Annotated in this window: 45 protein-coding genes (2 of these 45 only partly in view); 22 read left to right on the top strand and 23 right to left on the bottom strand. The window is 62.1% G+C overall.

Annotation, left to right across the window (positions count from 1 at the left end):
* The 4 genes in view from AAEO81_RS16740 to aldA are tightly spaced (at most 22 nt apart) and all read left to right on the top strand, a layout consistent with a single transcriptional unit that may run on beyond the window.
* A protein-coding gene (locus AAEO81_RS16740; protein ID WP_341957953.1) for an MFS transporter crosses the window boundary here: on the top strand, window positions 1-649 show its 3' portion. Its footprint begins 650 nt before the window's first position; 649 of the gene's 1299 nt are visible here — the last part of the coding sequence; its start codon lies off the left edge, out of view; it ends in the stop codon at window positions 647-649.
* A 16-nt stretch (window positions 650-665) separates the two neighbouring features.
* Entirely contained in the window at window positions 666-1850 is a 1185-nt protein-coding gene (gene rhmD / locus AAEO81_RS16745; RefSeq protein ID WP_341957955.1) for an L-rhamnonate dehydratase, read from the top strand.
* Between the two features lie 22 nt (window positions 1851-1872).
* Complete coding sequence (locus tag AAEO81_RS16750) at window positions 1873-2670, top strand: HpcH/HpaI aldolase/citrate lyase family protein (RefSeq protein WP_341957957.1); 798 nt, start codon at window positions 1873-1875, stop codon at window positions 2668-2670.
* Between the two features lie 18 nt (window positions 2671-2688).
* Window positions 2689-4122, top strand: coding sequence for an aldehyde dehydrogenase (gene aldA, locus AAEO81_RS16755; protein WP_341957959.1), 1434 nt, complete (start codon window positions 2689-2691; stop codon window positions 4120-4122).
* Between the two features lie 110 nt (window positions 4123-4232).
* Here aldA and AAEO81_RS16760 read toward each other — a convergent pair whose 3' ends face one another.
* Together AAEO81_RS16760 and AAEO81_RS16765 are read right to left on the bottom strand one after the other, a co-directional pair.
* Window positions 4233-5540: an MFS transporter gene (locus AAEO81_RS16760; protein WP_341957961.1), complete on the bottom strand. Its 1308-nt coding sequence runs from the start codon at window positions 5538-5540 to the stop codon at window positions 4233-4235.
* A 46-nt stretch (window positions 5541-5586) separates the two neighbouring features.
* Entirely contained in the window at window positions 5587-6429 is an 843-nt protein-coding gene (locus AAEO81_RS16765; protein WP_166594540.1) for a class II aldolase/adducin family protein, read from the bottom strand.
* Window positions 6430-6603: 174 nt separating this feature from the next.
* Here AAEO81_RS16765 and AAEO81_RS16770 point away from each other — a divergent pair, with 174 nt between their 5' ends.
* Entirely contained in the window at window positions 6604-7488 is an 885-nt protein-coding gene (locus tag AAEO81_RS16770; protein WP_341957962.1) for a LysR substrate-binding domain-containing protein, read from the top strand.
* A gap of 74 nt (window positions 7489-7562) precedes the next feature.
* On the opposite strand, the gene AAEO81_RS16775 is transcribed toward AAEO81_RS16770, so the two are convergent.
* On the bottom strand, window positions 7563-7952 hold the full coding sequence (locus AAEO81_RS16775) for a tautomerase family protein (RefSeq protein ID WP_341957964.1): 390 nt from the start codon (window positions 7950-7952) through the stop codon (window positions 7563-7565).
* Between the two features lie 133 nt (window positions 7953-8085).
* Between AAEO81_RS16775 and AAEO81_RS16780 the strand changes: the two genes are divergently transcribed.
* On the top strand, window positions 8086-9021 hold the full coding sequence (locus AAEO81_RS16780; protein WP_341957965.1) for a LysR family transcriptional regulator: 936 nt from the start codon (window positions 8086-8088) through the stop codon (window positions 9019-9021).
* 37 nt (window positions 9022-9058) lie between these two features.
* Complete coding sequence (locus AAEO81_RS16785; RefSeq protein ID WP_341957967.1) at window positions 9059-9814, top strand: DNA-3-methyladenine glycosylase I; 756 nt, start codon at window positions 9059-9061, stop codon at window positions 9812-9814.
* An 81-nt stretch (window positions 9815-9895) separates the two neighbouring features.
* Here the strand turns inward: AAEO81_RS16785 and hpaI are convergent, their stop codons facing one another.
* From hpaI to AAEO81_RS16805, 4 genes are read right to left on the bottom strand one after another with little or no spacing between them, the layout of a single operon-like run.
* A complete protein-coding gene (gene hpaI, locus AAEO81_RS16790) occupies window positions 9896-10684 on the bottom strand; it encodes a 4-hydroxy-2-oxoheptanedioate aldolase (protein WP_341957969.1) in 789 nt (262 codons plus the stop codon).
* 32 nt (window positions 10685-10716) lie between these two features.
* Window positions 10717-11535, bottom strand: coding sequence for a 2-oxo-hept-4-ene-1,7-dioate hydratase (gene hpaH / locus AAEO81_RS16795; protein ID WP_341957971.1), 819 nt, complete (start codon window positions 11533-11535; stop codon window positions 10717-10719).
* The gene (locus tag AAEO81_RS16800) at window positions 11532-12398 is read right to left on the bottom strand and encodes a fumarylacetoacetate hydrolase family protein (protein WP_341957972.1); all 867 of its coding nucleotides are present in this window, start codon (window positions 12396-12398) and stop codon (window positions 11532-11534) included. The genes hpaH and AAEO81_RS16800 overlap by 4 nt, the downstream gene beginning before the upstream one ends.
* Window positions 12395-13282: an amidohydrolase family protein gene (locus AAEO81_RS16805; RefSeq protein WP_341957973.1), complete on the bottom strand. Its 888-nt coding sequence runs from the start codon at window positions 13280-13282 to the stop codon at window positions 12395-12397. Before AAEO81_RS16805 ends, AAEO81_RS16800 begins: the two co-directional genes overlap by 4 nt.
* 183 nt (window positions 13283-13465) lie before the next feature.
* On the opposite strand from AAEO81_RS16805, the gene AAEO81_RS16810 reads away from it, so the two are divergent.
* From AAEO81_RS16810 to AAEO81_RS16820, 3 genes are all read left to right on the top strand, one after another.
* Entirely contained in the window at window positions 13466-13873 is a 408-nt protein-coding gene (locus tag AAEO81_RS16810) for a RidA family protein (RefSeq protein ID WP_341957975.1), read from the top strand.
* Window positions 13874-13921: 48 nt separating this feature from the next.
* Entirely contained in the window at window positions 13922-14839 is a 918-nt protein-coding gene (locus AAEO81_RS16815) for an IclR family transcriptional regulator (protein WP_341957977.1), read from the top strand.
* A gap of 73 nt (window positions 14840-14912) precedes the next feature.
* Window positions 14913-16226, top strand: coding sequence for an MFS transporter (locus AAEO81_RS16820; RefSeq protein ID WP_341957979.1), 1314 nt, complete (start codon window positions 14913-14915; stop codon window positions 16224-16226).
* Between the two features lie 24 nt (window positions 16227-16250).
* Here the strand turns inward: AAEO81_RS16820 and moaA are convergent, their stop codons facing one another.
* The 8 genes from moaA to AAEO81_RS16860 all read right to left on the bottom strand — a co-directional run bounded on the left by moaA (window position 16251) and on the right by AAEO81_RS16860 (window position 27661).
* On the bottom strand, window positions 16251-17243 hold the full coding sequence (gene moaA / locus AAEO81_RS16825) for a GTP 3',8-cyclase MoaA (RefSeq protein ID WP_341957981.1): 993 nt from the start codon (window positions 17241-17243) through the stop codon (window positions 16251-16253).
* A gap of 13 nt (window positions 17244-17256) precedes the next feature.
* On the bottom strand, window positions 17257-18153 hold the full coding sequence (locus AAEO81_RS16830) for a peptidylprolyl isomerase (RefSeq protein WP_341957982.1): 897 nt from the start codon (window positions 18151-18153) through the stop codon (window positions 17257-17259).
* A 10-nt stretch (window positions 18154-18163) separates the two neighbouring features.
* Complete coding sequence (gene narI / locus AAEO81_RS16835) at window positions 18164-18844, bottom strand: respiratory nitrate reductase subunit gamma (RefSeq protein ID WP_341957984.1); 681 nt, start codon at window positions 18842-18844, stop codon at window positions 18164-18166.
* The gene (gene narJ / locus AAEO81_RS16840) at window positions 18837-19592 is read right to left on the bottom strand and encodes a nitrate reductase molybdenum cofactor assembly chaperone (protein WP_341957986.1); all 756 of its coding nucleotides are present in this window, start codon (window positions 19590-19592) and stop codon (window positions 18837-18839) included. The genes narI and narJ overlap by 8 nt, the downstream gene beginning before the upstream one ends.
* A 2-nt stretch (window positions 19593-19594) precedes the next feature.
* On the bottom strand, window positions 19595-21133 hold the full coding sequence (gene narH, locus AAEO81_RS16845; protein ID WP_341957988.1) for a nitrate reductase subunit beta: 1539 nt from the start codon (window positions 21131-21133) through the stop codon (window positions 19595-19597).
* 11 nt (window positions 21134-21144) lie between these two features.
* Window positions 21145-24912, bottom strand: a complete 3768-nt coding sequence (locus tag AAEO81_RS16850) for a nitrate reductase subunit alpha (protein WP_341957989.1) — start codon at window positions 24910-24912, stop codon at window positions 21145-21147.
* A 69-nt stretch (window positions 24913-24981) separates the two neighbouring features.
* Complete coding sequence (locus AAEO81_RS16855; protein WP_341957991.1) at window positions 24982-26379, bottom strand: NarK family nitrate/nitrite MFS transporter; 1398 nt, start codon at window positions 26377-26379, stop codon at window positions 24982-24984.
* Window positions 26366-27661 (bottom strand): nitrate/nitrite transporter, encoded by a 1296-nt coding sequence (locus AAEO81_RS16860; RefSeq protein WP_341957994.1) that lies wholly within the window; start codon window positions 27659-27661, stop codon window positions 26366-26368. The genes AAEO81_RS16855 and AAEO81_RS16860 overlap by 14 nt, the downstream gene beginning before the upstream one ends.
* Before the next feature lie 314 nt (window positions 27662-27975).
* Here AAEO81_RS16860 and AAEO81_RS16865 point away from each other — a divergent pair, with 314 nt between their 5' ends.
* Complete coding sequence (locus tag AAEO81_RS16865; protein ID WP_341957995.1) at window positions 27976-29766, top strand: histidine kinase; 1791 nt, start codon at window positions 27976-27978, stop codon at window positions 29764-29766.
* On the top strand, window positions 29763-30413 hold the full coding sequence (gene narL, locus AAEO81_RS16870; protein WP_341957997.1) for a two-component system response regulator NarL: 651 nt from the start codon (window positions 29763-29765) through the stop codon (window positions 30411-30413). Before AAEO81_RS16865 ends, narL begins: the two co-directional genes overlap by 4 nt.
* A 5-nt stretch (window positions 30414-30418) precedes the next feature.
* Here the strand turns inward: narL and glp are convergent, their stop codons facing one another.
* Both glp and moaB read right to left on the bottom strand, forming a co-directional pair.
* The gene (gene glp / locus AAEO81_RS16875; protein ID WP_341957999.1) at window positions 30419-31654 is read right to left on the bottom strand and encodes a gephyrin-like molybdotransferase Glp; all 1236 of its coding nucleotides are present in this window, start codon (window positions 31652-31654) and stop codon (window positions 30419-30421) included.
* Complete coding sequence (gene moaB / locus AAEO81_RS16880; protein WP_341958000.1) at window positions 31651-32214, bottom strand: molybdenum cofactor biosynthesis protein B; 564 nt, start codon at window positions 32212-32214, stop codon at window positions 31651-31653. The genes glp and moaB overlap by 4 nt, the downstream gene beginning before the upstream one ends.
* 162 nt (window positions 32215-32376) lie before the next feature.
* On the opposite strand from moaB, the gene AAEO81_RS16885 reads away from it, so the two are divergent.
* From AAEO81_RS16885 to AAEO81_RS16900, 4 genes are all read left to right on the top strand, one after another.
* A complete protein-coding gene (locus AAEO81_RS16885) occupies window positions 32377-33162 on the top strand; it encodes an IclR family transcriptional regulator (RefSeq protein WP_166594550.1) in 786 nt (261 codons plus the stop codon).
* Window positions 33163-33301: 139 nt separating this feature from the next.
* Window positions 33302-34462, top strand: a complete 1161-nt coding sequence (locus tag AAEO81_RS16890) for an iron-containing alcohol dehydrogenase (RefSeq protein ID WP_341958001.1) — start codon at window positions 33302-33304, stop codon at window positions 34460-34462.
* A gap of 43 nt (window positions 34463-34505) precedes the next feature.
* Window positions 34506-36002, top strand: a complete 1497-nt coding sequence (locus tag AAEO81_RS16895; protein WP_341958003.1) for a CoA-acylating methylmalonate-semialdehyde dehydrogenase — start codon at window positions 34506-34508, stop codon at window positions 36000-36002.
* A 152-nt stretch (window positions 36003-36154) separates the two neighbouring features.
* Window positions 36155-37777, top strand: coding sequence for an MFS transporter (locus AAEO81_RS16900; protein WP_341958005.1), 1623 nt, complete (start codon window positions 36155-36157; stop codon window positions 37775-37777).
* Window positions 37778-37843: 66 nt separating this feature from the next.
* Here the strand turns inward: AAEO81_RS16900 and AAEO81_RS16905 are convergent, their stop codons facing one another.
* Window positions 37844-38077 (bottom strand): hypothetical protein, encoded by a 234-nt coding sequence (locus AAEO81_RS16905; RefSeq protein ID WP_341958007.1) that lies wholly within the window; start codon window positions 38075-38077, stop codon window positions 37844-37846.
* Window positions 38078-38262: 185 nt separating this feature from the next.
* On the opposite strand from AAEO81_RS16905, the gene xth reads away from it, so the two are divergent.
* The 3 genes from xth to AAEO81_RS16920 all read left to right on the top strand — a co-directional run bounded on the left by xth (window position 38263) and on the right by AAEO81_RS16920 (window position 40956).
* Window positions 38263-39099: an exodeoxyribonuclease III gene (gene xth / locus AAEO81_RS16910; protein ID WP_341958011.1), complete on the top strand. Its 837-nt coding sequence runs from the start codon at window positions 38263-38265 to the stop codon at window positions 39097-39099.
* Window positions 39100-39235: 136 nt separating this feature from the next.
* Complete coding sequence (locus AAEO81_RS16915) at window positions 39236-39664, top strand: DUF2231 domain-containing protein (RefSeq protein WP_341958013.1); 429 nt, start codon at window positions 39236-39238, stop codon at window positions 39662-39664.
* Entirely contained in the window at window positions 39661-40956 is a 1296-nt protein-coding gene (locus AAEO81_RS16920) for a sorbosone dehydrogenase family protein (protein ID WP_341958015.1), read from the top strand. The genes AAEO81_RS16915 and AAEO81_RS16920 overlap by 4 nt, the downstream gene beginning before the upstream one ends.
* An 85-nt stretch (window positions 40957-41041) precedes the next feature.
* On the opposite strand, the gene AAEO81_RS16925 is transcribed toward AAEO81_RS16920, so the two are convergent.
* A complete protein-coding gene (locus AAEO81_RS16925) occupies window positions 41042-42955 on the bottom strand; it encodes a sigma-54-dependent Fis family transcriptional regulator (RefSeq protein ID WP_341958017.1) in 1914 nt (637 codons plus the stop codon).
* Between the two features lie 255 nt (window positions 42956-43210).
* On the opposite strand from AAEO81_RS16925, the gene AAEO81_RS16930 reads away from it, so the two are divergent.
* Entirely contained in the window at window positions 43211-45034 is a 1824-nt protein-coding gene (locus tag AAEO81_RS16930) for an NAD(P)/FAD-dependent oxidoreductase (protein WP_341958019.1), read from the top strand.
* Between the two features lie 705 nt (window positions 45035-45739).
* Here AAEO81_RS16930 and AAEO81_RS16935 read toward each other — a convergent pair.
* From AAEO81_RS16935 to AAEO81_RS16950, 4 genes are read right to left on the bottom strand one after another with little or no spacing between them, the layout of a single operon-like run.
* Window positions 45740-47182 carry an efflux transporter outer membrane subunit gene (locus AAEO81_RS16935; protein ID WP_341958021.1) on the bottom strand — a complete coding sequence of 481 codons (1443 nt, stop codon included), beginning with the start codon at window positions 47180-47182 and terminating at the stop codon, window positions 45740-45742.
* A gap of 17 nt (window positions 47183-47199) precedes the next feature.
* On the bottom strand, window positions 47200-50307 hold the full coding sequence (locus AAEO81_RS16940) for an efflux RND transporter permease subunit (protein ID WP_341958022.1): 3108 nt from the start codon (window positions 50305-50307) through the stop codon (window positions 47200-47202).
* The gene (locus AAEO81_RS16945) at window positions 50304-53495 is read right to left on the bottom strand and encodes an efflux RND transporter permease subunit (RefSeq protein WP_341958024.1); all 3192 of its coding nucleotides are present in this window, start codon (window positions 53493-53495) and stop codon (window positions 50304-50306) included. Before AAEO81_RS16945 ends, AAEO81_RS16940 begins: the two co-directional genes overlap by 4 nt.
* Window positions 53492-54748 (bottom strand): efflux RND transporter periplasmic adaptor subunit, encoded by a 1257-nt coding sequence (locus AAEO81_RS16950; protein ID WP_341958026.1) that lies wholly within the window; start codon window positions 54746-54748, stop codon window positions 53492-53494. The genes AAEO81_RS16945 and AAEO81_RS16950 overlap by 4 nt, the downstream gene beginning before the upstream one ends.
* A gap of 317 nt (window positions 54749-55065) precedes the next feature.
* Here AAEO81_RS16950 and AAEO81_RS16955 point away from each other — a divergent pair, with 317 nt between their 5' ends.
* Window positions 55066-56745: a methyl-accepting chemotaxis protein gene (locus AAEO81_RS16955; protein WP_341958028.1), complete on the top strand. Its 1680-nt coding sequence runs from the start codon at window positions 55066-55068 to the stop codon at window positions 56743-56745.
* Between the two features lie 542 nt (window positions 56746-57287).
* Window positions 57288-57671 carry the 5' portion of a 3-oxoacid CoA-transferase subunit A gene (locus AAEO81_RS16960; protein ID WP_341958030.1) on the top strand. Its footprint extends 318 nt past the window's final position, so the window shows 384 of its 702 coding nt (coding positions 1-384); its start codon is at window positions 57288-57290; the stop codon falls past the right edge of the window.

Raw genomic sequence — 57671 nt, forward strand, 5'->3', positions numbered from 1 at the left:
GCTCGACGCCGAGGACAGCCAAAAGCAGTCTCATGGCAGCGTGCTCAAGGTGCTGTTTCAGCCTGCCGTCCTGTACCTGAGCCTGATCTATCTGCTGATTCAAGCCAGCGTCTACGGCGTGGTGTTTTACTTGCCGAGTCAGGTGGCAGGCCTGCTCGGCACCAAAGTCGGGCTGATGGTCGGTCTGGTCAGCGCCGTGCCCTGGCTGTGCGCCTTGCTCGCGGCGTGGAAGATACCGGCCATTGCCGACCGAACGGGTCAGCGCCGCACCGTGGCCGCCTTGACCCTGGTGGTTTCGGGGCTAGGCATCGCGGCGTCCGTCTCTTTTGCCAGTCCGTTGCTGGGCATTTTGGCCCTGTGTTTTGCGGCTTCGGGCTTCATTGCCGTGCAACCGGTGTTCTGGACGTTTCCCGGCAGCTTCCTCGCCGGCTCTGCCGCCGCCGGCGCCATTGCGCTAATCAACTCCTTTGGCGCTGTGGGCGGTTTCATTGCTCCCATCCTGAAAAACTGGGCGGAAGGCGCATTCCACTCACCGGCGGCCGGGCTCTACCTGCTGGCGGTCACGACCCTGATCTCCGCCGCGCTGGTGATGGGCATTCGTCCTCCTCGCGCGACCCGTTCTCACAAGCAACCCACCTTCCAGATCTGATTCCAAGGAACGCATTATGGCCACTCCAACCATCAAACATGTTCGTGCCTTTGTCCTTCGCGGGGGCGGCGCCGACTACCATGATCAAGGCGACGGTCACTGGATCGACGATCACATTGCCACGCCCATGAGCAAGTACCCCGAGTACCGCCAAAGCCGCCGCAGTTTCGGCATCAACGTCCTCGGCACCCTGGTGGTGGAGGTCGAGGATTCCGAAGGCAACGTCGGTTTTGCGGTGACCACTGGCGGTGAGCCAGCCGCCTATATCGTCGAGAAACACTTGGCTCGCTTCGTCGAGGGCGCCAAGGTCACGGACATCGAGCGGATCTGGGACCAGATGTATTTCTCGTCCCAGTATTACGGCCGCAAAGGCCTGGTCATCAACACGATTTCCGGCATCGATCTGGCGCTCTGGGACTTGTTGGGGAAAGTGCGCAAGGAACCCGTGCACCAGTTGCTGGGCGGCGCGGTCCGGGACGAATTGCAGTTCTATGCCACCGGCGCCCGTCCGGACCTCGCGCAGAAAATGGGTTTCATCGGCGGCAAGTTGCCGCTCCACCACGGTCCGGCCGAAGGTGAGGAAGGTCTGCGCAAGAATCTGGAAGCGCTGGCGGTGATGCGTGAGCGCGTCGGCAAAGACTTCTGGCTGATGCTCGATTGCTGGATGAGCCTGGACCTGAACTACGCCACCAAACTGGCTCACGGCGCTCAAGAGTTTGGCTTGAAATGGATCGAGGAGGCGCTGTCCCCTGACGATTATTGGGGGTATGCCGCGCTCAAAAAAGCGGTCCCGCCGGGCATGCTGGTGACCACGGGCGAACACGAAGCGACACGCTGGGGCTTCCGCATGCTCTTGGAAATGGGCTGTTGCGACATTATCCAGCCGGACGTCGGCTGGTGCGGCGGGATCACCGAGCTGATCAAGATTTCCGCGTTGGCCGATGCCCACAGCGCCATGGTCGTGCCCCACGGCTCTTCGGTGTACAGCTACCATTTTGTTGCAACCCGCACCAACAGTCCGTTCGCGGAGTTTCTGATGATGGCGCCCAAAGCCGATCAGGTGGTGCCGATGTTTCACCCACAGTTGTTGGGCGAGCCGGTTCCGGAAAACGGTCGCATGCGCCTGTCCAGACTGGATCAGCCGGGGTTTGGTGTCACGTTGAATCCCGAGTGCGCGTTGCATCGCCCATACCAGCACTGATTAAGCTCGACAGGAGTTCGACATGAAAATGCCGCGTAACGCATTCAAAGCCGGACTGGCCAAAGGTGAACCGCAATACGGGATATGGGCCGGATTTGCGACGGGCTACGCTGCGGAAATCACCGCAGGTTTTGGCTACGACTGGATGCTCATCGACGGAGAGCACGCCCCCAATACCGTGCCGTCCATCCTGGCACAACTCCAGGCGGTTGCGCCCTACTCCACTGCGCCCATCGTTCGTGCCGTGGGCCATGATCCGGTGCTGATCAAACAGCTGCTGGATGTCGGCACCCAGTCGTTGATGATCCCCATGGTCGAGACGGCCGAACAGGCCCGCGCCCTGGTTCAGGCCACCCGCTATCCACCCCATGGTATTCGCGGCGTCGGCGGCGGCCTCACCCGGGCCACGCGTTGGGACGGTGTACCGGAGTACATCAATACCGCCCATGAAGAACTCTGTCTGATCGTGCAGATCGAGTCCCGCGCAGGCGTCGACAATGTGGCGGAGATCGCCGCTGTTGAGGGCGTCGATGCGATTTTTATTGGCCCGGCGGACCTTTCTACGGGCCTGGGACACATTGGCAATCCATCACACCCGGACGTGCAGGAGAAGATTCGCCGTGCCATTGACGCAACGCTTGCGGCCGGCAAGGTCTGTGGAATTCTCGCACCCGCTGAAGAAGACGCACGCCGCTACCAACAATGGGGTTGTCAGTTCATTGCGGTGGCCATCGACATCAGCCTGATGCGTCAGGCGGCGCTCAGCAACCTGGCGCGCTACCGCAACACTGAACAACACGCTGCATCCAAAACCTATTGATTGGAAAGGAGCCCGACCATGACGTCAGTACCTGTGTACGAGAACTACATCAACGGTGAGTTCGTCCCCGGCACCGAGCATTTTGATGTGCTTAATCCTGCCACCGGTGCGCTGCTGGCCAAAGTGCCTGCCTCGAATGCCGATCACGTCGACCAGGCGCTGTCTGCCGCCCGTTCGGCACAACGGGACTGGGCTCGCAAGCCCGCCAACGAAAGGGCTGGCCACCTGCGTAGCATTGCGAAAAAACTGCGTGAAAACGTGCCCCATCTGGCCCGCACCATCACGCTGGAACAGGGCAAAACGTATGGTCTGGCGGAGGTCGAGGTCAATTTTACCGCCGACTATCTCGACTACATGGCCGAATGGGCGCGTCGCATCGAAGGCGAGATCATCACCAGCGACCGGCCGGGCGAGAACATCTTCATGTTTCGCAAACCGCTGGGCGTCGTCGCGGGCATCCTGCCGTGGAATTTCCCCTTCTTTTTGATTGCCCGCAAAATGGCCCCGGCGCTGGTCACCGGCAACACCATCGTGATCAAGCCCAGCGAGGAAACCCCCAACAACTGCTTCGAGTTTGCCCGGTTGGTGGCTGAAACAGACCTGCCGCCAGGCGTGTTCAACGTGGTATGCGGTGACGGCCGCGTTGGGGCTGCACTGACGGCGAACCCACGTGTCGACATGATCAGCTTCACCGGAAGTGTTGAAACCGGTGCGCGGATCATGAGTGCCGCCGCGCCAAACATCACCAAACTCAATCTGGAGCTAGGGGGAAAGGCGCCGGCCATCGTGCTTGCCGATGCGGACATAGCGCTGGCGGTGAAGGCGATCCGCGACTCGCGCATTATCAACACGGGCCAGGTGTGCAACTGCGCTGAACGGGTTTACGTCGAGCGCCAAGTGGCGGACGAATTCATTGAAAAAATAAGCGCTGCCATGTCCGCCACTCGCTACGGCGACCCATTGGCCGACACCACCGTGGAGATGGGGCCGCTGATCAATCGTCAGGGGCTGGACAGCGTGGCGGCCAAGGTCAAGAAAGCCCAAGAGCAAGGGGCGTCGCTGGTGACCGGAGGCAAGGTCGCGGACCTTGGGCAGGGATTCCACTTCCAACCGACCGTGCTGACCGGCTGCCGCGCCGAGATGGAGATCATGCGCAAAGAGATCTTTGGGCCGGTGCTGCCGATTCAAATCGTCGATGATCTGGATGAAGCGATCGCCATGGCCAACGACTGTGAATACGGGCTGACCTCTTCCCTCTACACACGAGACCTGGGCAAGGCCATGTACGCCATGCGGGAAATCGATTTCGGCGAAACCTACATCAATCGTGAAAACTTCGAGGCGATGCAAGGCTTCCATGCCGGGGTCCGCAAGTCGGGTGTGGGTGGGGCTGACGGCAAGCATGGCCTCTATGAGTACACGCATACCCACGTCGTCTACCTGCAAGCCTGATCCGCTGAGGGGCATTTCTGCGCGAGCGTGATGCCCCTCCTCGTCCTTTCCCTAGCGCTGTGTCAGCGCATCCCGTCCCTTGACCAAACTCCCCGGTCCGGAGCGTTTGGTTACCGATTCACCTGCTGCTTCGACAACGACAGGCACACCCCGGCGGCCAGCACCAGCGCAGCGGCGATGACGTAAAGCGCATAGTCGGTGGAGGACGTTGCATCCTTGACCCAGCCGATCATGTACGGGCTGGCGAAACCCGCGAGGTTGCCGATGGAGTTGATCATCGCGATTCCGGCAGCGGCAGCGGCGCCGTTGAGAAACGCAGGCGGCAGGCACCAGAACTGACTCATGCCGCTCATGACGCCCATCGCGCCAATGGCCAGCGACATCGTCAACAGCACCGGGTTTGCGCCGGCCCAGGTGGCGAGCACCAGTCCGAAAGCGCCGACCAGCGCCGGAATCGCGGCATGCCAGCGACGTTCGCGGTGCAGGTCAGAACGACGACCGATCATGATCATGGCGATGGCCGCACAGGCGTAGGGGATGGTGGTGATGATCGAAACCGTCGCCGCACTTTGAATGCCCGCGCCTTTGATCAGCGAAGGCAGCCAGAACGTGATCCCGTTAAGGCCCATCATCAGCCCAAAATACCCCAGGCTCAGCAGCCAGACCATTTTGTTTTTGAAGGCGCCGAACGCCGAGTGATCATCGGATTGCGTGGCCTCGGCCGCAAGGTTCTGTTGCAGCGTGCGCTTCTCGTCCTGAGTCAGCCATTTCGCATCGTCGATCTTGTCCTGAAGGTAAAACAGCACGGCAATCCCGGCCAGCACCGAGGGAATCGCTTCCAGAAAGAACAACCACTGCCAGGCCGAATGCCCATGCCAGCCTTGGGTCGTTGACATGATCAGCCCGGACAGCGGCCCGCCAATCACACCCGCCATGGGAATCCCGGTGAGAAACATGGCCGTGATTTTTCCGCGCCGGGAAGACGGGAACCAGTACGTCAGGTACAGCAAGATGCCCGGTACGAACCCGGCCTCGGCCACGCCGAGCAGGAAACGCAGCACATAGAACATCATCGGCGTCGTCACGAACACCATGCAGGCGGAAATGATGCCCCAGGTGATCATGATCCGGGCGATCCATCGGCGGGCTCCGACCTTGTGCAGCAGGATGTTGCTGGGGACTTCGAACAGGAAATACCCCAGAAAAAACACCCCGGCGCCAAAGCCGTAAATGGTTTCACTGAACCCCAGATCATCGAGCATCTGGAGTTTCGCGAACCCGACGTTGACCCGATCCAGGTAGGCGAACACGTAACACATGAAAAGGAACGGCAGGAGCCTGAGGGTCAGGCGCCCATAGAGTCGGTCGTGCGTGCGCGTTTCGCCGGTCGCGAAAACGGCGGGGGCTGCTTCGGCCATCGGTCTATCTCCCACTTATTGTTATTGTCAGGACGGGGATGCGGGTTCAGTCGAACATGTCCGGCTGGGTCTCGACGAGGTCGCTCCACAGGGTCTGGAAATGCAGCCAGCCGATGTATTCGCTGCCCACATGCTCGCGGCTGTAACGCGCACGCTCTTCAGTCACCAGTTTTGGCGTCGCCCCAGTGGCCTCGATCAGCAGCTGCTGCTGGCAGCAACGCTCCAGCGCGATGAACCAGAACGCCGCCGAATCGATGCTGTGGCGGCTGGCCGTGAGCAGGCCGTGATTCTGGTGAATGGCGGCTTTCACCCCGGCAAACGCGTTGGCGACCTTGTTGCCGCCCTGCACTTCCACGGCCACTTTCCCTGCTTCATCGCTGATCACCACGTGGTCCTCGAAGAAGGCGCAGGCGTCCTGGGAAATGGGCAGCAGAGGCTTGGCCAGAGACGCGAACGCCGTGCCATAGACGGTGTGCGCGTGGCACATGGCGACGATGTCCTGATGCTGCTCGTGCACCGCCGCGTGCAACACGAACCCGGCGCGGTTGATCGCGTAGCTGCCCTCGACCACATTCCCGTGGTGGTCGGCGCAGATCAGGTTCGACACCTTGACCTTGTTGAAATGCACGGCCATCGGGTTGGTCCAGTACAGGTGCGCATGCTCAGGATCGCGGACCGTCAGGTGACCGGCGAAGCCGTAATCCAGGCCATGAATCGCAAAGGCACGGCAGGCGGCGACCAGGCGTTCCTTGAGGTGCTGGCGCTGTTCCGCGTGGCTGGAAAATACGGGAAGCTCGGGAAACGTCAGCCCTGCCTGATCAGGCTGATAGATCGAGACTTTTTCGGGCTTTTGAACTGCTTTCAACGGCAAATCCAAGACTTCAGACATATCAGGCACCTCATTTATTGTTAGGGAGATTGCGCGGCAGCGTTCGCTTCAGGCGTAAAGGAAGCGTCGCGCTTGAGGGCCATGATCGGCACGCGGAGCATCCTTGACAAACGATGTCTATGCATAGAAGCATGAACACCATTCATGGATTAACGATTTAACGGGACATAACTGATGCGACGCATCCCCAATTTTGTGCTGTTGCGCGCCTTTGAAGCCGCCGCCCGGCTGGAAAGCTTCACCCAGGCGGGAGAAGAGCTTCATCGTTCACAATCCGCGATCAGCCATCAGGTCAAAGAGCTGGAGGAATACTTCGGCCGTCCGCTGTTCTACCGTCGAAACCGACGTGTCGAACTGACCGCCGAAGGGAAGCGTTTCTACGACAGCCTGGAGCGGGTTTTCGACGTGCTCGAAGCGGCCTGCCAGGACGTCTCGCTGGAGCGCGGCGCACAAGTCCTCGCACTGCATTGCGCCCCCAGTCTGGCGGCAAAATGGCTGGGGCCGCGCCTGCCGGAGTTCACGCAGCAACACCCGGACATCACCATTCGCTTGTCCACGGGCGCCGAACCCATCGACCTGATTCAGATGCGCGAGATAGACCTCACCATTTCGTACAAGACGGCCGTCAGCCGGTCTGGCATCGTGGTGCAGCCGATGGGTGTCGAGCGGATCATCCCGATGGTGGCGCCATCTTCCTTGCGGGCCGACCTTTCGGCCCGGGAATTGGCGACCCGCCTGACCCTGATCGATTCGCAACTGAGCCGCGTGACGTGGAAAGACTGGTTCAAGCTCAACGGGCTGACCTTTCCGGATCGGCCAAGGCAGTCGTTCGACCGGGGCGCCCTGGCCATTTCCGCCGCCGTCGACGGCATGGGGATTGCGTTGGAAACCGTGCGACTGGCCGAACGCGAGTTGGCCAGCGGCGCCTTGATCGAGCTGGGCGCGGGGCAGTTCAAGGCCATCGAGTGCGAAACGCACTTTCTGTCCTGCCGCACGAGTGAGCGCAATCTCGAAAAAATAAAGCTGTTCTCCCACTGGCTGTTCAGCAAGATCCACTAGGCCATAGGAAAAGAGGCATGCCCTCCTCCCCAGTCGCCTGGGGGGGCACGGTTCTGAACGTCGGCATGTTCGGGTCAGAGCTCTCCCGTCAGAAACTGGGCGCGGCCATGCCCGAAGCTCCAGTCTGCATCCGAGTTGGTGACGATGGACACCATCAGGTCGGACGGCTCGATGCCGCAACGCTCTTTGAGCAACTGAGCCAACAATTGGTAGAACCTGGTTTTCGACTCCTCGGTACGGGGTCGGCTCACCGCCCTGATGACCACCACGTTGTGGGTCCGTGGGATATCCAGCCCCGTGTCCTCGACGATCAATCGCCCCGGACGCCGTTCGTTGACGATCTGGTAACGATCGCGCTCAGGCACCTGGAACGCGTCGACCATGGCGCGGTGCACGGTATCCAGAAGGGTTTGAAGCTGCTCATCCGAGCGGCCTTCAATCAGGTCAATCGTGATCAGTGGCATGACAGTTACCTCGACAGTGACTAAGGGGTGTGCCCGGTCTTGGCCAGGCGATAAAGCGACGATAGCCCTTTGTATTGTTCTGGACGAGATGGGATTATTGAATTCATTGTTTCCTGTAGAGAACAATAGAATCATGCAGAAATCTGACGCGGAAGGCCTGTGGTCACACATCCACTGGCTGGCGATTCTGGAAGAGGTCGGCACCTATACGGCTGCCGCCACGCGCTTGGGGGTCAGTAAATCAGCGGTGAGCCAGCGGATTTCAGAGCTCGAAAAAGCCACCGGGCATCGTTTGGTGCAACGCACGACCCGCAGCGTTCGCCTGACGGATGCGGGGCAGTCTCTGGTCCGGGAAGTCCGTGGCGCGTTCGCGCACATTGCCGACAGTTTTTCTCAAGTGAGGGATTCCGCCGGGGCCGTACGCGGTCTGGTGAGGCTCACCGCGCCAGTGGCTTTCGCTCGCCAACACCTCGTGCCTCGGCTGTCCGGGTTTCTTGCGCGCCACCCAGACGTGCGCGTGCAACTGGACGTCTCGGACCATCTCAGTTCCATGGCGGCTGAAGGGTATGACCTGGCGGTGCGCCACAGCTATCAGGTGCCCGACACTCATGTCGCCTGGAAACTCTGCGATACACGATCGGTCCTGGTGGCCACCCCTGCCTACCTCGCAACCCACGGCCAACCCGATAACCCGATGGGGCTGGTTGATCACAATTGCCTCTTTTACCCACGCGGCGTGGATGCCCCCGCCTGGATGTTTGAACGTCCCGCCAAGGGAAAGCGCGCCGGGGAACGCCTGACGGTGCCCATCACCGGGAACTTCGCGACCAACAACAGCGAGGCGCTCCGCGATGCCGCGCTTCAACATCTGGGGATCGCCCTGCTTCCAGACTTCAGCGCGCAGGCCGCCCTGGACAATGGGTCGCTCGTCCCGGTGCTGGGGCATTGGGCGCTGAAAGGCGCATTCGCCGAAGAGATTTATCTGATTCGCCCCTATTCTCGCCAGATCCCTCGTTCGGTGACCGCGCTGGTGGAATACTTACGGTCATGTTTCCACACCGGCTTTTAGAGCGACCCATGAATGCCAACCTCGGTAGCGCTGATACATGAAAGACGAATCTCCTAAAACCGACGTCGGCCCATCGACCTCCCCGGCGACCGGGCCAGGCACAGGTGCTGGTGCAGGCAAACGGGCGCCACGCGCTGCACAAGCCAAACCCGTTCACGCCGTCCAGTGCGAAGACGGCCTGGTGAGGCCGCCGTGGGCGACGACCGATCCGCTTCTGCGCGATTACTACGACACCGAGTGGGGCATGCCTGTGCGTGACGAACGAGGGCTCTTTGAGCGCCTCAGCCTTGAGGCGTTTCAGTCCGGGTTGTCCTGGGTCACCATCCTGCGTAAACGTGAAGCCTTCCGGCGTGCGTTCAAGCAGTTCGATCCGGAGCTGGTCGCATCATTCGATGAGCGCGACATCGAGCGCCTCATGGCCGATGCCGGGATCATTCGCAACCGCGCGAAGGTGTTGGCGACGATCAAAAACGCCCACGCGACCCTTGCGCTTCGCGAACGCGGTGGCCTGGCGGCATTCATCTGGTCGTTCCAGCCCAAAGTAACGCCCGAGCCTCAGACCATGGCCGAGGTACCGACCACCTCGCCCGAGTCGTTGGCGCTGAGCAAAGCGTTGCAGAAAGCGGGGTTCGCCTTCGTGGGACCGACGACGATGTACGCCTTGATGGAAGCCACCGGCATCGTGGACACCCACCTGATGCAGAGTCACCGCCGTGGCAGCTCCGGGGTGTGGAGCAGCTCTGTTGTACCACGCCATGGGGGTCGCTCAGCGCCTGGCGCGCCTCGAACATAGGGCGCTACCTGCCGTCGTCCCTTCCGCTGTCGAGGCGCAGCCGTCGGTAGACCGATGCAGCGACAGGCCACCGTTGGGTGCTCAATACCCGCCAGTCGGCGACGGCGGCGTATCCAGACTCTTGAATCGGCTGGACAACGCCTTGAGGCCGCGCATCAGTACCGTCGTATCGACACCCACGGCAACAAACGTCGCGCCCAGCTCCAGATAGCGCCGTGCAAGACGTTCGTCGGGGGTGAGAATGCCCGCCGCTTTGCCCGCTTCGCAGATCCGCAGGATGGCCTGTTCGATGGCGTCCTGCACGTCGGGGTGCCCGGGGTTGCCCCGATGGCCCATCGCAGCCGAGAGATCGGCGGGACCGATAAAGACCCCGTCCACGCCCTCGACCGCGATGATCGCGTCAAGGTTGGCCAGGCCTTCCAGGCTTTCCACTTGCACCAGCAGGCACACCGCGTCGTCCGCCTGATCCAGGTAATCCGCGATGGCGTTCCAGCGAGACGCCCGGGCCATGCCACTCCCCATGCCGCGAATGCCCTGAGGCGGATAGGTCACGGCACGCACCAGCGCTCGCGCCTGGTCAGCGGTGTCGACCATGGGCACCAGCAAGGTTTGCGCGCCGATGTCGAGCAGTTGCTTGATCAGTGCAGCGTCGCCGGACATTGGGCGCACGATAGGCCGGGATCGATAAGGCGCGACCGCCTGCAACTGGCTCAGCACACTGCGCAGGTCATTGGGCGCATGTTCGCCATCGATCAGCAGCCAATCGAAACCGGCATTGGCCGCCAGCTCGGCAGAATAAGGATCTGCCAGTCCCAGCCACAGGCCGATCTGCGGTTGGCGTGCCATCAGGCGCTGTTTGAATTCGTTCATGGTCGTCACCTGTGGTGGAAAAACAAAGCGGGTCAGGCGAAGTGGCACGACACCGTGCCGAATTCGCCGTAATCAGCCATGACGGTGTCGCCACGGACCACATCGATGGGCCGGATGAACGACCCGGCGAGGATCACCTGCCCGGCCTCCAGCCCCACGCCGTGGGCGTGCAGTCGGTTGACCAGCCAGGCCACGCCGTACGCCGGGTGGTTCAACACGCCGGCGGCCAGTCCCGTTTCCTCGACCTCGCCGTTTTTGCTGACGATGGCACCGATCCGGCGGATGTCCGCGTCGACGAGGCCCGGCTTGAACGCCCGTCCGCCGAGAATGATCGCGGCATTGGCCGCGTTGTCGCTGATGGTGTCGAGCACCGTGCGCGTGCGTCCGGTCTCGCTGTCCCGGCGCTGGATGCGTGCATCCAGCACTTCCAGCGCGGGGGTGATGTAGGCCGTGGCCTCCAGCACGTCGAACAGCGTACAGTCCGGCCCGGACAGCGGCTTGCTCAACACGAACGCCAGTTCCGCCTCGATTTTCAGTTCAATGAAACGCTCAGTCGGAATGCGTGCGCCGTCGGCGTAAAACATGTCGTCCAGCAACACGCCAAAATCCGGTTCATCGATGTTCACCGCGCGACGCATGGCGTTGGACGTCAGGCCGATCTTGTGCCCCTTCACCTGGCGGCCCGAGGCGACTTTGTGTTCGATCCACGCCGATTGAATGGCATAGGCGTCCGCCAGGTTCATGTCCGGGTATTGCAGGGAAAACTGCCGGCATTGCTGGCGGTGCTGTTCAGCGTGCGCCAGTTGGCTGGCGGCGTGCCGCGTTTGTTCAAGCGTGAGCACCGGCGTCATGATTCCTGCTCCACGGGGTTGCGCAGCACGCCCACGCCCACCACCTCGACTTCCACCACGTCCCCCGGTTGCAGGAAACGCGGCGGGTCGAAACGAATTCCTGCCCCAGTCGGCGTGCCGGTCACGATCAGGTCACCGGTTTCCAGCGTGGTGAACGTCGAAAGGTAGGCAATCAGGTGGCCGAAATCGAACATCAAACGGGCCGTCGTGTCCTCTTGGCGCAGTTCGCCGTTCACGCGCGTGAGCAGATGAAGATTGCCGAAGCCCTCAGGGAATTCGTCAGCCGTTACCACCCACGGCCCATAGGAGCCGGAACGGTGGAAGTTTTTGCCTTGGGTCACGTTAAATTTGGCGTGGTGCACCCAGTCGCGAATCGTGCCCTCGTTGACGCAGGTCAGGCCGCCGATATGAGCCAGCGCCTGATCGTCCGGGATGCGGCGACCGCCCTGGCCAATGACGATACCAATCTCCCCTTCGTAATCCAGCTGCCGGGACTCATGGGGCTGGAGCAACGCTTGATCCGGCGCAGAAAACGAATCCGGCACGCGCATGAAAATGCTCGGGTATGTCGGCAGCTCGCTGCCGTCCTTGTATTCGGCATTGCGCTGCGCGTAGTTGACCCCGATGCAGAAAATCTTTTTCGGCGCCGGGACCGGCAGTTGCAACGTGACGGCGGACAACGGGCAGTCCGCCTGAGCGCCTGTGACCAGGGTTTTGACCTCGGCAAGCACTTGAGCCGGTGCACCCAGCAGCGCGGCGACGCCGCCAAGCTCCGGAAAGCGCTGACCGAGATCGATCACGCCGTCGTCAACCACGGCGCCCCACGTGCTGATACCTGCGTGCGTGTACGTGATCAGTTTCATGGCTCAAATCCAAAGAGGTGTGCAGGGTTGGTGACCAGAATGCGCTGCAACGTCGCGGGCTCAGGAGCGAAGCGATACAGCAGCTCCATCAACGCCCCTTCGTTCGGCGGTTGTTTCGTTGAGAGGGGGTGCGGCCAGTCGCTGCCCCACAGGCAACGTTCGGGTGCAGCGGCGATCAGCGTCTGGGCGAGCGGCAGAACGTCGTCCCACGGTTCGCCTTGAGTCGAGATTTTTTCGGACAGCGACAGCATCACCCAGAAGTGGCCTTCGCCCAGCAGTCCCAGCACCCTGTCGAGACTCGGGTCAGTTCGCCCCAGCGAGGGTTTGGCGCGCCCCATGTGATCGATGACCACCGGCACTTTGAGGTGTTCGAAATCCTTCAATTGCTCGACGACGCCGTCCGCCGAAGGCTGCACTTTGACGTACCAGCCCAACTCGGCAACGAGGTCCAGCGCCCGGCGCAGTTCTGCCGGGGAAAAATTGATGCCCAGCCCGGCGCGGCTGAACCGCGCACCGCGCACCCCGGCGTCGTTCAGGCGTTGAAGCTGGCGGTCATGGCCGTCCATCAACACGGCGGCGTTTGCACAGCCTGCGTAACGACGGGGGCCACCACCGGCATTCAGGCCTTCGAGGGCGTCCAGCACCACGCTGTGGTCGGCGCCGTAGGTGGTGGCCTGCACGATCACACCGCGCTGAATGCCCAATGTGCGATGCAGATCGCGGGCCACTTCCCACGTGGCGGACGGCATGCTGTACGCAGCTTCCGGCTGGATAGGGTAACGGTCCCGAGGGCCGAACACATGAAACTGGCTATCGCAGGACAACGCCGGCGGCAGGGGCACCGGTGCTCGGGGACGGGGATCAAACGGCAGGTAGTCAGGCATGGGGTGTGCTCGTGTTGGAGAACCTGATCCGACTGTAAGAACGGCTCGGCAGCCCAGCAACGGGCCTCTTGAATTTGATTCCGGCTGGTGGACTCTTTGCAGGGATGCGGCTTGTAGCACCGCGGCAGGGGTCGCTATCAATAACGTCACCCTTCTGCCTTATCGCGTTTTGCGGAGTACCTCATGAGCCATCGCCAGACCATTCACCTGGATCAGTTTTCCCACACCAATCCGATTCCGGCCGCCTGCCGCCGCGGCCCGCTGCTGATGACCGGCGTTATCAATGGGAACGACCCGAAAACCGGGGATTTGCCCGAGGACCTCGAAACCCAATGCCAGCACATGTTCAGCCACATCAACGCCATCTTGCAGGCCGCCGGCGCCCTTCCGGACGACATGGTGAAAATGACCGTCTGGATGCAGGACCGGGATCAGCGCGGCCCCTTGAACGCGCAGTGGCTCAGCCTGTTTCCTGATCCGGACAACCGCCCGGCACGCCACGCCATTCAGGCCGCGACGCCCTCAAAATTTCTGATCCAGTGTGAGTTCACCGCGTGGGTCGATGAAACCCGCACCCCACAGGCCAGATAAAAGTCCACGGTGCGGAACAAAATCTTCCGCCACGGCTGTTCAGGACGTGTGAGCCGCACCACTATGCAGAACAACGTGAAGTGCAACGTGAAGAGCAACGTGAAGACCAACGCCGCATCCATCGCGGGCCCGTTCAACCGACCGACCACCCGCTTCGAGGCGCCGATGAGCCGTCAGCCAACACCCACTGACATGAGTGACAACACGTCGACAGTGCGCTCGCTGACCCGAGCCTTTCAGGTGCTGCGCATCCTGGCTTTGGGCCAGGAGCAAGGCATGCGGCTGGTCGACGTGGTGCGTCACACGCAACTGTCGCGGCCCACGGTGCACCGCCTGCTGCAAGCGCTGATCGATGAAAATGCGGCGGAACAGGACCCGGTGACCCGCCGCTACCGGGTGGGCGGAGAGATTTCCATGCTGGCGCTGGCCCGCCCTTCCCGATCGCCGCTGCGCAAACTGGCTGAGCCGCATTTGCAGTATTTGAGCGATCAACTGGGCGACACGGTGTTCATTACTGTGCGCAGCGGTCGAGACTCGGTGTGCCTGGACCGGCGTCTCGGCAGCTACCCCATCAAGGTGATGTCCATCGACGTCGGCACCCGTCGGCCTTTGGGTGTCGGCGTCGCCGGTGTGGTGCTGCTGTGCGGCCTGCCCGATGAAGAGGCCGAATACCTGCTGCAACTGGACAAGGCGCGGCTGGAGACGTCCAACCTCACCATCGAAGAGATCAAATCACGCATCACCGCCGCCAAGGCCCGAGGGTTTGCTTATGCCGCGCAAGGCGTCACCCAAGGCACGGCCGCTGTTTCGGTGCCGATTTACGGGCCTGCGGGCGAGATCGTCGCCGCTTTGAGCGTGGCCGCTGTCGCCAGCAACCTGACGCAAGACCGGGTGCCCGCGACAGCCGCCGTGTTGGTCGAACAGGCCGCCTTGATCAGCAAACGCCTCACCGCCCGAGAGCACTAGTTCGCACGTTCAACTGCACCAATCCGCTTCATTCCGATTTCTGTTCCCACTCGAATAATAAGAGGAACCGTAGATGCGCACCGACCTGCATCGCTCTGTCGTAGAACCCGCCGTGTCCAGCCCGGACGCGCTCTTGAACCGGATCGCCTGGCGTATCCTGCCGTTCCTGTTCATCTGCTACGTCCTGTGCAACATCGACCGCTCGAACGTCGCCATCGCACACCTGGAATTCAGTGCCGAGATTGGCCTGAGCGCAGCACAGTACGGGCTGGGCGCATCGCTGTTTTTCATCGGCTACATCCTCTTCGAAGTGCCCAGCAACATGATGCTGGAACGCTTCGGCGCACGGTTCACCCTGACCCGGATCATGGTGCTGTGGGGGCTGGTTACGGCGGGCTTCATGCTGGTCCAGAGCGTGGGCGGGTTTTACCTGGCGCGTATCCTGCTGGGCATCGCCGAGGCCGGGTTTCTGCCAGGCATGATCCTTTACCTCAGCTACTGGTTTCCGGCATCACGGCGCGGCCGGATCACCTCGTGGTTCACCCTGGGGATTCCCGTTGCCGGGGTCATCGGCAGCCCGCTGTCGAGTTTCCTGATGGTCTATTTCGACGGCTGGCACGGTCTGAGCGGCTGGAAATGGATGTTCATCATGGAAGGCGGCATCACCGTGCTATTGGGCGTGCTGGCGTGGGTCGTACTCGATGACAAACCCTCCACCTCGAAACACCTGAACAGCGACGAAAAACAGACGCTGATCGACGCCATCGAACGCGAGCAGACCGGCCCCCGCGAAACCGTCGTCAACCACCGATTGCTGACTACGCTGCGGTCACCCGTGACCCTGGCGCTGGGCTTCGTCTACTTCGCCATCGTCATGTCGATGGTCGTGCTGAATTATTGGGCGCCGTCCTTCATCAAGGAAGCGGTCGGCGGCACCACCAGCACGATTGCCATGCTGTCGGCAGGCCTGTACGCCGTGGGTGCGCTGGGCATGATTGTCATGGGCTGGTTGTCCGATCGCTACATGCAGCGACGCCGCTTCGTCGCCGCCGCCCTGGTGGCAGGCGCTCTCGCCTACAGCGTCATCGCTTCGCAATGGGTATCGGGTTTCAGCTCGTATTCGGTGCTGATGCTCGCGGCCTTTTTCACCTATGGCGCGATGCCGGTGTTCTGGAGCATCCCGGCGTCGGTCATGAGCAAACAACAGGCCGCCATCGGCATCGCCGCGATCAGCGCACTGGCCAACGTCGCGGGCATGATCGGTCCGGCGATCATCGGCTGGTCGAAAAGCGCCACCGGTTTCTATGCTGCTGGCATTTATCTGATCGCGGTGACGCTGTTGCTGGGAGCGGTGGTCGTGATGCTCAGGTATTCGAAACCTGCTTGAGAGGTTAAAAGATAGAGGGCGGGTTCAGCCTCCTGTCATGTTCATGAAGCGCACCACTTGGACGTCGCCTTGAGGGTCGAACTCATGCCGGAGCGGCTTGCTGCGCAACGCGTCCTGCACGGCCTCGATCAACGGTCCGTCAACCAACGGGTGGCGCCGTAGCAACGCGCGCAGGTCGAGGGCGTTTTCATGGCCGAGGCATAACAGCAAACGCCCTTCGACGGTCATGCGCACCCGATTGCAACTGGGGCAAAAGTTGTGGCTGTGGGGCGAGATAAGACCGATTCGGGTGTCCGGATGGTCGGTCAGACGCAGGTAGCGCGCCGGGCCACCGCTGCTTTCCAGACTTTCATGCAGCGAAAACTCACGGGCAATGAGTTGCTGAACCTCATCGCTGGAACAGAACGCCTCTTGCCGCGCCCGACCCACTTCCCCCAGCGGCATTTCTTCGATGAAGGCGATGTCGATGCCCTGTCCGATGGCGTAGCGCACCAACGGCAGCACCTCATCCAGATTGCGTCCCTTCATGACCACGCAGTTTAACTTGACCCGCTCGAATCCGGCCCTTGTTGCGGCCTCGATCCCGCGCAGCACCTGATCGAGATCGCCGTGACGAGTGATCGCCCGAAAGCGCTCTGGGTCCAGGCTGTCGAGGCTGATGTTCAGGCGTTTGACACCGGCCTCTGCCAGAGGCCGCGCCAGCCGCTGCAATTGCGAGCCGTTGCTGGTCATCACCAACTCGCGCAGCCCTGGCAACGCTGCGATGCGGCGGCACAGCTCGACAATGCCAGGGCGAACCAGGGGCTCACCTCCGGTCAGCCGTATCTTGCGCACGCCCAGTCCCACGAACACGGCGGCCACCCGATGCAGTTCCTCAAGGCTGAGCACCTGTTGGCGGGGCAGGAAGGTCATGTGTTCGGCCATGCAATACACGCAGCGAAAATCACAGCGGTCGGTCACTGACAGCCGCAGGTAATCGATGTGTCGACCAAAGCCGTCCTGCATTACCGTGTTCATGTTCTGCCTCCAGTTACTGCACGAGCGGCGAATCGGCGCCTTGCAGCTGAATGCCGCGGATATCCGCTGCACCGATGAGGGTTTGCAGGTACTGCACCACCGCTTTCTGCCACACCCCTTGCTGCAACAGATTGCGGATGGAGGGTGCGACGGCCTCGTAGGGCAACGGCTGACCTTCGGCCCGCTGATCGACGCTGATCACATGCCAGCCATAACGGCTCTCCAACGGCGCGTCGGCCAAACCGGTCGGCAAGGCGAACAACTGACGTTCGAGCTCCGAAACGGTCTGGCCCTTGCTGATCTGCCCCAGAGACCCTCCCTGTGCCCTCGACGGGCACGCGGAATGGGCCTTCGCCAGTTCCGCGAATTGCTCGGGAAACTGGCTCAATTTCTGTTGCAACGCTTCTGCCTGGGTCAACGCCAGGCTGCGGGCCTCATCGTCGTCCGGGGCACATTCGAGCAGAATGTGCCGCACCGCCAGCAAGGGCGCGCTGTGGAAGCGCACCCGGTTGCGTTCGTAGTAACCCTGACAGGTGGCCTCGTCGCAGACGGGCACCGGCACTTCACGTTCCAGCAGTAACCGCGTGGCCGCTTCCTCCTCGTTTTCCCCTGGACCGATCTGCAATGACAGGCCCAGCGCAGCGATCCGTTGCTGCAACAGCTCACGGATCACCAATGCCCGCGCCGCACTGTAGACCGCCTCTTCACGACTGCCCGCCGGGTGATATTGCACTTCCAGCGCCATGGCCTGAGGGGTGATCGGCACCTCGTTGACCGAGACGATGGGCCATTCCTGCTCGCTGCTGGCAATCACCTCGGCGTGAGGGGCCGGCGACTCCGACGCAGCGGCACTCAACGGTTCTTGAGGCGCACAGCCGCAACCGCTGCCGCATCCACATGCTTCTGACATGATCGTCTCCTTACGCTTTCTGCCGAACGATTTGATAGCGCCGACCGAGGTACCAGATCGGCGCGCTGACCACGTGCACCAACCGCGTGAACGGGAACAGCACGAACAGCGTCAGCCCCAGAAACACGTGCAGCTTGTACACCAGGCTGACCGGCGCGATGGCGGCCGCGGCCTCTTCAGGACGCAATAGCACCGTGTTCTGCGCCCACTCGGCGAGCAACACCATGACCGAGCCGTCCAGGTGTTGGGTGGAGGCGACAATCGTCAGCAGACCCAGCACCAACTGAGCCAGCAGCACCAACAGAATCAGGATGTCCGACACGCTCGACGTCGCACGAACCCGTGGGTCGGTGAGCCGTCGATGAATCAGCATGAGCAACCCGATCAGGCACAACCCGCCAAAAATGCCGCCGGAAACCATGGCCAGCAGCTGCTTGTTTTCAGTGCTGATGACCGTGTGGTAGATCGCCGCCGGGGTCAGTAGACCGACGAAATGTCCGGCCAGCACGAACAACACCCCGATGTGAAACAGGTTGCTCGCCAAGCGCATGCCCTTGTTGGAGAGCATCTGGCTGGACCCGGCTTTCCAGGTGTACTGCGAGAGGTCGAACCGCGCCCAACTGCCGATCAGGCAGACGGCCAGTGCCACGTAGGGATAAACCCCGAACGCCAGCAAATCCCATTTAGACATGACCCACCTCCTCGTCCGGCGCGCTGGCCGGTCTCTGATCCTGAAAATCCACCCAGTGCAACGGCACTGCGCTTTCTTCCCGGGCCTTGCCCGGTGCGTTTGGCGTGACGCCACAGCGGTCCTGCTGCTCCGCCTGCAAGAAGTCCACTGCCTCTTCCTCCCACACTTTGTCCAGCGCTTCCAACGAGTCGTCCCGGGGTTCGGCCGCGACTTTTTCGCGCAACTGGGCAACGGCCTCTACGGGTTCGGCACCGGCGATTTGCAGCAGCGCCCGGAAGCAACTGGCGTAGGCGCTTTCGCGCTCTTCAAGCCGCGCAGCCAGCAACGCCAACAGGTGCGCGATATCGGCCAAGCCCTCGCGGGCCTCCAGATCCAGGCGCGTGGACAGGTATTCCAGGTACAACGGGAGGTAGTCCGGCAGCTCCTTGACACCAATGGCAAACCCGGCGGATTCGTATTGGGCAAGCATGTCGACCATGGCCTGCCCCCGGTCGCGGGACTCTCCATGGACATGTTCGAACAGCAGCAACGACAGCGAACGGCCGCGACCGAACAGCGCACCGTAGTGCTCCTGGCCATCCATCAAGTCCTGATTGCAGATCAGCGCCAGCAACTGGAACAGCGCCACCCGCTGTGGCGGGCTGATTTCCCGCGCTTGAAGGATGGCTTGCTCCAACTCTGCCCTGCCGTCCACCAGGTGTTCAGCCGGGTAGTCCAACAGCAATGAAATCACCTTGAGAATGCGCATGCTCACTCCTCCCACAGCTGAACGGTGTTGATGATGTCCCGGCGATTGGCCTTCTTCGCGCCGAACAGATTGGTGTCCGACGTCCCGTTGCAGCCGCTGCCGAAACTGAACCCACACCCGGAACGCTCGGCGAAAGCATCGCTCATCGCCTCTTCGCGGTGGGCACTGGGGATCACGTACCGGTCTTCGTAATTGGCAATGGCCAGGTAGCGGTACATCTCTTCGACCTGGCTCACGCTCAGCCCCACATCGTCCAGGACCTGAAGATCCTGGACGCCATCGACCTGCTCGGAGCGCTTGTAGGCGCGCATGGCCAGCAAGCGCTTGAGCGCTCGCTTCACCGGTTTCTCATCCCCCGCCGTGAGCAGGTTGGCGAGGTAGCGCAACGGAATGCGCAGGCTGTCGACGTCCGGGATCACCCCGTTCATGCCAACGGTGCCCGCTGCGGCGGCGTTTTGAATCGGCGACAGCGGCGGGACGTACCAGACCATCGGCAGCGTCCGGTACTCTGGGTGCAACGGCAGCGCCAGCTTCCAGTCCACCGCCATTTTGTACACCGGCGAGCGTTGCGCCGCGTCGATGACCGATCGCGGCACGCCGTCTTCCAGGGCCTGGCGAATCACCGCTGGATCGTTCGGGTCGAGAAAAATGTCCAGTTGTTGCTCGTACAGGTCTCGCTCGTGAGGGGTGCTCGCGACTTCACTGATGCGATCGGCGTCGTACAGCAGCACGCCCAGGTAACGAATCCGCCCGACGCAGGTTTCGGCACACACGGTCGGCATGCCGGCCTCGATCCTCGGGTAGCAGAAAATGCATTTCTCGGACTTGCCGCTTTTCCAGTTGAAGTAGATCTTTTTGTACGGGCAGCCGCTGATGCACATGCGCCAGCCACGGCATTTTTCCTGGTCGATCAGGACGATGCCGTCTTCTTCGCGCTTGTAGATCGCACCACTGGGGCAGGACGCTGCGCACGCCGGGTTGAGGCAGTGCTCACACAGACGCGGCAAATACATCATGAACGTGTTTTCGTACTCGCCGTAAATGTCCGCCTGGATCTGATCGAAGTTCTTGTCTTTGCGCCGCTTGGCGAACTCGGTGCCGAGGATTTCTTCCCAGTTCGGACCCCACTCGATTTTTTCCATGCGCTTGCCGGACACCAGCGACCTTGGGCGAGCTGTTGGCTGATGCACGCCCAGCGGTGCGGTGTGCAGGTGCTGGTAGTCGAAATCGAACGGCTCGTAGTAGTCGTCGAGGGTCGGCAGATCGGGGTTGGCGAACAGGTTCGCCAACACGCGGAACTTGCCGCCAATGCGCGGCGTGATCGAGCCATTGGCGTTGCGCAGCCAGCCGCCTTTCCACTTGTCCTGGTTTTCCCATTCTTTCGGGTAGCCGATGCCGGGTTTGGTTTCGACGTTGTTGAACCAGGCGTATTCCATGCCTTCTCGGCTGGTCCACACGTTCTTGCAGGTGATCGAACAGGTGTGACAGCCGATGCATTTGTCCAGGTTCAGGACCATGCCCACTTGTGAACGAATCTTCATGACAGCGCTCCTTACTCGATCTCGGTTGGCAGAGGACGCGGCAGGTCATCGCCGTCCGATCCTTCGAGCCAATCGACCTTGGCCATCTTGCGCACCACGACGAATTCGTCGCGGTTGCAACCAACCGTGCCGTAATAGTTGAAACCGTAGGCCTGCTGCGCATAGCCGCCGATCATGTGGGTCGGTTTGAGCACCACGCGGGTGACCGAGTTGTGGTGGCCGCCCCGGGTCTTGGTAGTCTCGGAGCCGGGCACATTCACGATGCGTTCCTGGGCGTGGTACATCATCACCATGCCCTCCTTGACCCGCTGGCTGACCACGGCACGGGCGGTCAGCGCACCGTTGGCGTTGAAGCACTCGACCCAGTCGTTGTCTTCGATGCTCGCGCGTTTCGCGTCGACCTCGGACAGCCAGATGATCGGGCCGCCGCGACTCAGGGTGAGCATCAACAGGTTGTCGCTGTACGTGCTGTGGATGCCCCATTTCTGGTGCGGGGTGATCCAGTTCAGGACGATTTCGGTCTGCCCGTTGCTGTGTTTGCCCTTCACGCCTGCGATGGTCCGGGTGTCGACTGGCGGCCGGTAGCTCATCAATTGCTCACCGAACGCCTGCATCCACGGGTGATCCTGATAGAACTGCTGGCGCCCGGTGATCGTCCGCCACGGAATGTTCTCGTGAACGTTGGTGTAGCCCGCGTTGTAGCTGACATGCTCGTCTTCCAGACCCGACCAGGTAGGGCTTGAAATGATCTTGCGCGGCTGCGCCTGAATGTCCCGGAACCGGATCGCTTCGTGGGCCTTGGGCAAGGCAAGGTGGCTATGGTCGATGCCGGTAAACTTCGACAGTGCCGCCCATGCCTTGACCGCCACATGGCCGTTGGTTTCCGGCGCCAGGGACAAGATCACTTCTGCGGCGTCGATGGCGGTTTCGATCTTCGGACGATCGTGACTGATGCCCTCGTCGGTGCTGCGGTAGTTCAACTCGCCGAGGAATTTCACCTCCTCTTCTGTGTTCCAGTTGATGCCCTTGCCGCCGTTGCCGAGCTTCTCCAGCAGCGGCCCCAGTGAGGTGAACTGCTTGTAGATGTTGGGGTAGTTGCGCTCCACCACTTGCAGGTTCGGGGCGTTCTTGCCGGGCACCGGTGGGACGCCTGCGGTTTTCCAGTCCGTGCCACCGAACGGCTGCGCCAGTTCACCGACACTGTCGTGCAGCAAGGGCACGCTGACCAGATCCTGTTCGACGCCCAGATGCCCTTCGGCCATGGACGAAAAAGCCTTGGCGATGCCCTTGTAGATCTCCCAGTCCGAACGAGACTCCCAAGCCGGGTCGATGGCAGCGGACAGCGGATGAATGAAGGGGTGCATGTCCGAGGTGTTCATGTCGTCCTTCTCGTACCAGGTCGCCGTCGGCAGCACGATGTCGGAATACACGCAGGTCGAGGACATGCGGAAATCCAGGGTGGTAACCAAGTCGAGCTTGCCGATGGCGCCCTCATCCACCCACTCGGCCTCTGTCGGCTTGCACGCACCGACCTGGCCGATGTCCTCGTTCAACACGCCGTTTCGGGTGCCCAGCAGGTACTTGAGCATGTACTCATGCCCCTTGCCGGACGACCCGAGCAGGTTCGAGCGCCAGATGAACATATTGCGCGGGAAGTTGACCGGATTGTCTGGCTGTTCGCAGGCGAAACGGATCGAGCCGTCCTGCCACGCCTTGACCATGTAGTCCTTGGGCGGCATCCCGGCAGCAGCGGCGTCCCGGCAGATGTTCAGCGGATTGGTGTTGAATTGCGGCGCGCTCGGCAGCCAGCCCGCACGTTCGGCGCGGATGTTGTAATCCAGCGCGTGCTCGGGGAATTCGCGTTTGTCGGCGAGGGGCGAGAGTACGTCGTGCATGCTCATCTTCTCGTGCCGCCACTGCGAGCTGTGGCCGTAGAAGAAGCTGGTGCCATTCATCTGGCGGGGTGGACGGCTCCAGTCCAGACCGAACGCCAGCGGCAGCCAGCCGCACTGAGGACGCAGCTTTTCCTGGCCGACGTAATGCGCCCAGCCGCCCCCGGTCTGACCCACGCAACCGCAAAGCATGAGCATGTTGATCAGCCCGCGGTAGTTCATGTCCATGTGGTACCAGTGGTTCATTGCCGCGCCGACGATGATCATCGAGCGGCCACGGGTCTTGTCGGCGTTGTCGGCGAACTCCCGGGCGATCTGGATCGCTTTTTCACGGCTGACGCCGGTGATTCGCTCCTGCCAGGCCGGTGTGCCCGGCACGTTCGCATCGTCATAGGAGCGCGCGACATTGGCACCGCCCAGGCCTCGATCGATGGCCAGGTTGGCCGCAGAGAGGTCGAACACCGTGGCCACTTTGACTTGCCGCCCGTCCGCCAGAATCAGGTTGCGCACCGGCACCCGGCGGTATTGCACTGCCTCACCGGCCACGTGCTGGAAGTGGTCGTGGGCCTGTCCCCCGAAGTAAGGGAAAGCGACCTCGGCCACGTCACCGCCAATCTGGCTCAGGGTCAGATCGACATCGCGCCCGGCCCCGCCTTCACGGGACAAGATGTTCCACTTGCCCTGCTCGCCCCAGCGATAACCGATCGAACCCTGTGGCGACACCAGTTCGCCGTCCGCATCGAGGGCAATGGTTTTCCATTCCGGGTTGTTCTCCTGACCCAGGTTGCCGGCCAGGTCCGAAGCCCGCAGAAAACGGTCGGGCTGATAGCCATTGCCAGGCGCGACCCCCAGCATCGGCTTGAGCAGCACCAATACGGGTAAATCCGTGTAGCGTTTGGCGTACTCAGTGAAATACGCACTGGGCCGGTCCAGATGAAACTCTTTGAAGATCACATGATTGAAGGCCTGGGCCAGCGCAGCATCGGTGCCTTGCTTGGGGTTGAGCCACAGGTCAGTGAGCTTGGCGACTTCGGAGTAATCCGGGGTGATCGCCACCGTCTTGGTGCCCTTGTAACGCACCTCCGTGAAGAAGTGCGCGTCCGGCGTGCGGGTCTGCGGGACGTTCGAACCCCAGGCGATGATGTAATTGGAGTTGTACCAGTCGGCGGACTCCGGCACGTCAGTCTGCTCGCCCCAGACCATGGGCGAAGCCGGTGGCAGATCGCAGTACCAATCGTAGAAACTCAGACAGGTCCCGCCGATCAACGACAGGTAACGGGCACCGGCAGCGTAGCTGACCATGGACATGGCCGGGATCGGGGAAAACCCCACCACCCGGTCCGGCCCAAATTGCTTGACGGTGTAGACGTTGGCCGCGGCAATGATCTCGTTGACCTCGTCCCACGTCGAACGGATGAAGCCGCCCATGCCGCGTTTGCTCTTATACGACTCGGCCTTGCTCTTGTCCTCGACGATGCTCGCCCATGCTTCCACCGGTGCGAGGGTCTGCCGCGCTTCACGCCACAGCTTGAGCAGCGGCTTGCGGATTTTCGGGTACTTCAGCCGGTTGGCGCTGTAGATGTACCAGCTGTAACTGGCACCTCGCGGACAGCCGCGCGGTTCGTGGTTGGGCAGGTCGTTGCGCGTGCGCGGGTAGTCGGTTTGCTGGGTTTCCCAGGTGATCAGGCCGTTCTTCACGTAGATTTTCCACGAGCAGGAACCGGTGCAATTCACGCCGTGAGTCGAGCGCACGATCTTGTCGTACTGCCAGCGGGACCGATAGACGTTTTCCCAGTCGCGGGACTCTTTGCGCGTCTCTCCGTGACCGTCGGAAAACTCGTTTTGCTTGCGGTTGAAGTACCGCAATTGATCGAGCAGATGGCTCATGATGCTGTCCTCTCAGGCTTGCAGTGGGGTTCTGTGCCCCATACACACAACGGTTGGGTTAGGGTCATGTCAGCACGGGGTTTGCGCGCCCTTGCGGGCGTACCACCACCAGGTCACGACGATGCAACTCAGGTAAAAACCGATGAACATGTAGAAGGCCATCGCCGGGCTGCCGGTCATGGCCATCGAGCTGCCAAAACTCTTGGGAATGAAGAACGCGCCGAAGGCCCCCATGGCCGAGCTGAAACCCAGCACCGCAGCAGACTCCTTGCCCGCATCCTTGATGGCCTGCTCCCGGGCTTTAAGATCCTGACCCTCGCTGGCCCGCTCGTGCAGGGTGCGGAAGATCACGGGAATCATGCGAAAGGTGGAACCGTTGCCGATGCCGGTGGTGAAAAACAGCAGCATGAACATCGCCAGGAAACCGTAAAAATGGCCGCTGTCGCCCTGTTCGGGAATGAAATGCAGTACACCGAACACCATCACGATCATCAGCACGAAGTTCCATAAGGTGACCCGCGCGCCGCCCAGTTGGTCGGCCAGCCACCCACCCAGCGGACGCACCAGCGCACCCACGAGAGGACCGAGAAAGGCGAAGGCCAGGGCGTTGACGTCCGGGAATGCCGTCTTGATCAGCATCGGAAATGCTGCGGAAAAACCAATGAATGAGCCAAAAGTCGCCAGGTACAACCAGCACATCAGCCAGTTGTGCTTGCGCTTGAAAATGACCGCCTGCTCGCTGAACGACGCCTTCGCGCTGGACAGGTCGTTCATGCCAAACCAGGCGAGCAGCGTGACCACGGCAATGAATGGCACCCAGACCCAGCCCGCGTTTTGCAGCCACAGACGGCTGCCATCCGTCAGGGTTTGCGGCTGACCGCCCCAGATGCCGAACACGCCCAGGGTGATCACCAGGGGCACGGCGAACTGCATGACCGAGACCCCGAGATTGCCCAGGCCTGCGTTCAGCCCCAGCGCGGTGCCCTGCTGTGCCTTGGGGTAGAAAAAGCTGATGTTGGACATGCTGGAGGCGAAATTGCCGCCGCCGAAACCACACAGCAGTGCAATGATCACGAACACCTCGTAGGGCGTATTCGGGTCCTGGACCGCATAGCCCATCCACACCGTCGGCAGCAGCAACGACGCGGTGCTGAGCGCTGTCCAGCGACGGCCACCCAACACCGGCACCATGAACGAGTAGAAGACCCGCAACGTCGCACCCGACAAACCGGGCAACGCCGCCAGCCAGAACAGTTGATCCGTGCTGAAGGCGAAGCCGATTGCATTGAGGCGCACGATTACCGTGCTCCAGACCATCCACACTGCGAAGGCCAGCAGCAGCGCGGGAATCGAAATCCACAGGTTGCGCGTCGCGATCTTTTTACCCTTGTGCTCCCAGAACGCAGGGTCTTCGGGGCGCCAATCGTGTATGACCGGGCCGACGTCTGGTTGTTTATGAACCGACATGGTTGTCTCCTTGAGCAATGCTGGAAAACGGATTCGGGGTCGCCGGCGGCTGCTTGCCGAGCAGCGGGCGTTTGCGGATTTCGCTGAAGTACATCCAGATGAGGGACACCCAGACCACGCCATACATGAGCATGAAGGCCGAGGAGCGCACGCCGGTCAGGTCCACCAGGGCACCGAACAGGATGGGGAGGACAAAGCCCCCCAGTCCGCCCGCGAGCCCGACGATGCCGGACACTGCGCCCATGTTGTCGGGGTAGTCGTTGGCGATGTATTTGAAGACCGAGGCTTTGCCGAAGGCGAACGCGATGCCGATGATGAACAGCAGTGCAGTGAACAGCGCGGGGTTGAGGCCGATGTGCAGGTTCATCGGACCGTTCAGGGTCTGGATCTGCAGTTGCGTTTGCGGGTAGGACAACAGGAAGAGGCAGACCCAGCTGACCCACAGCACCCACCACGTCACGCTCTGGGCGCCCCAGCGGTCCGACATCCAACCACCGACCGCCCGTAGCACACCGCCGGGCAGCGAGAAGCAGGCCGCCAGCAACGCCGCGCTTTGCAGGCTGAAGCCGTATTCGCCGACGTAGTACTGGGTCATCCACAACGCCAGGGCGACGTAGCCGCCGAAGACGATCGAGTAGTACTGGCAGTAACGCCACACGGCCGGGTCTTTCAAGGCTTGAAGCTGCTCGCGCAGGTTGGCCCCTTGCGCGCTGCGATGCGTCTTGTCATCGGCGCTGAACCACCAGAACAGCAGCGCTGTGATGAACAGCATGGCGCTGAACACTTGCGGGACGAGTTGCCAGCTGCCTGCGGCGATGAGCGCCGGGGCGAGAAACTTGGTCACGGCCGAGCCTGCGTTCCCCGCACCGAAGACGCCCATGGCGAAGCCCTGATTGTCTTTGTCGAACCATTTGGCGACGTACGCGATGCCAACCGAGAACGAACCACCGGCCAGGCCGACGAACAGGCCCAACACCAGAAATTGCCAATAAGCCGTGGCGTGACTGATCAGGTACAGCGGCAAGACGCAGACCAGCATCAGCAGAAAGAAAACGCTTCGCCCTCCGAAACGGTCCGCCAACAGACCGAGGGGCAAGCGCACCAGCGAACCGGTCAATACCGGCGTGGCCGCCAGCAGACCGAACTGGGTTTCGTTGAGGTCGAGCAGTTCCTTGATGGGAACGCCGAGTACCGCAAACATCATCCAGATCATGAAACAGATGGTGAATGCCAGCGTACTCATCCCCAGCACGACGCCCTGTCGTACATGCAGTGGGTTCATCCCTATGTCTCCCGTCATAAACCGTGAGCGGCAGACTAGAGAGACGAACCCAACCAAAACATGACTTCGATCAATGAAGCCAAGACACCTTCAGGACTATGATCCGGCCGCCTACCTCCAAAGAGGTAGCGCCCGTGAACCTCTAAACCCTATGTTTATCGGTGTTTAACCGTGTCATCCCGATGGATTTGGGCGGTCACCGACAGGGTGAGACTCTTTAGAGGTAGATCGCCAAGGAGCGGCAGTTCCATCTGCTTCCATTCAGTGTAGACCCCCATGAAATTTTTATACGACCTCGTTCAAGGTCGGCTGCAATGACCCGGTGGCTGCGCAGTTCCCTGCCCGCCCGTGCGGGCCTGGCCGTGATTTTGATCACCGTGTTGGCCCTGGCGAGTTCAATGAGCGCCGGCCTGATCGCCTGGTTCAGCCAAGGGGACGCGGCCGCCATCAATACGGCGGGTTCGGTGCGCATGGAAACCTACCGGTTGAGCTGGAAACTGGCGTCGGGGGCCGAACCTGACACCCTCGCAGACATCCGCCGAAGCCTCGAACAACGGCTCAACAGTCAGGCGCTCAAGGCCGTGCTGGCAGACGGCAAGGAAACGGAACTGAATGCCAGCTACCGTCGGCTCCAGTCGTATTGGCGAGACCTCCTGTCTCCGGCTCTAACCCGTAGCGACGCGACGGTGTTCCACGCCAGCGCCGAGGCGTTCGTCGAACAGCTGAACCAGTTCGTGTGCCAGCTGCAACGCCATAGCGAGCAGAAACAGGCCTGGCAACAGATGATTCAGGGCGCGGCGCTGTTCATCACGCTGTTCATTCTTCTGGTGGGGCTCTATGAACTGCAAAACGGCGTGATCGGCCCGTTGCAGGAACTGGTGGAGGTCACGCAGCGCTTTGGCGGTGGCGAACTCCACGCGCGGGTCAACTATCGGTCCGAGGACGAGCTTGGCCAACTGGCGACCCGCTTCAATGCCATGGCCGAGACCATCGAGCAGTCCCACCGGCATCTGGAAACCGAAGTCCGGCAGAAAACCCTGAACTTGCAGCACACCAACGCCGCCCTGGAGCTGCTGTACCAAAGCAGCCACAGCCTGGCGACCCGGCTGGCGAACGCCGAGATGCTGGACGAGTTGATTCGCGAATTCCAGCAACGGCTGCCGGGCCTGCGCCTGTCACTGTGCCTGCAAGGCCCGTCACAGGCCCCGGCCGGGCAGCGACTCGCGCTTCAGGGGACCGAGCATCCGGTCGTCTGCCTCAGCAGCGCGTGCGCGACCTGCGAGCGTCATCCGCACCCTTACAGCGTCAGTCATCAGGGCCAGGTGATGGGCGAACTCAAGGCACATTTCCTCGACGGACATGTACCTTTCCCGTGGGAAACCCGGCTGATCGAGGCGCTGGCGCACCTCATCGGCACCTCCCTGTCCCTCAGGCACCAGCGCGAACAGGAGCATCGCCTGTTGCTGCTGGAGGAGCGCGCGATCATCGCCCGTGAGCTGCATGATTCACTGGCCCAGGCGCTGTCGTACATGAAACTGCAAGTCAGCCGTTTGCAGACACTGATGCGTCGAGGCGAGACCGTCGCGACGCTGGACGCTGTCACCGTCGAACTGCGCGACGGGGTGAACAATGCCTACCGCCAGTTGCGCGAATTACTGACGACCTTTCGCCTCCAGCTTCACGATGCGGGGTTGGCGCACGGCTTGCGAGAGACCGCCCGGGAGTTTGGCGAACGCGCCGAATTCCCGGTGCACCTGCACGTTGATGACCTGGCATTCGAGCTGTCTGCCTGCGAACAGATTCACCTGCTGCAAATCACCCGAGAGGCGCTCTCGAACTGCTTGCGTCACGCCCATCCGCAGACGGTCTGGCTGGCGTTGCGCCAGTCAGGCGAGACCGTGCGGTTGACGATCGAAGACGACGGCAAGGGCTTCGTCGGAGGCCACGATCCCCGGGAGCACCATGGCCTGAACATCATGGACGAGCGCGCCCGCAGCTTGCACGGACAACTGCGTATCCTGCTCCGCGAGCCCCGCGGGACGAGGGTTCAGATCGAGTTTCAACCGGAGTTTCTCCGCCACCACACTCAAGGTACGGTTCCATGAACACACGCCCCCCTTGCAGCATCCTGCTGGTCGACGACCACCCCATGATGCGTCGCGGCATTCGCCAGATGCTGGAACTCGAAGACGACTTCACGGTTGTCGGCGAAGCCAGCGATGGTGAAGAAGCGCTGGCGATGATCGGCCCTTTGCAGCCGGACCTGGTGCTGCTGGACAACAACATGCCCCGCATGAACGGCATCGAGACCTTGCGGCATCTGCGCCATCGCGCGTTCGGAGGCAAGGTGCTGCTGTTCACGGTTTCGGACGCCGAGGACGACATTCGTGATGCCTTGCGCCTTGACGCTGACGGCTACCTGCTCAAGGACATGGAGCCGGAGTTATTGAACCACTACATCCGCGACGCCATGAACGGTGCACTGGTGGTCAGCCCCGACCTGACGCGGGTGATGGCCCAGGCGCTGCGCTCCCCCCAGCGCAACCCTGACGTGGCGCTGACCGAACGGGAGCGCCAAGTATTGAAAGTCATCGCGGGCGGTCACAGCAACAAGGTGATCGGGCGCAAGCTGGGCATCACCGAAGGCACGGTCAAGGTCCACGTGAAAAATCTCCTGCACAAGCTGGGCCTGCGTTCTCGCGTGGAAGCCGCCGTCTGGGCCATGGCGCATTTACGCGAACATGAACACTGATGTCGTCACTGCATGAGGTCCGCAAACGACAGAAACCCTATGTTGTCGTGCTGATGCACTTGGCGGTCGCGCTCCACAATCGCTAACCCGTCCGCCCAGCAGGCGGGCGCCAACATCGCCGACCCCTGCTGCGGGTGCAGTTCCACGCGGGGTTGCCCCCCTTCCTGTGACACCAGCCGCGCCCGCAGGTACTGGCGACGGCGGTTAGGTTGCAACCACTCGAATCCGGCGGGCAACGCAACCGGACGGGGTATCACGTCACGCGCCCCCTGAGCCCTCAGCAGAAACGGTCGCACCACCACCAGCGCCGTGATCAACGCGGCGGCGGGATTGCCTGGCACACCGATCCACGGTTTTCCGGCCACGTCTCCGAACGCCAAGGGTTTGCCGGGCTGGATGGCGAGCCGCCACAGGTCAACGCGGCCCACGCTGGCAATCGCGTGCTTGAGGTGATCCTCCTCGCCGACCGAGACGCCGCCAGACGTAAGCAACAGGTCGCATTCCGAGACGGCCAGACTCAAGGCGTGACGACTGGCGGCCAAGTCGTCGGCCATGACGCCATAGTCCTGGACCTCCACGCCCCATCCCTGCAACAGCGCCGACAGGCAATGGCGATTGGCGTTGTAAATCTGCCCCGGCATCAAGGTTTCGCCAGGGGCGCGCAATTCGTCACCGCTGCTCAACAGGCACACGCGCAGCGGGCGGTAGACCTCAACCGATGCCATCCCTGCTGCCGCCAGCAAGCCCAGCTCCTGCGCCCGCAGACGCGTGCCCCGCTCCAGCAATCGATCACCCTCGCGCACTTCTTCCCCCGCTTTGCGCACGTGATCGCCCCGACGAGTCGCCGGGAGCCACACCCGATCACCGTCTACCCGGCACAGCTCTTGGGGCACCACGGCATCGGCACCGGCTGGCAGAGGTGCGCCGGTAAAAATCCGCACCGCCTGCCCAGCCAGTAAAGGTGGCGTAGCCCCCTGCCCTGCAGCAATTCTTCCTGCCAGGATCAAACTGCCCCCAGCCGCCGGAACGTCCGCCGCGCGCAGGGCGAAACCATCCATGGCGCTGTTGTCCCATGCGGGTAAATCCCGGGGCGCGCGGACGTCCGCAGCCAGCACCCGACCCAGTGCTTGCGCAAGGGGAATGGTCTGCTGCGCAGGTGGTGGCGGCGCCTGTTGCAATAGATGACGGATGGCCTGGTCGACCGGAATCAACGACCCGCTGTCGCACAGGGAAGCACTCATGGGCGCACCCCGCAGGGATCGACCACCGTGCCGGCCGGTGATGCCAGCGGTTTGAGGTGCGGCACGAAATTGCAAGGCGCGGTGCGGCTGTCCAGCTGTTCGCGCAGGATCTGGTCCCACGCGGTCCGACAGGCCCCTGGCGAGCCCGGCACGCAGCAAATCAGCACCCCATTGCTCATACCTGCCAAGGCCCGGGACTGGAGGCTGGACATGCCGATCTCCGCCAGCGAAATGTGGCGAAACAACTCGCCAAACCCGGTGACTTCCCGGTCCAGCAAGGGCAAGACCGCTTGGGGCGTGTTATCGCGCGGGGTCAACCCGGTGCCCCCGGTGGTCAACACCACTTGCACGGCAGGGTCGGCGATCCAGACGGAAAGCGCGGCGCGTATCTGGTAGACATCATCTCTGACCCATTGACGGTCGATCAGCCTGTGTCCCGCCGTTTGGACCCGCTCGCACAGGGTCCGCCCCGAGCTGTCAGTGTCAAACGTGCGGGTGTCGCTGATGGTTAACACCGCGATGTTCAGTGAATGAAACGAGCATTGCGCCAGGTGGCCCATGTGCGGCCCCTCCCGTGGATGTGGAATACGCCGGAGCCTGAACCTAATCCCTTGCTGCGCCCATTCCTCCGAGGAGGTACGCCAAACGGCAGGGTTAGCGACACATGGACAACCCGCCGCGCCTACGCAAGAATCGCCGCATTCTGAAAGAAGGCCGTTTCCATGTCCGACAGTCCGCAAACCCGCAATTCCGGTTCCTCCATCACCCGTGCGCTCGACATCATCGAGGCAGTGGTTCAGGCCGACCATGCGCTATCGCCCGCCGACCTCTCCCACCTGCTGGACATTCCCAAACCGAGCGTGCACCGGCTGCTCCAGCAGATGCAGGGCGAAGGGTATTTGCAGACGAACATGCGCGGCGGCATCGTGCCCAATGACCGGTTGCACAAGATCGCCGTGGGGGTGATTTACGCCAGTCGCTACAAGGCGCAACGCCAGGCGATCCTGCGCCACCTGTGTGACACCCTCGACGAGACCTGCGGCATCGCGCTCCCCGATGGCATCGACATGGTGTATTACGACCGGGTGCAAAGCAGCTGGCCGTTGCAGATGTACCTTCCGGTAGGGGCTCATACGCCCATGTGGTGCACGGCGAGCGGGAAGCTCTACCTCAGCAGTTTCAACAAGACGCGGCGCACCCAGATCATCGACAACCTGGCGCTCCGGCGGATGGCGAGCAACACCCTGACCGACCCGGTCGAGCTTGAAATCGAACTCAAACGCGTGCGGCAGATGGACATTGGCATCGACAACGAGGAATTCGTCGATGGCATGGTCGCCATTGCGGTCCCCGTCAGAGACAGCGATGGCCGATTGATCGCCTGCCTGTTCGCGCATGCCCCGACAATCCGCAAAAGCCTCGATGAACTGATGACGTTCGAGCCCGCCATGCGCCGCGCCGCCGAGCAACTACGCATTCTGGTGGAAGAACCCACGGAGCTGGACTGACCGCGTTTTCTCAACCGCACCGCCCCAAGGGCGCCGACTGACGGCGCTCTTTTTTTTGCACCTCTATCGACATTAAATCGCTATAGCGATACATTTCGTTCCGGAATAAGACAATAACAACTATTTCCTGAGGTGTGATATGTCTGTACCCGTCATCCTGCCTCGCATCATGGAGGTCGGAGCTGATGCCAGCGCGCGACTGCCTGATGTGTTGGGTTTCCTGAATTGCAGCCGCCCGCTGATCGTGACCGATAAAACCATGGTCAAACTGGGCCAGGCGCAACGCCTCCACGAGATTCTTGAAGCCAAGGGCATCAAGAGCGAAGTCTTCGATGACACCGTTCCTGAGCCCACCGCTGCCTCTATTCAAGCCGGCGTGGACAAGCTGCGCAGCGGCGACTTCGATGCCATCGTCGCCCTCGGCGGCGGCAGCCCCATCGACAGCGCCAAGGCCATGGCGATCCTTGCCCGCTACGGCGGCGTCATTCGCGACTACCGTTTCCCCCGCCAGGTCAATGAAGCCGGACTCCCCCTGATTGCGATCCCCACGACAGCGGGCACGGGTTCGGAAGTCACGCGGTTCACCATCATCACCGACGAGACCACCGACGAAAAACTGCTGTGTGCGGGCATCGGCTTCATGCCGGTCGCCGCCCTGATCGACTACAAACTGACCCTCAGCCTCCCGGCGCGCACCACCGCCGACACGGGCATCGATGCGATCACCCACGCCATCGAGGCTTATGTTTCGCGCAAGGCCAACCCTTACAGCGACAGCCAGGCACTGGCCGCGCTGGCCTATCTGGGCCCGAATCTGCTGACGGCCTGTCAGGACGGCAAGAACGAAAGCGCCCGCGAAGCGATGATGATCGGCGCGACCTTGGCCGGCATCGCGTTTTCTGCCGCCTCGGTGGCAGTAGTGCATGGCATGAGTCGCCCGATTGGCGCCTTCTTCCACGTGCCTCACGGCCTGTCCAACGCGATGTTGCTGCCCTCCCTGACCGCGTGGTCGCTGAGCGCCGCGCCCGGTCGCTATGCGCAGTGCGCCAAGGCGTTGGGCGTCGCCGACTCCCACGATGACGACGCGACGGCGGGCCAGAAACTCATCGCGTTTCTCACGCGGGTGAACGCTGAGTTGTCGGTGCCGACGCTGGCGGACTTTGGCGTAGAGCGCGCGCGCTTCAATGAAGTCGTCAACACCATGGCCGAGCAGGCGCTGGCCTCGGGTTCACCGGGCAACAACCCGCGCGTGCCGACGGTCCCGGAAATGGTCGAGCTGTATCACGCCCTGTGGGACTGACCTCCCTGCCTCTCCCACCTTATTTGATAGACGGAGCACATTCATGAGCGTTATCGGACACTGGATCAACGGCGAAACGACCACCCCTGATGGCCGCACCCAAGCGGTCTTCAACCCCGCCACCGGCGAGAGCAACACGCAAGTGGCACTGGCCAGCACCGTCACCGTGCAGGCGGCCATCGCCGCCGCCGAAGAGGCGTTTCCCGCGTGGCGCGACACTCCGCCCGCCAAACGTGCGCGGGTCATGTTTCGCTTCAAGGAATTGCTGGAGCAGAACGCGAATAAAATCTGCGAACTGATCGGCCAGGAACACGGCAAGATCAGTCATGACGCCGCGGGCGAATTGCAGCGCGGGATCGAGAACGTCGAGTACGCCTGCGGTGCGCCGGAGCTGCTGAAAGGCGAGCACAGCCGTAACGTCGGCCCGAACATCGACTCTTGGAGCGAGTTCCAGCCACTGGGCGTGGTGGCAGGCGTGACTCCGTTCAACTTCCCGGTGATGGTGCCGTTGTGGATGCTGCCGATGGCCATCGTCTGCGGCAACACCTTTGTCCTGAAACCCTCCGAACGCGACCCGAGCAGCACCCTCTACATCGCGCAATTGCTCCACGAAGCCGGCCTGCCAGCGGGTGTGTTGAACGTGGTCAACGGCGACAAGGAAGCCGTGGACGCCCTGCTGTTCGACCCTCGCGTGAAGGCCGTCAGCTTTGTCGGTTCGACGCCGATCGCCGAGTACATCTACCGCACCGCCACTTCCCAGGGCAAACGCTGCCAGGCGCTGGGCGGCGCGAAAAACCACGCCATCGTCATGCCCGACGCGGACCTCGATAACGCAGTCAATTCGTTGCTGGGCGCCGCGTTTGGCTCGTCCGGCGAGCGTTGCATGGCGCTGTCGGTGGCCGTTGCCGTGGGCGATGCCGTGGCGGACGCGCTGATCGGCAAACTCACCGAAGCGATGCAAGGGCTGAAATTCGGTGTCCACACCGACGCCAGCAACGACTTCGGCCCGCTGATCACCGCCGCCCACCGCGACAAGGTCGTGGGCTTCATCGACAGCGCCGAGTCTCAGGGTGCGCGAATCGTCGTCGATGGCCGTAACGCCCGCGTGGCGGGTCATGAAGACGGTTTCTTCGTCGGCGCGACGCTGATCGATGCGGTCAACGCCGACATGGACAGCTACAAGGCCGAGATTTTTGGCCCGGTGCTGCAGGTCATCCGCGTGGCGACCATGGACGAGGCCATGAAGCTGATCAACGACCACGAATATGGTAACGGCACCTGCATCTACACCCGCGACGGTGAAGCGGCGCGGTACTTCAGTGACCGGATTCAAGTGGGCATGGTAGGGATCAACATCCCGCTGCCCGTCCCCGTTGCCTCCCACAGTTTCGGTGGCTGGAAACGCTCGCTGTTCGGTGATTTGCATGCGTATGGCCCGGACGGTGTGCGCTTCTACACCAAACGTAAAACGATCACTCAGCGCTGGCCATCGGCGAACGTGCGCGAGGGCGCCGAATTCTCGATGCCGACCATGAAATGATCCGATGAAAGGCAGGCGCCATCGCGCTCCCGGGCGTGGCGCCTGCCAACCCCGCTGATTAGACTGCGGGTGCATACGTAAGCAGCAAGACAGCGTTTCCACATGCAATAAAAACAATAATGGCTGGGGCCTTAGGGCCGAGGAAAACACTTATGGCAGGTTATGTGCAGCAAGAAAGCGCCGCGCACGCGAGCAGCGCCGCCAAGGAAGAACGCAAGATCATCATCGCGTCTTCCCTGGGTACGGTTTTCGAGTGGTACGATTTTTTTCTCTACGGGGCATTGGCGGCAGTCATCAGTAAGCAGTTCTTCGCCGGTGTAAACGAAACCACCGCGTTCATCTTCGCCCTGCTGGCGTTCGCCGCAGGCTTCATCGTAAGGCCGTTCGGCGCACTGGTCTTTGGCCGGATCGGCGACATGGTCGGCCGCAAATACACCTTTCTCGCCACGATCGTCATCATGGGCCTCTCGACGTTCGCCGTGGGCTTGCTGCCCGGCTACGCCAGCATCGGCATCGCGGCGCCCATCATCCTTGTCGTCCTGCGCATGCTTCAAGGCCTGGCGCTGGGCGGCGAATACGGCGGTGCGGCGACCTACGTCGCCGAACATGCGCCGAAGAACAAACGCGGCTTTCACACAGGATTCATCCAGTCGACGGCGACATTGGGGTTGCTGCTGTCGCTGGCGGTGGTGCTGGCCTCTCGCCTGATTGCCGGTGACGGGTTCGACACCTGGGGCTGGCGCATTCCGTTCCTGCTGTCGATCGTGCTGGTGGCGATTTCGACGTGGATTCGCATGAGCCTGCATGAGTCGCCGTCGTTCACCAAAATGAAGAGCGAAGGCAAGCTGTCCAAGTCGCCGATCCGCGATTCGTTTACCGTCTGGCCCAATCTCAAAGTGGTGTTGATCGCGCTGTTCAGCGTCAACGCCGGTCAAGCCGTGACGTTCTACGCCGCGCAGTTCTACGTGCTGTTCTTCCTGACTCAAGTGTTGAAGGTTGATCCGTCACTGGCCAATACGTTGCTGATCGTCAGTGTGATCATCGGCGCGCCGTTCTTCGTGTTTTTCGGCTGGCTGTCCGACCGAATCGGCCGCAAGAAAATCATCGTCACCGGCCTGCTGCTGGCGACCGTGCTGTACTTCCCGCTGTTCAAGATGCTCGGCCATTACGCCAACCCGCAGATCGACGCCGCACGCCAGCAGTCGCCGATCGTCGTGGTGGCTGACCCGGCGACCTGCACCTTCCAGTTCGATCCGGTGGGCAAGGCGAAATTCGACAGCCCGTGCGACAAGGTCAAGACCCTGCTGATCAAGCAAGGCCTGCCGTACACCTCGCAATCCGCGGCCGCGGGCACCACCGTGCAAGTCACCGTGGGCAGTACGCAGATCACCGGTTACGACGAAGCCGCGCTGAACGGCGCAGTCAAGGCCGCCGGTTATCCCGCCAAGGCTGACTCCGCGCTGGTGAACGCGTCTGGCGTGGTGCTGGTGATCGTGGCCCTGATGCTGATTGCGACCATGACCTACGGCCCGCTCGCCGCGTTGATGGTCGAACTGTTCCCGACCCGCATCCGCTACACCTCGATGTCGCTCCCCTACCACATCGGCAACGGTTGGTTCGGCGGATTGCTGCCCACCATCTCCTTCGCGCTGGTGGTGTACACGGGCGACATCTTCTATGGATTGTGGTACCCGGTGCTGGTGACGGCGGTGAGCCTGGTCTGCAGCCTGCTGTTCTTGAAGGAAACCAAGGACGTAGACCTCGATAAGGTCTGACCTGCGAATGAGCATCACACTGGAGATCGAGCCCGCTCGCCCTCCAGTGTGTCGCGTTTTTTCTCGTTACCGCAGCGGCGGATGCTCTGCCGACACAGCGTCATTGGCCTCGACGTCCGACATGTCCTCCTCCAGTGGCGCTTCGTCGTCGGGCTTCAGGGGTATTTCCCCCTCGCCTTCGCCCACATCGTCGCTGCCCGGTGGCGGATTGGGGATGACGTCGGGTCTGCCGGGTTCCAGCGGCTCGATGGAGTCGACCGCGTTTTCAGTGCCACCTGGAATGCCTGTTGATGGATTCATTGCACACCTCGCTAGGCCGCGAATGAGTCGCGACATACAGATATGAAGTCCCCCGCCAACGGTTTGTTCGATGAAGTTCGCCAACGGTCGTCACTCGACAGTGCGGCAGCGTCATAAGGCGGCGAACTCCGTGAACGGCACACCCTCTGATGAACAGGTCCTGATCGTTCGAGGCTATGCCCGCCATGAAAAACCTGAAAATCGCCACGTTCAACGTCAACGGCATCGGTGCCCGGCTGCCGAACCTGTTGCAGTGGCTGGAGCGCGAGCAGCCGGACATCGTCTGTCTGCAAGAACTCAAGGCTCCGGACAAAGCGTTTCCTGCCCACGAGATCGAAGCGGCGGGCTATGGCTCGCTGCACCTGGGGCAGACGTCGTGGAACGGGGTCGCAATTCTGGCCCGTGACACCGAGCCACTGCTGATCCGTAAAGGCTTGCCAGGGGAAGAACAGGACACCCAGGCGCGGTATCTGGAGGCCGCCGCCCATGGCGTGGTGGTCGCGTGCCTGTACCTGCCCAACGGCAACCCGCAGCCCGGCCCCAAGTTCGACTACAAACTGCGCTGGTTCGAGCACCTGATCCAGCACGCCGAATCATTGCAGGCCAGCGACCACCCGGTGGTGATGGCCGGCGACTTCAACGTCGTGCCCACGGACGAAGACATCTACAACCCCCGCTCATGGCTGAAAGACGCCCTGCTGCAGCCCGAAAGCCGCGACTGTTATGCCCGGCTCCTCGCCCAAGGCTGGCTGGACTCGCTGCGGCACCTGTACCCGGACGAGCGCGTCTACACCTTCTGGGATTATTTCCGTCAGCACTGGCAGAAGAATTCCGGCTTGCGCATCGACCATTTGTTGGTCAATCCGGTGCTCGCTCCACACCTGAAAGATGCCGGCGTCGATGCTTGGGTGCGCGGCGAAGAACACCCCAGTGATCACGCCCCGACCTGGATTCGCCTGGGTGCCGCCCGCAAAGCCAAACCTCGAAAAAACGCGCGGAAAAAGACAAGCGCCGACAAATAGAGCGTCATCGAACAATCGGTTGAACTAACGCGTCTGCTTCAGGATCACTTTTAACGCGCGCACTGAGCGCAAATCCCCTTCGCGAGCCCTGTTGCTCGCGGCTTTGGTACAGGTCGATGAACGACAAGGAGCTCACGTGACCGACACTGCCTACTCCCCCTACCGCCACCTCCCCGGCCCGCTTCACGCGATTCTGCTGGCGGGCACGGTCCCGTTGTTTCTCGGCGGGCTGCTCAGCGACATCGCCTACTACAACAGTTACCTGATCCAATGGAGCAATTTCGCGTCGTGGCTGATTGCCGGGGCCATGCTGTTCTGTGGCCTGGCGTTGCTGTTTGCGCTGGTCAACCTGATCCGGGCGGAGCGCAAATCCGGCCGCCCGGTCCTGTATTTCCTGCTCCTGCTCGTCACGTGGGGGCTGGGCTGGATCAATTCATTCGAACACGCCAAGGACGCCTGGGCCGTGATGCCGTCGGGGCTGATTCTGTCGGTGATCGTGACCGTGCTGAGCATCGTTTCCGCCTGGATCGGTCTGACCAACCTTCGCTCGGGAGACGCACGATGAAACCTGCCTTTGCACTGACTGCCCTGTCCATGTCCCTGCTGCTGAGCGCTTGCGGTGCAGGAAAGGACAACCCGCAAGCCCACGGCCCCGACCCGAAAATGCCCCAGGCTGAACGCGGGTTGCTGCCGAGCATGAAAATCGCCGAGCCGGTGGCCTGGGGTGACCAGAAACCCAAGGTGCCCGAGGGTTACAGCATCTCGGCGATTGCCACTGACCTGAAAGTGCCGCGCCAGACGCTGGTGTTGCCCAACGGCGACATTCTGATCGCGGAAGGCAAAGGCGGCACCGAAGCGCCGAAGCTCAAGCCCAAGGACGTGATCGCCAGTTACATCAAGGCCGAAGGCAACACAAAGGTCAAAGGCGGCAACCGCCTGACCCTGTTGCGGGATGCCGATGGCGACGGCAAATACGAGATGAAGACCGTGTTCGCCGAAAACCTCAACGCGCCGTATGGGCTGGCCTACGCGAACGGCAAACTGTACGTCGCCAACCAGGACGCGCTGGTGCGCTTCGACTACACCGACGGCCAGACCAAGGCCACGGGCGAGCCCGTGACCGTCACCGAGCTGCCAGCGAAGATCAATCACCACTGGACCAAATCACTGGCCATCACCCCGGACGGCAGCACGCTGTACGTGGGCATCGGTTCGAACAGCAACGTCACCGAGCGTGGCATGGAGGTCGAACTGGACCGGGCGCAAATCTGGCAGATCGACGCCAAGACTGGCGCGCACAAACCGTACGCCACGGGCACCCGTAACCCGACGTCGTTGAAAATCCAGCCCGGCACTGGGGTGCTGTGGGCCGTGGCCAACGAGCGGGATGAATTGGGTGAAGACCTGGTGCCGGATTACCTGACGTCGATCCGTGAAGGCGCGTTTTACGGCTGGCCGTACAGCTATTGGGGCCAGAACGTCGACACCCGCGCCCAGCCGCAAGACCCGAAAAAGGTTGCGCTGGCAGTCAAACCGGATTACAGCCTCGGTTCTCACGTGGCCGCGCTGGGTCTCGACTTCTCGATCCCGGCCATTGGCGACAAGTTCGCGGATGGCGTTTTTGTCGGCGAGCACGGCAGCTGGAACCGCGAGAACCCGGTGGGCTACAAAGTGGTGTTCGTGCCGTTCAGCAACGGTAAGCCTTCCGGGGAGCCGGTGGATTTCGCCACCGGTTTCCGAGGTGACGACGGCAAGACCCGAGGCCGGCCGGTCGGGGTCACGGTGGACCCTCGCGGTGGCGTGATCATTGCGGATGACCTGTCCAATACGGTCTGGCGTGTAACGCGCAATCGTTGAGTTTGCATCTTTGATACCAGAAAGGGAGGCGGCTGTTCCGGCAGCGCCTCCCGCGTCCTGACAACCCTCCCCCCTCTTCCAGACGCTAGCTTTCCGTTCGGCGCGCTATCCCGTGTTGCCGCAGTTTGCGGTACAGCGTATTCCGACTGATGTTCAGCCGACTGGCAACCCGACCGATGTGCCAACGCTCTTCATCGACCAGCGCCATGAGCGTCTGCCGCTCCGATGCACCGAGAGGGTCCTCGCAGTCGGTCTCTGATGCCGGTGGGGCAGGAAGCAACTCCAACGCATCCTCAAGCGAGATGCGCCCCTCCCACGCGAGTGCGACCAGCGTACGAAGGCAGATTCGAAGTTGCCTCACATTCCCCGGCCAGGCCTGTGCCATCAGGTGTTCACGCACGCCGGGTTCCAGCTGGATCGCAGTGTCGCCAGCTTCCTTGCGCAGCAGAAAGTCGAGCAGCGGACCCTTGTCCGAACGCTCACGCAGCGGTGGAATCTGCACCGTGAACCCGCCAAGGCGATAATACAGGTCTTCACGAAAGCGCCCTGCCACGACACTTGCCTGAAGGTCCTGGTGGCTCGCACTGATGAGCCGAATGTCGATCGGACGTGGCGCACCGCTGCCCAGCGGCACCACTTGCCGCTCTTCAAGCACGCGCAACAGCCGGGTTTGCAGTGCCAGCGGCATGTCGCCGATTTCATCGAGAAACAGAATGCCGCCGTGGGCCTGTTCGAGCTTGCCGACCATGCCCTCCTTGCGGGCCCCGGTGAAGCTGCCACCCTGATAGCCGAACAGCTCGCTTTCGATGAGGCTTTCCGGGATCGCCGCGCAGTTGATGGCGACGAACCGCTGATTCGATCGTGAACTCGCACGGTACAACGCCGCCGCGAATGCCTCTTTACCGGTCCCGGTTTCACCCTGCAAAAACACCGGCACGTCCCGTTCCAGCACCCTGAGCGCACGGCTCAGACCGCGCTGCAAGCGCTCGTCCTCCATGCAGAACTGGTCATCGTTGATGTGCGGCAGCGCACGCCTGGCGTTGAGAGCCGTCGGCGTCGCGATGCGAACGGGTGCGCGCAACTGACCGTAAAACAGGCGACCGTCGACCAATCGCATGGGCCAGCACAGGGTGGGCTGATGGCTTGAATACCGGATGACCTGCTCAGCAGGCATTTCGAGCATCGTCGACAGGGACTGCCCGATCAATTGATCCCGCGTGGCCCCCAGAAGATCCAGCGCCGCCTGATTCACCGAACGTATGCGGGCCGTGTCATCAAAGCTGACCAGCCCTTCGCCCAGCAGCCCGACGAACCGCGCTTCGGGGTGAAACCGAAGGAGGTACAGCTGGGGTTCATGGCCCAGAAAGAAACAGTTTTCGATCAGTTTGGCGGACAGGTTGGTCAACGCCATCGCTTGCAGCATGGCGGAAGGGCTCTGGTCCTCCCGCGCCGAGGACAGGTTCAGTACAGCGAGCAACTCGCCCTGGTCGTCGAACACAGGACTGGCCGAACAACTCAACCCGGCGTGCTTTCCCCGAAAATGCTCATCCCGGCGAATGGTCACCTGCTGACGCTCCACCAGGCACGTTCCGACCCCATTGGTGCCCTCGACGTCCTCCCCCCACATCGCGCCGAGCCAGAGGCCCGCTCGCTGGAAGTCGGTGCGTTCCGCGTCATTGAACACGCTGTCGATCACCACACCCTGGGCATCGGTCAGCATGACCACATGGCCATCGCCCCCCAGCTGCTGGTGCAGGCTGCTCATCTGCCAGCGCGCCACCTTGATGATGTGTTCAAGGGGTGCGCGATGGGCGTTGAGGGTGTGGTTTTCCAGCACATTGGGCGGGCGTCGGCTGGCCGGGTCCAGCCCGTGTTGGTCCAGGCAGCGACGCCAGGACCGGGTGATCGCGGGGTCTTTCGCAAAATCGGCAGTCTTCGGCGAGCCCTGTACAGCCTGCAGCACCTGCTGGGCATGGGCGCTGAGCAATGCGGACGTCATATTTTTATTCTCCGCTGCATATCGGTATGCACTTTATTCCGCAGCTTAGGCGAAAAGGCCAGCCCGTGCGGCTTCATCTGCCCAATGTGACACTTTGTTCAGCGTGATTTCCAAATGCGTGACACATCACTGGCAACGGGGGCGTTGGATGTGGGCTCGCGTCGCTCCGGTGCGCTGTCCAGAGCGGTTTTTCCGACGTGGCCCGGGGTTTGCTCAGCTCACGGGCCACAACAACAAAAAACAGGGAGAAGCCCCATGAATGTTGCGATTGAAACCCCGTTGCAAACCCCCACTGCCCAACTCAGCGACTGGCTTGCGCGCCTGAGTGATCACCTCGCCCAGCGAGACATTCCCGGTACGCTGGAGCTGTTCGCAGAGGAATGCTATTGGCGGGATTTGCTGCTGTTCAGCTGGAACCTGGTGACCCTCGAAGGCAAAGCCTCCATTTCCGACCTGTTGACCGAACGGCTCGAACAGACAAAACCGGACCACTGGAACGTGGACGGCGAAGCGACCCTCAACGACGGCGTGCTGGAAGGTTGGATCACGCTGGAAACCGTCGAAGCGCGCGGCAAGGGTTACGTGCGTCTCAAGGACGGTGTGTGCTGGACGCTGTTGACCACCATGCGTGAACTGAAGGGCCATGAAGAACCCAGCGGCCGTCGCCGTCCATTCGGCGCCAACCACGGTCATGGCCATGCCGACAAACGCAACTGGCTGGAACGCCGTCGCGATGAAGAAGCGTCACTGGGCATCACCACGCAGCCCTATTGCCTGATCGTCGGCGGCGGGCAAGGCGGTCTCGGTCTTGCCGCACGCCTCAAGCGCTTGGGCGTGCCAACGCTGATCATCGACAAGGCGGACCGGCCTGGCGACCAATGGCGGGGGCGCTACAAATCCCTGTGCCTGCATGACCCGGTCTGGTACGACCACATGCCGTACCTGCCCTTCCCCGATCACTGGCCGGTGTTCACGCCGAAGGACCAGATCGGCGACTGGCTGGAGATGTACAGCAAGGTCATGGAGCTCAACTACTGGGCGCGCACCGAATGCGTGAATGCGCGCTTCGACGAGCCGTCCCAGACCTGGCGCGTCGAAGTGGAACGCAACGGCGAGCGTCTCGTCTTGCAGCCGACCCAACTCATTCTGGCGACCGGGATGTCCGGGGTGGCCAACGTTCCTGCGTATCCCGGCGCCGACGCCTTCAAGGGGCAACAGCACCACTCCAGCCGTCATCCCGGTGGCGATGCGTGGAGTGGCAAGAAAGCGGTGGTGATCGGCGCAAACAACTCGGCTCACGATATTTGTGCCGACCTGGTGGAAAACGGCGCCGACGTGACGATGGTGCAGCGCTCATCTACCCACATCGTGCGTTCCGACAGTTTGATGGAACTGGTGTTCGGCGGGCTGTATTCGGAAGACGCCGTGGAAAGCGGCCTGACCACGGACAAGGCGGACATGCTGTTCGCGTCGATCCCGTACAAGGTGATGCCGAGTTTTCACAAGCCGGTGTTCGAAGCCATTCAGGAACGTGACAAGGATTTCTACGACGGTTTGAGCAAGGCCGGGTTCATGCTCGATTTCGGCGATGACGATTCCGGGCTGTTCATGAAGTACGTGCGTCGCGGGTCGGGTTACTACATCGACGTTGGCGCCTCCGAGTTGATCGCCAATGGCACGATCAAACTCAAAAGCGCGCCGAACCTTGGTGTCGAGCGGATCGAAGCCGATGCCGTCATTCTCAACGATGGAACGCGTCTGCCGGCTGACCTGATCGTCTACGCCACCGGGTACGGCTCCATGAACGGCTGGGCGGCGAAGCTGATTTCTCAGGAAGTGGCCGACAAGGTCGGTCGGTGCTGGGGACTGGGGTCAGGCACCACCAAAGACCCAGGCCCGTATGAAGGAGAACTGCGCAACATGTGGAAGCCGACGCAACAGGAAAACCTGTGGTTTCACGGCGGCAACCTTCACCAGTCGCGGCATTACTCGCTGTACCTGGCGTTGCAGTTGAAAGCGCGGTTCGAAGGGTTGCCGACGCCGGTGTACAAGCTGGCTGAGACGCACCATATCGATTGAGGTAAGAAAGCAGTCCGATGCCGGGTTTCGGCATTGGACTCGTCATCCACTCCCACAGGTTCAGCAGGTGTCGCAGCTCTCGGGCTTGACACAGCCCTCGTGGGAGACGCCGGAGGGACGACGGCAGCGACAGCGGTGGATCAGCGGAAGATGCGTGGTCTGATACGCCGCTGTCGCGGCCGTCGCATAGCTCCGGCAGCTCCCACAGGTCTTGCGTCAGCCCCGATTCTCGATACGCCACCACCCTCGTGGGAGACGCCGAAGGTACGACGGCAGCAACAGCGGTGGGTCAGTGGAAGATGCGTTGTCTGAACCATCGCCTTCGCGGCCGTCGCACAGCTCCGGCAGCTCCCACAGGTCTTGCGTCAGCCCCGATTCTCGATACGCCACCACCCTTGTGGGAGACGCCGGAGGTACGACGGCAGCGACAGCGGTGGGTCAGTGAAAAATGCGTTGTCTGATACACCGCTTTCGCGGCCGTCGCACAGCTCCGGCAGCTCCCACAGGTCTTGCGTCAGCCCCGATTCTCGATACGCCACCACCCTCGTGGGAGACGCCGGAGGGACGACGGCAGCGACAGCGGTGGATCAGCGGAAGATGCGTGGTCTGATACGCCGCTGTCGCGGCCGTCGCACAGCTCCGGCAGCTCCCACAGGGACAACGTCGGACCCTCGGCATTGGCGCGCCACCACCCTCGCCAAATCCTCACAACCCCTCCCATCCCCCACCGAGTGCCGCTTGAAGTTGCACACTCGCGGTAAGTTGCGTCGCCACCAGGCTCAACAACGTCTGCCGCTCATTGAGGCTGGTGGCCTGCGTCGTCGCGACATCCAGATAATCGATCACCCCGGCTTCGTACTGATCCCGACTCACCGACGCCGATTCTTCCGCCGATTGCGCGGAGTTGCGACGCGCCAGCAATTCCGGTTCCAGCGTGCGCAGTTCCACCAGATAATCCTCCACCTCCCCTAATCCCGTCAGCACGGTCTGGCGGTAGGTGGCGACGGTCGCGTCGTAGGCGTGGCGGGCCTGATCGACGCTGGCTTCGGTGGCGCCGAAATCGAGGACGTTGCCGGTCAGGCTCGGTCCGATGGACCAGAAGCGGTTCGGGATCGAGAACAGGTTGCTGATCGTCGAGCCTTGATAGCCTCCGCTGGCGCTCAGCGTCAGGTCGGGGTAGTACGCAGCGGTCGCCACGCCCACTGCCGCGTTGGCCGCGGCCATTTGGCGTTCAGCCGAGGCGATGTCCGGGCGGCGTTCCAGCAGGCGGCTCGGCACACCCGTCGGCACGTTGGGCACGTGGTACTGCCAGGCTGGGTCAGCCGCCAGTGCAAAGTCGGCCGGGGGTTTGCCGATCAGCAGCGCGATGGCGTGTTCGAACTGCGCCCGCTGCCACTGCAGATCAAGCATTGAGGCTTGGGCGCTCTGCAGCTGCGTTTTGCCGGTGGCGAGATCCGCCCGCGATGAAATCTGCTCGTCGTACTTGTTCTGAATGATCTGCAAATAGCGCTCGTAACCGGCGATGGTCTCGCGGTAGAGCACGATGCGCTGGTCCAGCACCCGCAATTGAAAGTAATCCTGGGCCAGTGACGATTGCGCACTGAGGGTGGCGTTGGCCAAATCGGCCGCGCTGGCCTGGGCACTGGCGCGGTCCTGCTCGGTGGTCCGGCGCAGCTTGCCCCAGATGTCCGCTTCCCAGCTCAAATCAAGGCTCGCCGAATATTCCTTCCGCACCCCGCCCGCGCTGCTGCCCCCGGTGGTGCCACTCGTGCCGGACGAAGAGCCCGTGCCCGTTTCACTGCGCGTCCCGGACCCCGTGGCGTCCAGCGTCGGGAACAGATTTGCACGAGATTGCCGCACCAGCGCCAACGCCTGCTGGTACTGCGCGGCGTACAGCGCGACGTTCTGGTTGTTGAGCTGCACCTGATCCACCAGCGCGTTCAGTTGCGGGTCCTGATACCGCGTCCACCACGGACCTTTCGGCACAGCGTCTTGCGGACTGGCCGCCTTCCAGCCTTCGGCCTCCTTGAAAGTCGCCGAGATCGGCGCGGTGGGCCGGTGGTAATCCGGGCCGACCATGCAGCCGCTCAACAGGCCGCTGGTCAGCACCACGAAAAGACACAAACGGGAAAACGGTGGAGCGTTCATTCATTCAACCCTGTCAGTCAGCCGGGCACGTGAGTGCGGCGAATACGCGTGTGCCAGACGTGCCGGGAGGCACGGCTCAAGCGATCGAGATAGAGGTACACCACCGGCGTGGTGAACAGCGTCAGCACTTGGCTCAACACCAGGCCGCCGGCGATGGCGACCCCCAGAGGCTTGCGCAGGTCGGCGTCGCCGCCACTGCCGAGCGCCAACGGCAAGGCGCCGAAAAACGCCGCCAGTGTGGTCATCATGATGGGCCGGAAACGCATGCGGCAGGCTTCGATGATCGCCTGCTCCGGCGGCAGATGACGGTCTCGCTCGGCCATCAGCGCGAAGTCGATCATCATGATCGCGTTCTTTTTGACGATGCCGATCAACAGCAGAATGCCGATCAGCGCGATCACCGTCAGCTGCATGTTCACCGCCTTGAGCAATAACAGCGCCCCTACCCCGGCCGATGGCAAGGTCGAGAGGATGGTCAGCGGGTGAATGTAGCTCTCGTACAGCACGCCCAAAACGATGTAGACCGCCAGCAACGCTGCCGCGATCAGCCAGGGCATGCTCGCGGCGAGGGCGGCATAGGCTTGAGCGGTGCCCGCGAAACCGTATTGCACGTCGCGGGGCATGCCGACCTTGTCCACCGCGTTGTTGATCGCCACGGTCGCCTGATCCAGCGAAACACCGTCCTGCAAGTTGAACGCGATGGTGCTGGTGGCCGACTGGCCCTGGTGCGCGACGGCCAGCGGCGCGTTGTCCGGGCTGAAGGTGGCGAAGGCGGTCAGCGGCACTTGCTGGTTGTCACTGTTGATCACGTACATGCGGTCGAGCATGGTCGGGTCTCGGGTGTAGAACGGGTCCAGGCCCATGACCACGTGGTATTGGTTGAGGGTTTTGTAGAGGGTCGCGACCTGGCGCTGGCTGTAGGCGTTGTTCAGCAGGTTGTCGATGTCGGTGACGCTCACGCCCAGCCGGCTCGCTGCGGCGCGGTCGATGTGCAGCTTGAGTTCTTGCCCACCGGTTTGCGCATCGGAGTCGATGCCCGTCAGTTCCGGCAAGGCGCGCAAGGCGGTCTCGACCTTCGGTTCCCACTGGCGCAACACGTCCAGATCGTCCGCCTGAAGGCTGAACTGGTACGTGGCGTTGGCGCTGCGCCCGCCAACGCGAATGTCTTCCGCCGGGGTCAGGAACACCTGAATCCCTGCTGACGTGTTATTCGCTTTGGTGAGACGGTTGGCGATCACCGCCGCGCTGCTGGTGCGCTGGGTGTAATCCTTGAGCCGCACGAAGAAGTCACCGGTGTTGCGCGAGCCTGCCCGCCCGCTGCCGGTGGACGACATCACGGCTTCAACGTCGGGGTCTGCCGCCAGATCGTGGGCGATTTTCATCAGGTACGGCTTGAGGGCCTGAAACGAAATGTTCTGGTCGGCCCGCACCGCGCCCATCAACACCCCGGTGTCCTGGGCCGGAAAGAAACCCTTCGGCACCGTGGCGTACAGGTACACGTTGAGCACCACGGTCAGCAGCAGGCTGAACAGGGTCAGCAGCCGGTGACGCATGACCCAGCCCAGCGCCGTGATGTACGCGCCTTGCATTCGGGCCAGTCCGGCTTCGATCCAGCGATACAGCCGCGGCTCAGAGGCATCGTGCGCCGGTTGGCGCAACAGCAACACGCACAGGACGGGCGTCAGGCTCAGGGACACGATCATCGACAGCCCCAGCGCGATGCTCAACGTCACGGCGAACTCACGAAACAGCCGCCCGACAATGCTGCCCATCAGCAGAATCGGGATGAACACCGCGATCAGGGACAGGGTCATCGACAGCACCGTGAAGCCCACTTCCCGGGTGCCCATCAGCGCTGCACGCAGCGGGCGCATACCCATTTCCTGATAACGGGCGATGTTTTCCAGCACCACGATGGCGTCGTCCACCACAAAACCGGTGCAGATGATCAGCGCCATCAGCGACAGGTTGTCGAGGCTGTAGCCCAGCAAATACATCAGCGAGCAGGTGCCGATCAGCGACACCGGCAACACCACCGCCGGGATCAGCGTCGCCCGCACGTTGCGCAGGAACACGAAGACCACGGCGATCACCAGCAGCGTGGCGATCAGCAGGGTTTCCTCGGTGTCGTGCAGGGACGAGCGTACCGTCGGGCCCCGGTCGATGACGCTGATCAATTGCACGTCGCCGGGGATTTCGCGTTGCAATTCGGGCAACAGCGCCTTGATCCGGTCGATGGTCTGCAACATATTCGCGCCCGCCTGGCGGGTCACGCCGAGGGTCACGGAGGGCTGGCCGTTGTAATAGCCGCCGACGAAAGCGTCTTCCACCGAGTCATAGACGTTGGCCACGTCCCGCAGGTGCACGGCGCTGCCGTTCTGGTAGGTGATCACCAGCGCCTGGTAATCCGCGGCCTTGTCGATCTGGTCGTTGGCGTCGACCACCCAACTCTGCCCGTCGCCCTGCAAGATGCCCTTGGGCTTGGCTTTGGTGGCGTTATTGATGACGGTGCGCACGGTTTCCAGCGAAATGCCCGCGTGGTTCAGCAGGTTCGGCTGGATGTCGATCCGCACGGCCGGCAACGCACCGCCGCGCACCGACACTTCGCCGACGCCGTTCACCTGCGCGACTTTCTGTTGCAGCTTGCTGTACGCGAGGTCGTAAAGCTCGCCGGGGCTGCGGGTGGACGACGTCAGCGCCAGCATCAACACCGGCGCTTCGGACGGGTTGGCCTTGCGGTAGGTCGGCAACGACGGCATGGAACTGGGCAACAGGCTGCGGGAGGCGTTGATCGCAGCTTGCACGTCCCGGGCGGCGCCGTTGATGTCGCGGTCGAGTTCGAATTGCAGGATCAGCGTGGTCGAGCCCTGGCTGCTGGTGGACGTCATCTCGGTGATCCCGGCGATCTGTCCGAGGCTGCGTTCCAATGGCGTCGCTACCGTGGCGGCCATGGTTTCGGGACTGGCCCCCGGCAACGAGGCGCTGACCATGATCGTCGGGAAGTCCACCTGTGGCAGCGGCGCGACGGGCAGCAGGGTGTAGCCGAGAATCCCGGCCAGCGTGATGCTCAGGCTCAGCAGCAAGGTGGCAACCGGGCGCCGGATGAACAGCCGCGAGAGGTTCATGCCTCGCCTCGGTCAACGCGGGTGCTGCCACGGTTGAAGCGCGCCTTGGCCCGTTCCGACAGGCGATCGAACAGCAGGTAGATCACTGGCGTGGTGAACAGCGTCAGCACCTGGCTCAGCAGCAACCCGCCGACGATCACCAGCCCCAGCGGACGCCGCAGTTCCGCGCCCGCCCCGGTCGCCAGCATCAATGGCAAGGCGCCGAACAATGCTGCGAGGGTGGTCATCAGAATCGGCCGCAGACGCAGCAGAGCGGCGCGATGAATCGCATCGCGAGCGTTGAGGCGTTGCTGCTGACGGCCTTCGAGGGCGAAGTCGATCATCATGATCGCGTTTTTCTTGACGATGCCGATCAGCAGAATCACCCCGATCAGCGCAATCAGGCTGAATTCGGTGCCGGTCAGCAACAGCGCAAGCAACGCGCCGATGGCCGCCGAGGGCAAGGTCGACAGAATCGTCACCGGGTGAATGAAGCTCTCGTAGAGCATGCCCAGCACGATGTACATGGTCACCAGCGCCGCGAGAATCAGCCACAGCGTGTTGCCGGTGGCGGTCTGGAAGGCTTCGGCGGCGCCCTGATAACGCAGGGTAATGCTGGTCGGCGCGGCCAGATCGGTCATGACCTGAGCGATGGCCTGCTGCGCCTGCTCCAGGGAATAGCCGTCCGCCAGGTTGAACGACACCGTCACGGCCGGGAATTGATCCAGCCGGCTCAACGACAGCGAACCGGTGCGCTGCCCGACCTTGGCAATGTCGGTCAGGCGCACCATCTGTGCAGGTGTTGTGGTGGTCGTGGACGTCGCCGTGCTGCTGGTGCTCGACGACGCGCCGGTCGTGGCCGTGGCGTTGGTGGTGCCCGTTGCAGCCGACAGGTAAATGTTGTCGAACGCCGCGAGGTTCTGCTGAAACCGCCCCGGCACTTGCAGCACCACGCGGTACTGGTTGGACTGGGTGAAGATCGTCGAAATCAAGCGCTGGCCGAAGGCGTTGTACAGCGCGGTATCGACATCTGACGCGCTGATCCCGTAACGCATGGCCGCCGCACGGTCCAGCTCGACATAGGCCACCAGCCCCTGATCCTGCAGGTTGTCGATGACGTCGCGCATTTCCGGGCGCTGTTGCAGTTTCTCCATCAGCTTCGGCACCAATGCCGAGAGGTTCGCGCTTTCCGAATCGTCGAGGGTGAACTGGTACTGGCTGGGGGTCAGTTGGTCATCGACGGTGAGGTCTTGCGAGGACACCAGATTGAGCTGAATCCCGGCCACCGCGCTGGCGGCTTTTTCCAGACGGGTGATGACCTGAGTGGCGGTTTCGTCCCGGTCTTCGAAGGGCTTGAGGTCGATCTGCAAGCGCCCATTGTTCAGTGAGTCATTGTTGCCATCGACACCGATGGTGGACGACACCGACGCCACGGCCGGATCCTGACGCACCACCTCCACCATCGCCTGCTGCCGCCGCGCCATTTCGCTGAACGACACGTCTTGAGAGGCCCGAGTAAAGCCCTGGATCAGCCCGGTGTCTTGAGTCGGAAAGAAGCCCTTGGGCACGACGAGGTACAAAAACGCGGTGAGCGCGACGGTGCCGACTGCCACCAGCAACGTCAGCTTCTGGTGATCCAGCACCCACACCAGCCCCCGGTCGTAGCCGTCCAGCACCTTTTGGTACTGCCGGTCGCCCCACGCGGCAAAACGGCCCTTCCCTTCTTCGGGCACATGGCGCAGCAGGTGCGCGCAGAGCATCGGGGTCAGGGTCAACGAGACGATCATCGACACCAGAATCGCCACCGCCAGCGTGATGGCGAATTCGCGGAACAGTCGCCCCACGACGTCGCCCATGAACAGCAGCGGAATGAGCACAGCGATCAGCGAGAACGTCAGCGAGATGATGGTGAAGCCGATTTCCTGCGAACCCTTGAAGGCCGCCGCCATTGGCTCTTCGCCTTCCTCCAGGTGCCGGGAAATGTTCTCGACCACCACGATGGCGTCGTCGATGACGAAGCCGGTAGCAATGGTCAGCGCCATCAGCGTCAGGTTGTTCACGCTGAAACCGGCGAGGTACATGACGCCAAACGTGCCGATCAGCGACAGCGGCACCGCGAGGCTGGGAATCAAAGTGGCCGTAAAACTGCCGAGAAAGGCGAACGTCACCAACACCACGAGCCCGATGGACAGCATCAGCTCGATCTGCACGTCCTTGATCGACGCACGAATGGTCTGGGTGCGGTCACTGATCACGGTCAGCTTCACCGAATCCGGCAGCGCCGACTGCAAGGTCTGCAACTTCTGCTCGATGCTGTCGACCACTTCGATGACGTTGGCGCCAGGCTGACGCTGCACCGCGATGACAATGGCCGGCTGGCCGTTGGCGGTGGCGGACAGGTACTGGTCCTGAGGCGCCTCGGCGGTGGTGGCGACGTCCTTGAGGCGCAGGGCCGAGCCGTTTTCGTAGGCGAGGACCAGTTCGCCGTACTCCACGGCATCCCGCAGCTGGTCGTTGGCGTCGATGGTGATCGAGTGCGACGGCCCGTCGAAGCCACCCTTGGAGCCATTGACGTTGGCGGCGTTGACCTTGTCGTAGACGTCTTCCAGCGTCAGGCCGTGGGCTGCGAGGCTGGTGGGGTTGACCTCTATTTTCACCGCTGGCTGCTGACCGCCCGCGAGGCTGACCATGCCGACGCCAGAAATCTGCGACAGCTTGAGGGCGACGCGGGTGTTGATCAGGTCCTGCACGCGAGTCAGCGGCAGGCTGTCAGACGTGGCGGCGAGGGTCAGCACGGCGGTGTCGGCGGGGTTGACCTTCTTGTACGTCGGCGGGTTCGGCAAGTCGCTGGGCAGCAGGCTGTTGGCGGCGTTGATTGCGGCCTGTACTTCTTGCTCGGCAACGTCCAGTGACAGGTCGAGGGAAAACTTCAGCGTGATAACCGAGGCCCCCGCCGAACTGGTGGAATACATCTGCGCCAAACCGGCCATTTGGCCCAACTGGCGTTCAAGCGGTGCAGTGACCGCCGACGCCAACACGCTGGAACTGGCGCCGGGATAGAGCGTACTGACCTGAATCGTCGGGTAATCGACTTCGGGTAATGCCGAGGTCGCGAGCAAACGGTAGGCGAAAATACCGGCCAGCATCACCGCCAGCATCAGCAACATCGTCGCGACCGGACGCTGGATAAACAGCCGTGATGGGTTCATGGGGCGGTGATACCGGCAGTACGCTTGCCGGTTTTTTCGGTGGCGATGTCCGTGCCGGCCTTCTCGATTTCGACCTTGCTGCCGTCACGCAAGTGATCGATGCCCCGCGTCACCACCTGCTCGCCCAGCGCCACGCCCTCGGTGATTACGGTCTGATCGCCCATGACGGGGCCGACCTTGATGCTGCGACGGTTGACCTTGCCGTCCTTCACTGCATACAGAAACTCGCCCGTGCTGCTCAACTGCACGGCGGCTGATGGCACGACGACGGCATTGTGCAGGGTGTCGGTCGTCAGCTTCACGTTGACGAACTGGTTGGGGTAGAGCTTTTCATCCGGGTTATCGAACTGCGCCTTGAGTTTGATGCTGCCGGTGTTGGTGTCGATTTCGTTGCTGATGAACTTCAGTGTGCCGCTGGCCAACGGCGTGGTGCCGAGTTGATCGAGGGCCTGCACGCCCAGCGATTCGCCTTTGCGCACTTTCGGCAAGAGCGACGCCAATTGCGCTTGCGGCAGGCTGAACGTCACGGCGATGGGGTTGGTCTGGGTGACGGTGACGATGCCCGTGGTGCTGCTGGACGACACGATGTTGCCGGGGTCCACCAGGCGCAGGCCGACGTAGCCGTCAATGGGCGAGACGATTTTGGCGTAGACCAGGTTCAGTTTCGCCGCATCGATCTGGCCCTGATCGGCCTTCACCGCACCGGCGTACTGCCCGACCGTGGCCATCTGGGTGTCCAGGTCCTGTTTGGCCAGCGAGTCCTTGGCGAAAAGCCGTTTATACCGTTCGGCAGTCAGTTGCGCGCTTTTGAGCAGCGCCTGATTCTGGGCCATGTCGCCCTGGTACTGATCGAGCGTGGCCTGATAGGCTCGAGGGTCGATCTGCGCCAGCAACTGGCCTTTTTTCACGTACTGGCCTTCAGTGAAGTACACCGCCATCAGCTCACCGTCGACACGGCTGGTGACCGTGACCGAATAATTCGGGATCACCGTGCCCAGCGCCTGCTGAATCACCGGTACATCCGCTGCTGCTGCCGTCCCGACCGCCACGCTCACCGTGGCGTTGGGGTCCGTCATCCCCGGCCCGGCATGACGTCCGCCGGGGCTGGCAGGCACGGCGCTGCCGTCACGCTGGGTCGGCGCATTGGCGGGCGTGTGCCGAAGGTAAAGAAAGACAGCGACGAGGGCTGCGACTATCAGGAGCGCAATGACAAGGATGCGCTTGCGTGAACGGGCTGCCGGGATCTGGGTCATGGGGGACTTCTGCTGGACAAGGGATAACGCGTGCAACGGTCAACGACGCGGCTTGGAACGCGGTCGGTGTAGTGTCATTTAGCCCTCCATGGAGAGTTGTAACAAGCTGTAAAGATGACCTTTTCAGATTATTTACATTGTGAAAGCCCCGTCATTTTTATCGCCAGAAAGTTCCATCCCTACTATTCAATTAGACAGATGTCTAATACGGCTCAAACATTCCTACGTACTACTACGAGCATCAAATCTGTTACATGCTGGTTATCATCAGGCTGCCTTCGTGCCGACCCCAATAACAAATTTCCGGTGCTGAAAACATGACCCTTTCTATCCGTAGCAAAGTCGTTTTGCTGTGCGTTGTCCCTGCGCTATTGCTCGCCGTGCTGATTACGGGTCTGGCGGTGATGCTGTTGCAGAAAACCGCCGACGACCAGATCAACGACACGCGCCGTACTCTGATCACCGATCGCCAAAACGCCCTGGAACATTCGGTCCAGGTTGCCCAAAGTGCGATCGCCTCCCTTTACGACGCCTCCGCACCCGGCGACCTGACCGCGCGCGACAAGGCCGTCAATGTCCTCAAACAACTGCGTTACGGCACCGACGGTTATTACTTCGGTTACGACGCCAACAGCGTGCGAGTGTTCTGGGCTGACAAGGACGTGAAGATTGGCGAGAGTTTCAGCAACTTTCGCGACCCTGATGGCGTGTTCGTGATCAACGAACTGGTGCGGGTGGCCAAGGCCGGGTCGCACTATCAGCGGTATCGCTTCCCGGTGCCGAACAGCGACAAGGTCGTGCCCAAGATCGGCTATGCGCTGTACCTCGAAAAATGGAATTTGATGATCGGCACGGCGGTGAACATGGACGACATCGATGCTCAGGTCGCCCAAGTGAGCGACGAGCTCAAGTCCCGTCGCGCGGAGCTGGTGTGGCAAATCCTGGCGCTGAGCATCGTGGCGTCCATCCTGCTGGCGCTGTTGGCCGCGTGGCAGGTGAAACGCCTGTTCAATCCGCTGCTGCAACTGCGCCTGCAGCTGGAAAACATCGCTTCGGGTGACGGTGACCTGACCCGTCGACTCCCTGTGACGAGGCACGATGAACTCGGCGAACTGGCGGTGGCGTTCAACCGTTTCGTCGAGAAAATACAGGGACTGATCGGCAACGTCACCGGCATGACCCTGCGCTTGAACACGTTGGTGACGGGGGTCACCGATCAGGCGCAGCGCTCGGAACGGGCCATGGACCTGCAACGTCAGGAGACCGATCAGGTCGCAGCGGCGATCAACGAAATGAGTGCCGCCGCGCTGCAAGTGGCGCAAAACGCTCAGGAAGCGGCTCGGGCAGCCAATCAGGCGCAGCACGAGGGGGCGTCCGCCGGGCAGATCGTCAGCGCCAGTGTCGACAGCATTCACGGGTTGGTGGACAACCTGCGCGTCAGCGGCACCTCCCTGACAAAATTGCAAACCGAGGTGGACGCCATCGCCGGGGTGCTCGGGGTGATTCGCGCCATCGCCGAACAGACCAACCTGCTGGCCCTCAACGCCGCCATCGAAGCCGCACGGGCCGGTGAAGCGGGTCGTGGCTTTGCGGTGGTTGCGGATGAAGTTCGGGCGCTGGCCAGCCGCACCCAGGAGAGCACCAAAGAGATTCACGGCATGATCGGCCGACTGGAAGCAGGCACGGTCGACACCGTCAGCGCCATGAAGCAGTCCAGTGACGCGGGTAACCAGACCCGCGAACAGGCCGCCCGGGCCACCAGCTCGCTGGACGCCATCGGCGCGCTGATTTCCACCATCAACGCCATGAACGCCCAGATCGCCAGCGCCGCCGAACAACAGACCGCCGTCTCCGAAGAGATCAACCGCAGCGTTCAGCAGATTGCATCCTCTATCGAAACCGTCGCCCAAGACACGCAACAGGGGGCCAATACGGCACGGGAGCTGTCGCTGCTCAGCCAGGAACTGACCTCGGCGGTTGGCCAGTTCAGGGTGTGAGCCCCCGGTGATTCACACAGGCTTTTGCGTCGGCCACTTGCTCCAGGCTTGATAAACGACCCGTGGGAGACGCCGGAGGTTACGACGGCAGCGAAGGCGGCGTGTCAGGTGACTCACTCTTTTCAGCCCACCGCTTTCGCGGCCGTCGTAACCTCCGGCTGCTCCCACAGAAACCGCGTGATTGGGTATTTCAGGTGTGAGTCCTTGCACAGGTTTTTGCGTCGACCACTCGCCTTGGACCTCACGCATGTCTGTGGGAGCGAATTCATTCGCGAAGGTGGGCCAGGCCACACAGCTCTGTCGACCAAGCGGGCCTCTCGCGAATGAATTCGCTCCTACAGTTGGCTCGTATCTCACCCTGCCCTCGTCTACGCCTCCAAAATCCCGTCCGATAATCGCCCAACTTCGCCTCGGCAGCCCCCTCCGCCCATGCACTTTATGGTGTGATGCGCCGGTCGCTTACATGTGGCCGCGCAGTCGAAGTAACCGGGATCGTGAGTGCCCCCTTCCTGACGCCGCCCTTTCAGAACGAGGAGCTGTCCGTGATTGACAAGAGATTCGAATCCATCGCCGCTGCGGTGGAAGGCATACGTGATGGCGCCGTCATCATGGTCGGGGGCTTCGGCAGTGCCGGCATGCCGTCCGAATTGATTGATGGCGTCATCGCCACGGGTGCGCGGGAGCTGACCATCATCAGCAACAACGCGGGCAACGGCGATCACGGCCTGGCGGCATTGCTCAAGGCGGGCAGCGTACGCAAGGTCGTGTGCTCCTTCCCGCGCCAGTCGGACTCCTACGTGTTCGACGAGCTGTACCGCGCCGGTAAAGTCGAACTGGAAGTGGTGCCTCAGGGCAACCTGGCCGAACGCATTCGTGCCGCGGGCTCGGGCATTGGCGCGTTCTACTCGCCCACCGGCTTCGGCACC

The organism is Pseudomonas sp. RC10 (assembly GCF_038397775.1).
GTDB lineage: Bacteria > Pseudomonadota > Gammaproteobacteria > Pseudomonadales > Pseudomonadaceae > Aquipseudomonas > Aquipseudomonas bambusae.

Coding starts and splice junctions, on each gene's coding strand:
- AAEO81_RS16890 (WP_341958001.1), top strand. CDS start 33,302: ATGTCTGTACCCGTCATCCTGCCTCGCATCATGGAGGTCGGAGCTGAT.
- aldA (WP_341957959.1), top strand. CDS start 2,689: ATGACGTCAGTACCTGTGTACGAGAACTACATCAACGGTGAGTTCGTC.
- AAEO81_RS16750 (WP_341957957.1), top strand. CDS start 1,873: ATGAAAATGCCGCGTAACGCATTCAAAGCCGGACTGGCCAAAGGTGAA.
- narI (WP_341957984.1), bottom strand. CDS start 18,844: ATGTCTAAATGGGATTTGCTGGCGTTCGGGGTTTATCCCTACGTGGCA.
- AAEO81_RS16860 (WP_341957994.1), bottom strand. CDS start 27,661: ATGAACCCACTGCATGTACGACAGGGCGTCGTGCTGGGGATGAGTACG.
- AAEO81_RS16950 (WP_341958026.1), bottom strand. CDS start 54,748: ATGACCCAGATCCCGGCAGCCCGTTCACGCAAGCGCATCCTTGTCATT.
- AAEO81_RS16940 (WP_341958022.1), bottom strand. CDS start 50,307: ATGAACCTCTCGCGGCTGTTCATCCGGCGCCCGGTTGCCACCTTGCTG.
- AAEO81_RS16820 (WP_341957979.1), top strand. CDS start 14,913: ATGCGCACCGACCTGCATCGCTCTGTCGTAGAACCCGCCGTGTCCAGC.
- AAEO81_RS16900 (WP_341958005.1), top strand. CDS start 36,155: ATGGCAGGTTATGTGCAGCAAGAAAGCGCCGCGCACGCGAGCAGCGCC.
- AAEO81_RS16895 (WP_341958003.1), top strand. CDS start 34,506: ATGAGCGTTATCGGACACTGGATCAACGGCGAAACGACCACCCCTGAT.
- moaB (WP_341958000.1), bottom strand. CDS start 32,214: ATGGGCCACCTGGCGCAATGCTCGTTTCATTCACTGAACATCGCGGTG.
- AAEO81_RS16855 (WP_341957991.1), bottom strand. CDS start 26,379: ATGTCGGTTCATAAACAACCAGACGTCGGCCCGGTCATACACGATTGG.
- AAEO81_RS16760 (WP_341957961.1), bottom strand. CDS start 5,540: ATGGCCGAAGCAGCCCCCGCCGTTTTCGCGACCGGCGAAACGCGCACG.
- xth (WP_341958011.1), top strand. CDS start 38,263: ATGAAAAACCTGAAAATCGCCACGTTCAACGTCAACGGCATCGGTGCC.
- AAEO81_RS16810 (WP_341957975.1), top strand. CDS start 13,466: ATGAGCCATCGCCAGACCATTCACCTGGATCAGTTTTCCCACACCAAT.
- AAEO81_RS16935 (WP_341958021.1), bottom strand. CDS start 47,182: ATGAACGCTCCACCGTTTTCCCGTTTGTGTCTTTTCGTGGTGCTGACC.
- AAEO81_RS16785 (WP_341957967.1), top strand. CDS start 9,059: ATGAAAGACGAATCTCCTAAAACCGACGTCGGCCCATCGACCTCCCCG.
- AAEO81_RS16775 (WP_341957964.1), bottom strand. CDS start 7,952: ATGCCACTGATCACGATTGACCTGATTGAAGGCCGCTCGGATGAGCAG.
- AAEO81_RS16955 (WP_341958028.1), top strand. CDS start 55,066: ATGACCCTTTCTATCCGTAGCAAAGTCGTTTTGCTGTGCGTTGTCCCT.
- AAEO81_RS16925 (WP_341958017.1), bottom strand. CDS start 42,955: ATGACGTCCGCATTGCTCAGCGCCCATGCCCAGCAGGTGCTGCAGGCT.
- AAEO81_RS16885 (WP_166594550.1), top strand. CDS start 32,377: ATGTCCGACAGTCCGCAAACCCGCAATTCCGGTTCCTCCATCACCCGT.
- AAEO81_RS16905 (WP_341958007.1), bottom strand. CDS start 38,077: ATGAATCCATCAACAGGCATTCCAGGTGGCACTGAAAACGCGGTCGAC.
- hpaI (WP_341957969.1), bottom strand. CDS start 10,684: ATGAACGAATTCAAACAGCGCCTGATGGCACGCCAACCGCAGATCGGC.
- AAEO81_RS16770 (WP_341957962.1), top strand. CDS start 6,604: ATGCGACGCATCCCCAATTTTGTGCTGTTGCGCGCCTTTGAAGCCGCC.
- AAEO81_RS16800 (WP_341957972.1), bottom strand. CDS start 12,398: ATGAAACTGATCACGTACACGCACGCAGGTATCAGCACGTGGGGCGCC.
- rhmD (WP_341957955.1), top strand. CDS start 666: ATGGCCACTCCAACCATCAAACATGTTCGTGCCTTTGTCCTTCGCGGG.
- AAEO81_RS16920 (WP_341958015.1), top strand. CDS start 39,661: ATGAAACCTGCCTTTGCACTGACTGCCCTGTCCATGTCCCTGCTGCTG.
- narJ (WP_341957986.1), bottom strand. CDS start 19,592: ATGCGCATTCTCAAGGTGATTTCATTGCTGTTGGACTACCCGGCTGAA.
- AAEO81_RS16765 (WP_166594540.1), bottom strand. CDS start 6,429: ATGTCTGAAGTCTTGGATTTGCCGTTGAAAGCAGTTCAAAAGCCCGAA.
- moaA (WP_341957981.1), bottom strand. CDS start 17,243: ATGAACACGGTAATGCAGGACGGCTTTGGTCGACACATCGATTACCTG.
- AAEO81_RS16780 (WP_341957965.1), top strand. CDS start 8,086: ATGCAGAAATCTGACGCGGAAGGCCTGTGGTCACACATCCACTGGCTG.
- AAEO81_RS16850 (WP_341957989.1), bottom strand. CDS start 24,912: ATGAGCCATCTGCTCGATCAATTGCGGTACTTCAACCGCAAGCAAAAC.
- narH (WP_341957988.1), bottom strand. CDS start 21,133: ATGAAGATTCGTTCACAAGTGGGCATGGTCCTGAACCTGGACAAATGC.
- AAEO81_RS16830 (WP_341957982.1), bottom strand. CDS start 18,153: ATGTCAGAAGCATGTGGATGCGGCAGCGGTTGCGGCTGTGCGCCTCAA.
- hpaH (WP_341957971.1), bottom strand. CDS start 11,535: ATGACGCCGGTGCTCACGCTTGAACAAACGCGGCACGCCGCCAGCCAA.
- AAEO81_RS16945 (WP_341958024.1), bottom strand. CDS start 53,495: ATGAACCCATCACGGCTGTTTATCCAGCGTCCGGTCGCGACGATGTTG.
- AAEO81_RS16805 (WP_341957973.1), bottom strand. CDS start 13,282: ATGCCTGACTACCTGCCGTTTGATCCCCGTCCCCGAGCACCGGTGCCC.
- AAEO81_RS16865 (WP_341957995.1), top strand. CDS start 27,976: ATGACCCGGTGGCTGCGCAGTTCCCTGCCCGCCCGTGCGGGCCTGGCC.
- AAEO81_RS16930 (WP_341958019.1), top strand. CDS start 43,211: ATGAATGTTGCGATTGAAACCCCGTTGCAAACCCCCACTGCCCAACTC.
- narL (WP_341957997.1), top strand. CDS start 29,763: ATGAACACACGCCCCCCTTGCAGCATCCTGCTGGTCGACGACCACCCC.
- glp (WP_341957999.1), bottom strand. CDS start 31,654: ATGAGTGCTTCCCTGTGCGACAGCGGGTCGTTGATTCCGGTCGACCAG.